Annotated in this window: 51 protein-coding genes and 3 pseudogenes (2 of these 54 running past the window's edge); 29 read left to right on the top strand and 25 right to left on the bottom strand. The window is 71.7% G+C overall.

Annotated features, from left to right (window positions below):
* Positions 1 to 316 (top strand): annotated as a pseudogene (locus QRX50_RS49895) (P-loop nucleotide/nucleoside kinase family protein); its annotated part reaches 35 nt to the left of the window's first position; the annotation flags it as partial.
* 175 nt (positions 317 to 491) lie between these two features.
* On the opposite strand, the gene QRX50_RS49890 reads toward QRX50_RS49895, so the two are convergent.
* The 10 genes from QRX50_RS49890 to QRX50_RS33850 form a co-directional block, all read right to left on the bottom strand.
* Positions 492 to 1415: an ABC-2 membrane transporter-related protein gene (locus QRX50_RS49890; protein WP_353074020.1), complete on the bottom strand. Its 924-nt coding sequence runs from the start codon at positions 1413 to 1415 to the stop codon at positions 492 to 494.
* The gene (locus tag QRX50_RS33890) at positions 1412 to 2278 is read right to left on the bottom strand and encodes an ABC transporter ATP-binding protein (RefSeq protein ID WP_285967181.1); all 867 of its coding nucleotides are present in this window, start codon (positions 2276 to 2278) and stop codon (positions 1412 to 1414) included. The genes QRX50_RS49890 and QRX50_RS33890 overlap by 4 nt, the downstream gene beginning before the upstream one ends.
* A complete protein-coding gene (locus QRX50_RS33885) occupies positions 2275 to 2679 on the bottom strand; it encodes a GntR family transcriptional regulator (RefSeq protein ID WP_285967180.1) in 405 nt (134 codons plus the stop codon). The genes QRX50_RS33890 and QRX50_RS33885 overlap by 4 nt, the downstream gene beginning before the upstream one ends.
* A gap of 86 nt (positions 2680 to 2765) precedes the next feature.
* Positions 2766 to 5123 (bottom strand): arylsulfatase, encoded by a 2358-nt coding sequence (locus QRX50_RS33880; RefSeq protein WP_285967179.1) that lies wholly within the window; start codon positions 5121 to 5123, stop codon positions 2766 to 2768.
* A gap of 114 nt (positions 5124 to 5237) precedes the next feature.
* The gene (locus QRX50_RS33875; RefSeq protein ID WP_285967178.1) at positions 5238 to 6104 is read right to left on the bottom strand and encodes a LysR family transcriptional regulator; all 867 of its coding nucleotides are present in this window, start codon (positions 6102 to 6104) and stop codon (positions 5238 to 5240) included.
* Between the two features lie 9 nt (positions 6105 to 6113).
* Positions 6114 to 7286: an NAD(P)/FAD-dependent oxidoreductase gene (locus tag QRX50_RS33870; RefSeq protein ID WP_285967177.1), complete on the bottom strand. Its 1173-nt coding sequence runs from the start codon at positions 7284 to 7286 to the stop codon at positions 6114 to 6116.
* On the bottom strand, positions 7283 to 7609 hold the full coding sequence (locus QRX50_RS33865) for a bifunctional 3-phenylpropionate/cinnamic acid dioxygenase ferredoxin subunit (protein ID WP_285967176.1): 327 nt from the start codon (positions 7607 to 7609) through the stop codon (positions 7283 to 7285). Before QRX50_RS33865 ends, QRX50_RS33870 begins: the two co-directional genes overlap by 4 nt.
* A gap of 213 nt (positions 7610 to 7822) precedes the next feature.
* On the bottom strand, positions 7823 to 9481 hold the full coding sequence (betA, locus tag QRX50_RS33860; RefSeq protein ID WP_285967175.1) for a choline dehydrogenase: 1659 nt from the start codon (positions 9479 to 9481) through the stop codon (positions 7823 to 7825).
* 14 nt (positions 9482 to 9495) lie between these two features.
* The gene (locus QRX50_RS33855) at positions 9496 to 11073 is read right to left on the bottom strand and encodes an amino acid permease (protein ID WP_285967174.1); all 1578 of its coding nucleotides are present in this window, start codon (positions 11071 to 11073) and stop codon (positions 9496 to 9498) included.
* A gap of 52 nt (positions 11074 to 11125) precedes the next feature.
* A complete protein-coding gene (locus QRX50_RS33850; RefSeq protein ID WP_285967173.1) occupies positions 11126 to 12592 on the bottom strand; it encodes an aldehyde dehydrogenase family protein in 1467 nt (488 codons plus the stop codon).
* A gap of 197 nt (positions 12593 to 12789) precedes the next feature.
* On the opposite strand from QRX50_RS33850, the gene QRX50_RS33845 reads away from it, so the two are divergent.
* The gene (locus tag QRX50_RS33845; RefSeq protein WP_285967172.1) at positions 12790 to 13371 is read left to right on the top strand and encodes a TetR/AcrR family transcriptional regulator; all 582 of its coding nucleotides are present in this window, start codon (positions 12790 to 12792) and stop codon (positions 13369 to 13371) included.
* A 259-nt stretch (positions 13372 to 13630) separates the two neighbouring features.
* Entirely contained in the window at positions 13631 to 14752 is a 1122-nt protein-coding gene (locus tag QRX50_RS33840; RefSeq protein ID WP_285967171.1) for an aromatic ring-hydroxylating oxygenase subunit alpha, read from the top strand.
* Here QRX50_RS33840 and QRX50_RS33835 read toward each other — a convergent pair.
* Positions 14749 to 15411, bottom strand: coding sequence for a GntR family transcriptional regulator (locus QRX50_RS33835; RefSeq protein ID WP_285967170.1), 663 nt, complete (start codon positions 15409 to 15411; stop codon positions 14749 to 14751). The two genes, QRX50_RS33840 and QRX50_RS33835, sit on opposite strands and share 4 nt — an antisense overlap.
* An 80-nt stretch (positions 15412 to 15491) precedes the next feature.
* Here QRX50_RS33835 and glyA point away from each other — a divergent pair, with 80 nt between their 5' ends.
* The 10 genes from glyA (at position 15492) to QRX50_RS33785 (ending at position 27626) form a co-directional block, all read left to right on the top strand.
* Positions 15492 to 16799: a serine hydroxymethyltransferase gene (gene glyA, locus QRX50_RS33830; protein WP_285967169.1), complete on the top strand. Its 1308-nt coding sequence runs from the start codon at positions 15492 to 15494 to the stop codon at positions 16797 to 16799.
* Entirely contained in the window at positions 16796 to 18028 is a 1233-nt protein-coding gene (locus QRX50_RS33825) for a sarcosine oxidase subunit beta family protein (protein WP_285967168.1), read from the top strand. Before glyA ends, QRX50_RS33825 begins: the two co-directional genes overlap by 4 nt.
* 8 nt (positions 18029 to 18036) lie before the next feature.
* The gene (locus tag QRX50_RS33820; RefSeq protein ID WP_220240537.1) at positions 18037 to 18315 is read left to right on the top strand and encodes a sarcosine oxidase subunit delta; all 279 of its coding nucleotides are present in this window, start codon (positions 18037 to 18039) and stop codon (positions 18313 to 18315) included.
* Positions 18312 to 20945: a 2Fe-2S iron-sulfur cluster-binding protein gene (locus QRX50_RS33815; protein WP_285967167.1), complete on the top strand. Its 2634-nt coding sequence runs from the start codon at positions 18312 to 18314 to the stop codon at positions 20943 to 20945. The genes QRX50_RS33820 and QRX50_RS33815 overlap by 4 nt, the downstream gene beginning before the upstream one ends.
* The gene (locus QRX50_RS33810) at positions 20935 to 21525 is read left to right on the top strand and encodes a sarcosine oxidase subunit gamma (RefSeq protein ID WP_285967166.1); all 591 of its coding nucleotides are present in this window, start codon (positions 20935 to 20937) and stop codon (positions 21523 to 21525) included. Before QRX50_RS33815 ends, QRX50_RS33810 begins: the two co-directional genes overlap by 11 nt.
* A complete protein-coding gene (gene purU / locus QRX50_RS33805) occupies positions 21510 to 22352 on the top strand; it encodes a formyltetrahydrofolate deformylase (RefSeq protein WP_285967165.1) in 843 nt (280 codons plus the stop codon). Before QRX50_RS33810 ends, purU begins: the two co-directional genes overlap by 16 nt.
* Before the next feature lie 14 nt (positions 22353 to 22366).
* Positions 22367 to 24811, top strand: a complete 2445-nt coding sequence (locus tag QRX50_RS33800; RefSeq protein WP_285967164.1) for a GcvT family protein — start codon at positions 22367 to 22369, stop codon at positions 24809 to 24811.
* 12 nt (positions 24812 to 24823) lie between these two features.
* On the top strand, positions 24824 to 25303 hold the full coding sequence (locus tag QRX50_RS33795) for a hypothetical protein (protein ID WP_285967163.1): 480 nt from the start codon (positions 24824 to 24826) through the stop codon (positions 25301 to 25303).
* Positions 25304 to 25361: 58 nt separating this feature from the next.
* Complete coding sequence (locus QRX50_RS33790) at positions 25362 to 26198, top strand: oxidoreductase (RefSeq protein ID WP_285967162.1); 837 nt, start codon at positions 25362 to 25364, stop codon at positions 26196 to 26198.
* A gap of 405 nt (positions 26199 to 26603) precedes the next feature.
* Positions 26604 to 27626 carry a zinc-dependent alcohol dehydrogenase gene (locus QRX50_RS33785; protein WP_285967161.1) on the top strand — a complete coding sequence of 341 codons (1023 nt, stop codon included), beginning with the start codon at positions 26604 to 26606 and terminating at the stop codon, positions 27624 to 27626.
* A 47-nt stretch (positions 27627 to 27673) separates the two neighbouring features.
* Here the strand turns inward: QRX50_RS33785 and QRX50_RS33780 are convergent, their stop codons facing one another.
* The 6 genes from QRX50_RS33780 to QRX50_RS33755 form a co-directional block, all read right to left on the bottom strand.
* Entirely contained in the window at positions 27674 to 29110 is a 1437-nt protein-coding gene (locus tag QRX50_RS33780; RefSeq protein ID WP_285967160.1) for a glycoside hydrolase family 3 protein, read from the bottom strand.
* A gap of 3 nt (positions 29111 to 29113) precedes the next feature.
* The gene (locus QRX50_RS33775; RefSeq protein WP_285967159.1) at positions 29114 to 29944 is read right to left on the bottom strand and encodes a carbohydrate ABC transporter permease; all 831 of its coding nucleotides are present in this window, start codon (positions 29942 to 29944) and stop codon (positions 29114 to 29116) included.
* On the bottom strand, positions 29941 to 30927 hold the full coding sequence (locus tag QRX50_RS33770) for a carbohydrate ABC transporter permease (RefSeq protein ID WP_285967158.1): 987 nt from the start codon (positions 30925 to 30927) through the stop codon (positions 29941 to 29943). The genes QRX50_RS33775 and QRX50_RS33770 overlap by 4 nt, the downstream gene beginning before the upstream one ends.
* Complete coding sequence (locus QRX50_RS33765) at positions 30924 to 32216, bottom strand: sugar ABC transporter substrate-binding protein (RefSeq protein ID WP_285967157.1); 1293 nt, start codon at positions 32214 to 32216, stop codon at positions 30924 to 30926. Before QRX50_RS33765 ends, QRX50_RS33770 begins: the two co-directional genes overlap by 4 nt.
* A gap of 630 nt (positions 32217 to 32846) precedes the next feature.
* A complete protein-coding gene (locus QRX50_RS33760; RefSeq protein WP_285967156.1) occupies positions 32847 to 33623 on the bottom strand; it encodes a hypothetical protein in 777 nt (258 codons plus the stop codon).
* 114 nt (positions 33624 to 33737) lie between these two features.
* Positions 33738 to 34670, bottom strand: a complete 933-nt coding sequence (locus QRX50_RS33755) for a MurR/RpiR family transcriptional regulator (RefSeq protein ID WP_285967155.1) — start codon at positions 34668 to 34670, stop codon at positions 33738 to 33740.
* 181 nt (positions 34671 to 34851) lie between these two features.
* On the opposite strand from QRX50_RS33755, the gene QRX50_RS33750 reads away from it, so the two are divergent.
* A complete protein-coding gene (locus QRX50_RS33750; RefSeq protein ID WP_285967154.1) occupies positions 34852 to 35976 on the top strand; it encodes an alpha/beta hydrolase in 1125 nt (374 codons plus the stop codon).
* Positions 35977 to 36028: 52 nt separating this feature from the next.
* The gene (locus QRX50_RS33745) at positions 36029 to 36394 is read left to right on the top strand and encodes a DUF2568 domain-containing protein (RefSeq protein WP_285967153.1); all 366 of its coding nucleotides are present in this window, start codon (positions 36029 to 36031) and stop codon (positions 36392 to 36394) included.
* A 32-nt stretch (positions 36395 to 36426) separates the two neighbouring features.
* On the opposite strand, the gene QRX50_RS33740 is transcribed toward QRX50_RS33745, so the two are convergent.
* Positions 36427 to 37179 (bottom strand): FHA domain-containing protein, encoded by a 753-nt coding sequence (locus tag QRX50_RS33740; RefSeq protein ID WP_285967152.1) that lies wholly within the window; start codon positions 37177 to 37179, stop codon positions 36427 to 36429.
* Positions 37180 to 37234: 55 nt separating this feature from the next.
* Here QRX50_RS33740 and QRX50_RS33735 point away from each other — a divergent pair, with 55 nt between their 5' ends.
* The gene (locus QRX50_RS33735) at positions 37235 to 37720 is read left to right on the top strand and encodes a hypothetical protein (RefSeq protein WP_285967151.1); all 486 of its coding nucleotides are present in this window, start codon (positions 37235 to 37237) and stop codon (positions 37718 to 37720) included.
* 11 nt (positions 37721 to 37731) lie between these two features.
* Here QRX50_RS33735 and QRX50_RS33730 read toward each other — a convergent pair whose 3' ends face one another.
* Positions 37732 to 39966, bottom strand: a complete 2235-nt coding sequence (locus QRX50_RS33730; protein WP_285967150.1) for a serine/threonine-protein kinase — start codon at positions 39964 to 39966, stop codon at positions 37732 to 37734.
* A 124-nt stretch (positions 39967 to 40090) separates the two neighbouring features.
* On the opposite strand from QRX50_RS33730, the gene QRX50_RS33725 reads away from it, so the two are divergent.
* Complete coding sequence (locus tag QRX50_RS33725) at positions 40091 to 41722, top strand: acyl-CoA synthetase (protein ID WP_285967149.1); 1632 nt, start codon at positions 40091 to 40093, stop codon at positions 41720 to 41722.
* Here the strand turns inward: QRX50_RS33725 and QRX50_RS33720 are convergent.
* Complete coding sequence (locus QRX50_RS33720) at positions 41698 to 42198, bottom strand: MarR family winged helix-turn-helix transcriptional regulator (RefSeq protein WP_285967148.1); 501 nt, start codon at positions 42196 to 42198, stop codon at positions 41698 to 41700. The two genes, QRX50_RS33725 and QRX50_RS33720, sit on opposite strands and share 25 nt — an antisense overlap.
* A gap of 176 nt (positions 42199 to 42374) precedes the next feature.
* Here QRX50_RS33720 and QRX50_RS33715 point away from each other — a divergent pair, with 176 nt between their 5' ends.
* From QRX50_RS33715 to QRX50_RS49885, 4 genes and pseudogenes are all read left to right on the top strand, one after another.
* A complete protein-coding gene (locus QRX50_RS33715; protein WP_285967147.1) occupies positions 42375 to 44573 on the top strand; it encodes an FUSC family protein in 2199 nt (732 codons plus the stop codon).
* Positions 44574 to 44686: 113 nt separating this feature from the next.
* Positions 44687 to 44881, top strand: coding sequence for a hypothetical protein (locus QRX50_RS33710; protein ID WP_285967146.1), 195 nt, complete (start codon positions 44687 to 44689; stop codon positions 44879 to 44881).
* 27 nt (positions 44882 to 44908) lie between these two features.
* Positions 44909 to 45637 (top strand): GntR family transcriptional regulator, encoded by a 729-nt coding sequence (locus QRX50_RS33705; RefSeq protein WP_285967145.1) that lies wholly within the window; start codon positions 44909 to 44911, stop codon positions 45635 to 45637.
* 259 nt (positions 45638 to 45896) lie between these two features.
* Positions 45897 to 46769, top strand: a pseudogene (locus QRX50_RS49885) (MFS transporter); the annotation flags it as partial.
* 259 nt (positions 46770 to 47028) lie between these two features.
* Here QRX50_RS49885 and QRX50_RS49880 read toward each other — a convergent pair.
* Together QRX50_RS49880 and QRX50_RS49875 are read right to left on the bottom strand one after the other, a co-directional pair.
* The gene (locus tag QRX50_RS49880; protein ID WP_353074178.1) at positions 47029 to 47232 is read right to left on the bottom strand and encodes an enolase C-terminal domain-like protein; all 204 of its coding nucleotides are present in this window, start codon (positions 47230 to 47232) and stop codon (positions 47029 to 47031) included.
* Between the two features lie 121 nt (positions 47233 to 47353).
* A pseudogene (locus QRX50_RS49875) lies at positions 47354 to 48154 on the bottom strand (mandelate racemase/muconate lactonizing enzyme family protein); the annotation flags it as partial.
* Positions 48155 to 48230: 76 nt separating this feature from the next.
* Here QRX50_RS49875 and QRX50_RS33695 point away from each other — a divergent pair.
* Positions 48231 to 48770, top strand: coding sequence for a dihydrofolate reductase family protein (locus QRX50_RS33695; RefSeq protein WP_285967143.1), 540 nt, complete (start codon positions 48231 to 48233; stop codon positions 48768 to 48770).
* Here QRX50_RS33695 and QRX50_RS33690 read toward each other — a convergent pair.
* Positions 48753 to 49421: a TetR family transcriptional regulator gene (locus QRX50_RS33690; RefSeq protein ID WP_285967142.1), complete on the bottom strand. Its 669-nt coding sequence runs from the start codon at positions 49419 to 49421 to the stop codon at positions 48753 to 48755. The two genes, QRX50_RS33695 and QRX50_RS33690, sit on opposite strands and share 18 nt — an antisense overlap.
* A 101-nt stretch (positions 49422 to 49522) precedes the next feature.
* Between QRX50_RS33690 and QRX50_RS33685 the strand changes: the two genes are divergently transcribed.
* From QRX50_RS33685 to QRX50_RS33675, 4 genes are all read left to right on the top strand, one after another.
* Positions 49523 to 50353 carry an SDR family NAD(P)-dependent oxidoreductase gene (locus QRX50_RS33685; RefSeq protein ID WP_285967141.1) on the top strand — a complete coding sequence of 277 codons (831 nt, stop codon included), beginning with the start codon at positions 49523 to 49525 and terminating at the stop codon, positions 50351 to 50353.
* Positions 50354 to 50449: 96 nt separating this feature from the next.
* A complete protein-coding gene (locus tag QRX50_RS49870) occupies positions 50450 to 51085 on the top strand; it encodes an arginase family protein (protein ID WP_353074019.1) in 636 nt (211 codons plus the stop codon).
* The gene (locus QRX50_RS49865) at positions 51052 to 51477 is read left to right on the top strand and encodes an arginase family protein (protein WP_353074018.1); all 426 of its coding nucleotides are present in this window, start codon (positions 51052 to 51054) and stop codon (positions 51475 to 51477) included. The genes QRX50_RS49870 and QRX50_RS49865 overlap by 34 nt, the downstream gene beginning before the upstream one ends.
* A gap of 102 nt (positions 51478 to 51579) precedes the next feature.
* Positions 51580 to 52755: a cytochrome P450 gene (locus tag QRX50_RS33675; RefSeq protein WP_285967140.1), complete on the top strand. Its 1176-nt coding sequence runs from the start codon at positions 51580 to 51582 to the stop codon at positions 52753 to 52755.
* Between the two features lies 1 nt (position 52756).
* Here QRX50_RS33675 and pip read toward each other — a convergent pair whose 3' ends face one another.
* Entirely contained in the window at positions 52757 to 53713 is a 957-nt protein-coding gene (gene pip / locus QRX50_RS33670) for a prolyl aminopeptidase (protein ID WP_285967139.1), read from the bottom strand.
* A gap of 447 nt (positions 53714 to 54160) precedes the next feature.
* Here pip and QRX50_RS33665 point away from each other — a divergent pair, with 447 nt between their 5' ends.
* Positions 54161 to 54625, top strand: a complete 465-nt coding sequence (locus QRX50_RS33665; RefSeq protein ID WP_285967138.1) for a GNAT family N-acetyltransferase — start codon at positions 54161 to 54163, stop codon at positions 54623 to 54625.
* On the opposite strand, the gene QRX50_RS33660 is transcribed toward QRX50_RS33665, so the two are convergent.
* Positions 54626 to 55948: a hypothetical protein gene (locus QRX50_RS33660; RefSeq protein WP_285967137.1), complete on the bottom strand. Its 1323-nt coding sequence runs from the start codon at positions 55946 to 55948 to the stop codon at positions 54626 to 54628. It abuts the gene before it with no gap.
* 156 nt (positions 55949 to 56104) lie between these two features.
* Here QRX50_RS33660 and QRX50_RS33655 point away from each other — a divergent pair, with 156 nt between their 5' ends.
* Together QRX50_RS33655 and QRX50_RS33650 are read left to right on the top strand one after the other, a co-directional pair.
* Positions 56105 to 56233: a hypothetical protein gene (locus QRX50_RS33655; RefSeq protein WP_285967136.1), complete on the top strand. Its 129-nt coding sequence runs from the start codon at positions 56105 to 56107 to the stop codon at positions 56231 to 56233.
* 117 nt (positions 56234 to 56350) lie between these two features.
* Positions 56351 to 56567 carry the 5' portion of a hypothetical protein gene (locus QRX50_RS33650; RefSeq protein ID WP_285967135.1) on the top strand. The gene runs 485 nt beyond the window's last position, so only the first 217 of its 702 coding nucleotides appear in the window; it begins with the start codon at positions 56351 to 56353; its stop codon lies beyond the right edge, outside the window.

The following is a 56567-nucleotide window of genomic DNA, read 5'->3' as shown; positions in this document are numbered from 1 at the left end:
CCTGCTCGTGGTGGCGGGACTGCCCGGAGCCGGCAAGACGACCCTGCTGCGCCACGCCGCCGGCTCCCTGCGCGTGCTCGATTCGGACCAGGTCCGCGGCCGCCTCGGAGCCGTGCTGCCCGCCGCCGTGCCGTACCGGCTCTACCGGCCGGTGGTGCACGTGTGCCACCGCGCGCGGATCGTGCTGTTCGCGGCTCTGCGACGCGGGCCGCTGGTCGTGCACGAGCCCGCCACCCGCGCGTCGACACGCCGGTGGCTAGGTCTGGTGGCCCGGGGCACCCGGCGTCCGGCGCGGTTGCTGTGGCTCGACGCGACCGCCGAGGAGGCGCTGGCCGGGCAGCACTGCCGGGCCCGGGTCGTGCGCAGCCGTTCGTTCGCCCGGCACGTCGCGAGGGCCGACGCAGTGCGTGCGGAGCTGCGCGCGGGGCGGGTGCCCCCGGGCTTCGGCAGTGCCCAGGTGCTCACCCGCACCGCCGCGTTGCACGCAGTGCTCAGGCCAGGCGCCGGCGGACCCACCAGAACGCCAGCGCCACGCACAGCGCGGCCAGCAGTACGAACAGACCCGCCTCGCACAGCTGCAACGTCCAGAACCGCCCGGCCGGTTGCACGGGGTAGAGCCGGGTGAACCCGGCCGCGGCCAGCCGGTCGACCGGCTCCATCCCCGGGATCGGGGGCCGCGGGATCCCGGCCAGGGCCAGGGTTTCGTTGTAGCCGTGGATCACCCCGGCTCCGTCGCGGAACACCTCCGTGCCGACGGTGAGGTCGCCGCCGTGGGTCTGCTCGGTGAGCACGGCGGAGAGCAACCGCGGGCGCACGAGGTTTTTCACGACCACGATCACCGGCAGGAAACCCACGAGCGCGACGGCCGCCCCGGCGAGCGTCCGCCGGAACACCGCACCACCCGCCACACCGAGCGCGAAGCCGAACAGGCAGGTCGCCGGAAACGAGACGAGGCCGAAGTCGAAGGTCGGGAACCAGCCGTCGAGCTGCGTGGCCGGCGCGTACCACCACGCGTACGCGGCGGCGAAGACGAGCCCGTAGGCCACGGAGAACGCACCGCCGAGCAGCAGCTTCGAGCCCAGCCAACGACCGCGGGTCACCGACTGCGTCCAAGTGAACCGGAACGTGTGGTGCTCCAGCTCCGTGGCCACGACGGGCGCGCCGAGGAACATGCCGAGCGCGGCGGGCAGGAGCGTCAGCAGCAGCTGCGCGTAGTTGTGCACGAAGGCGATCAGCGCCGGCCAGTCACCGCACCGCGGGTCCGGTGCACCGGCGAAGCAATCGGGCAGGTCCACTGTGGACAGCGATGACCGCATGCCGGCGCCCATCGCCACGTAGCCCGCGGCCAGTACAACGAACAGGACGGCGAGGCCTAGCAGCCGCGCCCGGTCCTGCCGCCAGGAAACCCAGATCACGCCGCGACCTCCTTCGGCCGCCCGGCCGCGAGGTGGTGCAGCACGAGGTCTTCCAGCGACACCGGCTCGGCGCGCCAGCCCGGCGGAAGCGCCGGCCGCGGACCGCGCAGGAGCATCGTGGCCGCGTCGCCCCGGCGTTCGCAGGACAGCGGGACGCTCCGGATCTCGTCCACAGTGGACGCCGGACCGGTGAGCCGCACGTGCTCCGCCATGAGGTCGTCGACGTCGCCGGACAGCACGACCCGGCCGTGATCGAGCACCACGAGGTGGTCGCACAGCCGCTCCAGCTCGGACACGACGTGCGAGGACAGCACGACCGTGCAGTCGTGGTCGGCCTTCGCCGCCATCAGGCTGCCCATGAGGTCGCGGCGGGCGAGCGGGTCGAGGCTCGCGACGGGCTCGTCGAGCACCAGCAGCTCCGGGCGCCGCGCGAGGGCCATGCTCAGCGCCACCTGCGCCCGCTGGCCGCCGGAGAGCTCACCGACGCGGCGTCCCAGCGGAATGTCCAGCTCGCGCACGCGATCGAGGGCCGCTCGGTGGTCCCAGCGCCGGTTGAGGCGGCGGGCGGCTTCCAGCATCTCACGGACACGGAACGACTCGTAGAGCGAATGCCGCTGGTCGAGGTAGGCGACGCCGTCGGACGGCGCACCAGGCTTCACCGCGCGGCCGAACAGTTCGAGGTCCCCGGTCGAGGGCCGCAGGAGCCCGGCCAGGAGGTTGAGCAGGGTCGACTTCCCCGCACCGTTGGGCCCGACGAGGCCGACCACACGACCCTCGCCGATTTCGAGTGTGCAGTCCCGAAGCCCCCAGGTGCGACCGTAGCGCCGGCCCAGGGCATGGGTCGCGATCGCCGCTGTGCTCACTCGTTCTCCTTCCCGGAACGTTTCCCGATGCGCAGGAGCACGGACGAGACGAGGGCCTCGACGTCGGCGACGGTCAGGCCCGACCCGCGGGCCTCGTTGATCCACCGCTCGAACCCGGCGCGCAGCTGCGCCTGCCGTTCGGGCGACACGCCTGCCGGGTCGTCGCGCGCGACGAACGTGCCCATCCCGGGCCGGCCGCGCACGATGCCGCGGTGGTCCAGCTCGCGATACGCCTTCTGCACGGTGTTCGGGTTGATCACGAGCTGGCGCGCGACCTCCTTGACCGTCGGCAGCCGGTCGCCCCGCTTGAGCTCACCGAGCCGCACGGCGTGCTCGACCTGCCGCACCAGCTGCAGGTACGGCGGCACACCCGAACCACTCTCGAACCGGAACTCGAACACCGTGTCCGTTACCCCTGACTCCGTTACCCCAATTGACTAGGGAGCTAAGTTAACGGCCGGTCAGAGCGCTGATCATTCGGGGGCGGTCACTGGGCGCCCATGATCCGTCGCTGCAGGCCACCGTCGGATTCCGCGACTTCGGCGGCCGGGCCGAGGTCGATCCGGACGGTGTGCACGAGCCCGGTGAACGCGTTGGTCCCCGCGGCGTAGGCGTCGGACACCGGCGTGCCGAGGTCGACGCCGACGTCGAGCGTCTCGTCGAAGGAGAAGTAGTACGCGATCGTCCGCTCTACGCGGGCCGCGGCGAGCTTCTCGCCGTCGGCGGTGAGCACGGCTTCGCCACCGAGGCCGGGCCCGCCGCCGTCGTAGGTGAACTCGAGGCGCAGCTCGTGGCGGCCCGGGGCGAGCGGGTCGGTCGCCGCCGCGGTGAAGTGCTCGAGGCCGAAGTAGTTGTAGACGTAGACCGGGCGGCCGTCGGCGAAGTACAGCGTCCAGCCACCGAAGCGGCCGCCCTGCGCGATGACGACGCCGGACGCGGGCGTGGCGGGCAGGTCGACGTCGGCGGTGATGACGTGGGAGCGGTTCTTGACGTTCGGCGTGGTCTCCTCGGTGAAGCGCCGCATCCCGCCGCGGTAGGTCACCGACGTCCGCGCGCCCAGTAGGTCGAGCCGGCCGGCCAGCACGGGATTCTCGCGCTCGGTGACGCGGTCGTCGAGCGGGAACACCTGGTGTTTCGCCGCCTCCACGAGGAAAAGGTCCTGCAGCTCCCGCAGTTTCGCGGTGTGCGCGGCGGCGAGGTCGTGAGCCTGGCTCGCGTCGCGGGTGAGGTCGTAGAGCTCCCAGACGTCGTCGGAGAACGCCCGCCGCTTCGTCGCCACCATCTCCCACGGCACGCCGTGGCGCGTGACCGCGGTCCAGCCCTCGTGGTAGATCCCGCGGTTGCCGCACATCTCGTAGTACTGCGTGTGGTGCCGTTCGGGCGCGGCGGCATCGGTGATCGTCTCGCGCAGGCTGACGCCCTCGATCGGTTGCTGCTGCACACCGTCCACGCTGTGGGGTGCGGGAATGCCCGCGCAGTCGAGGATCGTCGGCAGCACGTCGATCACGTGGCCGTACTGGTGGCGCAGCCCGCCGGCCTCGGCGCCGCCCGCGGGCCAGTGCACGATCAGCCCGTCGCGCGTGCCGCCGAGGTGCGAGGCGACCTGTTTCGTCCACTGGTACGGCGTGTTCAGCGCGAGTGCCCAGCCGGCCGGCGCGATCGGGTAGGTGCCGGGGTCCCCGATCTCGTCGAGGTGGTGGATCATCTCCTCCGGGTCGTCGACGAGCCCGTGGCCCAGCCGGTGTTCCACGAGCGTGCCTTCGATGCCGCCTTCGCCCGACGCGCCGTTGTCGCCGAGCAGGTAGAGGAACAGCGTGTTGTCGAGCGCACCGAGTTCTTCGAGTGCGGCGACGAACCGGCCCACCTGCGTGTCGGCGTGCTCGACGAACCCGGCGAACGTCTCCATGAACCGCGCCGCCAGCCGCTGCCGGGTGTCGTCGAGCTCGGCCCAGCGCGGCACGCCTTCGGCCCACGGCGCGAGTTCGGTGTCCCCGGGCACCACGCCGAGCTCTTTCTGCCGCGCCAGCGTGAGTTCCCGTTGCCGGTCCCAGCCGTGGTCGAAGCGGCCGCGGTACCGCTCGCGCCATTCGCGGCCGACGTGCAGCGGCGCGTGGGCGGAGCCGAGGGCGAGGTAGGTGAAGAACGGGCGGTCGGGCGTGAGCGTGCGCTGCGTGCGCACCCAGTCGACGGCGTGGTCGACGAGATCCTCGGTCAGGTGGTAGCCGTCCTCCGGCCGCCGGTCCGGCTCGACGGGCGTGGTTCCCTGGTACAGCAACGGGTACCAGTGGTTCATCTCCGCCCCCATGAACCCGTAGAAGGTGTCGAACCCTTCGCCGGTCGGCCACCGGTCGAAGGGCCCGACCGCGCTGATCTCGCGCGGCGGCGTCTGGTGCCACTTGCCGAACGCGGCGGTGCTGTACCCGTTGCCCTGCAGGATCTGCGCGAGCGTCGCGGCGCTGCGCGGGCGGAAGCCGTGGTAACCCGGCGCGGAAGTCGCCATCTCCGTGGTGCCGCCCATGCCGACGGAGTGGTGGTTGCGCCCGGTCAGCAGCGCTTGGCGCGTGGGTGAACACAGCGCTGTGACGTGGAAGCGGGTGTAGCGCAGTCCGCCGGCCGCGAGCCGGTCGGCCGTCGGCATGGCGCACGGGCCGCCGAACGCGCTCGATGTGCCGAAGCCGAGGTCGTCGGCCAGCACGATCACGACGTTCGGCGCGCCCGCGGGCGGGGGCACGGGTCCGATCGGCGTTCCCTGCTCGCGTCGCTCGCGCACGTCGAGTGCCGTCGGCGCGGGCACGGGGACGTCCGGGCGCGGCAGTATGTGGCGCCCGGCGGGGAACGCGGACATGAAGAGCTCCTTCCGAAGTGGACGCCAATGAGCTTCACAGCGCCGCACCCCGGCGGGCCAGGCTCCGGATGGGGGTGGCCCAGACCGGAATCCGATCAGGCCGAGAGCTGATCTTTATGGGGTCCCGCAGGCCAGGGCCAGGAACCGTTCCGCGGCGGGGGAGAGCGGCCCGGCGCGCCAGACCATCCGGCCGCGCCGCAGCAACGGCGGGTCCAGCGGTACGGTGACCGCGCCCAGGCGGCGGGCGTCGTCGGCCATCGCGCGGGGGAGCAGCGCCGCGCCGGCCCCGGCCAGCACGAGGGGCACGATCATGGCGCGGTGCTCGGTCTCCACGACGACGCGCGGCTCGGCCGTGCCGCGCAGGGCTTCCTCGACGATCCACCGGGTGGCCGTGCCGGGCGGGGTGGTGACCAGGTCCAGTGTGGCCAGTTCGGTCACCGGCAGCACGAGGCGCACCGGCGAGTCCGCGGGCAGCACGGCGAACACCTCCTGCTCGGCGAGGTCGAGCCCGGCGAGCCCCGGCGTTTCGGCACCGGACTCGACGAGACCCACCTCGCTCTGTCCATTTCGGACCCGGTTGACCACGTCCGAGCCCGTCTCCGGCGCCCGCACCCGCACGAGGACCTTGGGGTGCGCCGCGCGGAACCGGCCGAGCAGCTTCGCGAGCGGGTCGACGGCGAGCGTGGTCTGCGACGCGAGGTCCAGCGTCCCGCCGCCGAGCCCGAGGACCTCGCGCACGGACGCGTCGGCCGTGCGCAGGTCGCGCAGGATCTGTCGGGCCGGGGCCACGAGCGCCGTGCCGGCCGGGGTCAGCGTGGCGCCGTGGGGCAGGCGGTGGAACAGCAGCCCGCCGAGCTCCTTTTCCAGCGTGCGCACCGCGTGCGAGAGCGACGGCTGCGCGACGTGCAGCCGTCGGGCCGCGTTGGTGAAGCCGCCGTGATCGACGACGGCGAGGAAATACTGAAGCTGGCGGCGTTCCATCCCCGCATTTCAGGCCACGGGGGCGGGCCGCCGCAAGGCCTGGCGCCGCAACCGGGTGAACTGCTTGGCACTGTTGAGTGCGAAGATCCCGACCGTCACTCCGTCGCGCTGGTAGGTCGCCACGAACGCGGGAGCGTCGGGTCCGCCCTCGGTGAACACGACCTCGTCGCCGCGCTCGGGGTGCCCGGCGAGCTGCAGGGTCCCCTCGTACTGGTCCGACCAGACGTAGCCGCTCGGCGCGTAGTGCCGCGTGGTGGCGCCGGCGAGCAGGTTCGCGACGGCGACGCCCGCTTGCTCGCTCGCGTTGGTCCAGTGCTCGTGCCGGTGCCGCCGTCCGCCTTTTTCCGAGGTGTAGGCGGCGACGTCGCCGACCGCGACCACGTTGGGCAACGCGGTGACGAGGCCGCTCGAGACGTGCACGCCGTTGCTCACCTCCAGGCCTGAACCGGCCAGCCACTCGGTCGCGGGCACCATGCCGATCCCGACGACGACCACGTCGGCCGGCAGCTCCTCGCCGCCCACGAGCCGGACGCCGGTCACGCGCCCGCCCGCGGTCACGAGCTCGTCGACGGCGGCGCCGCAGCGCAGGACCGTGCCGTGGCGGTCGTGCAGCCGCGAGCACACCTCGGCCAGCCGGGGTCCCAGCACGCGTTCGAGCGGCGTGGCCAGCGTTTCGAGCACGGTGACGTCGAGACCGAGCGAGCGGCAGGTCGAAGCGACCTCCGCCCCGATGAATCCGGCGCCCACGATCACCACCCGCACACCCGGCACCAGCTCCGCGCGCAGGGCCAGTGCGTCGTCGAGCGTCCGCAGCACGTGGACCCCGGAGACGCCAGCCGTGCCGGGCAGCGTCCGCGCGCGCCCGCCGGTGGCGAGCACGACGCCGTCCACCGTCAGGTCGGCGCCGTCGGAGAGCACCAGCCGGCCGCCGGCGGCGTCGAGCCGTTCGGCCCGGGTGCCCAGCCGCAGCTCCAGCGACGCGGTGTCCTCGGCGTCGAGGAGGTCCAGCGACTCGCGCTCGGCGGTGCCGGCGAGGAAGGCCTTCGACAGCGGCGGCCGATCGTACGGCAGGTGAGGTTCGGCCCCGACGAGCACGACGCGGCCGTCGAACCCCTGCGCGCGCAGCTCCTGGGCGGCTCGCGCCCCGGCGAGCGAAGCGCCGACGATCGCGACGCTCTTCACGCGGCATCCTCGGTGTTTTCCAAGCGCTCCGCCTGCACGTAGATCACGCCGTTGTCGACGAGCACCTCGTAAGTGCGCACCGGCTGCTTCGCAGGCAGGCACGACGGCTGGCCGGTTCGCAGGTCGAACAGCGCCGCGTGCAGCGGGCATTCGACGAAGCAGCCTTCGAGCCAGCCCTCGGCCAGGGACGCGTCCTGGTGGCTGCACGTGTCGCCGATCGCGTAGACCTCGCCGTCGGCGTTGAACACCGCGATCGGCTCGGGCCCCGCGATCCGGACGGATTCGCCGGGGGGCAGTTCGTCCACTGTGCACGCGCGCAGCATCTGGGCCTCCGGGAGGAGCTGGGGGTGTGCTTTTGAGGGGCACCGCGTTGCGTATGGGGGAACTCGCAACGCGATACGCAACAAGTCTGAGTGCGAGCGCGGGGTGCCGTCAAGGGGTGTCCGGGGCCCGATCGGGGCGGATTTTGTGGCCCGTCCGCGGGCACGCCACGGACCCGTGCGCCGGGCAGGCGCACGGGTCCGGCAGGCCGGCGGTTACGCGGGAGTGTGGCGGTAGAAGGGCTGCTTGATCGGCGCGAGCGGGGTGTTGCCGAGGATCAGGTCCGCGGACTTCTCGGCGGTCATCATCACCGGCGCGTAGATGTTGCCGTTGGGGATGTAGGGCAGCACCGACGCGTCGACCACGCGCAGGCCCTCGGTGCCGTGCACGCGCATGCTGCCCGGGTCTACCACCGACAGCTCGTCCACGCCCATCTTCGCGGTGCACGAGGGGTGCAGCGCGGTCTCGGCGTCCTTGGCGACCCAGTCGAGGATCTCCTCGTCGGTCTCCACGGCCGGCCCGGGCGAGACCTCGCCGCCGTTGAACGGGTCGAGCGCGCTCTGGTTGAGGATCTTGCGCGCCACCCGCACGGCCTCGACCCACTCGCGGCGGTCGTTCTCCGTGGACAGGTAGTTGAACCGCAGCGCCGGGTGCTCGCGCGGATCGGTGGAGGTGATCTTCACCGTTCCGCGGGTGTCGGCGTACATCGGCCCGACGTGCACCTGGTAGCCGTGCCCGCCCGCCGGCACCGAGCCGTCGTAGCGGATGGCGATGGGCAGGAAGTGGAACATCAGATTGGGGTAGGCCACCTCGTCGTTGCTGCGGACGAACCCACCGCCCTCGAAGTGGTTGGTGGCCGCGGGTCCCGAGCGCAGGAACAGCCACTGCGCGCCGATCCACGGCCGCTTCCACTTCGCGAGCGAGGGCTGCATCGACACCGGCTGCTTGCACGCGTACTGGATGTAGACCTCGAGGTGGTCTTGCAGGTTCTCGCCGACACCCGGCAGGTCGCGTACCACGTCGATGCCCAGCTTCTCAAGCTCGGCCGCGTTGCCGACACCGGAGAGCTGCAGCAGCTGCGGCGTGTTGATCGCGCCGCCGCACAGGATGATCTCCTTGCTGTACACCTCTCCGGGAGCGCCGCGGCCCTGCGCGTATTCGACGCCGATCGCTCGGGTGCCGTCGAAGAGGATCTGCGACACGAACGCGTGGGTCTTCACCGTGAGGTTCTTCCGGTGCAGCACCGGGTGCAGGTACGCCCGGGCGGCCGAGAGGCGCCGTCCCTTGCGGACGTTGCGGTCGAACGCGGCGAAACCCTCCTGCCGGAAGCCGTTCACGTCGTCGGTACGCGGGTAGCCCGCCTGCACCGCGGCGTCGAAGAAGGCCTCGAACAGCGGATTGGTCGCCGGGCCGCGTTCCAGCTCGAGCGGGCCGTCGTGCCCCCGCCACGGCCCATCGTGCGCGTCGGCGAGGCAGTTCTCCATGCGGCGGAAGTACGGCAGGCAGTGGGCGTAGTCCCACTCGGACATTCCGGGGTCTCCCGCCCACCGCTCGTAGTCGAGCGGGTTGCCGCGCTGGAAGATCATCCCGTTGATGCTGCTGGACCCGCCGAGCACCTTGCCGCGCGCGTGGTAGATCCGCCGCCGGTTCATGTGCGGCTCGGGTTCGCTGCGGTAGCCCCAGTCGTAGTACTTGCTGCCGATGGGGAAGGTCAGCGCGGCAGGCATGTGGATGAACACGTCCCACTTCGCGTCTTCGCGGCCGGCTTCGAGGACCAGCACCTTGTTCGCGGGATCGGCGGAGAGGCGGTTGGCGAGCGCGCAGCCGGCGGACCCGCCGCCGACGATGACGAAGTCGTAGGTCTCGGTACTCATGTCTCCTCCTTCTCTCAGCCGGTCACGGAACCGGGCGCCGGGGTGTCCGGCTGGTGGTCGGGGCTCGTGTGCGCGGCCGCCCAGTGCCGGCGCCGCACCCACAGCAGGACCCCGCCGACGACCACGATCAACGCGGTGATCAGCATGGCACCCCACTGGAAGTACCAGTGGTCGTCGCCGTAGACCTCGGCCCGCGGCCAGATCAAGTTGATCGTCATGCCCGCGCCGTAGAGCACGGCGACGAAGTTCACGAGCGTGCCCCAGCGGCCGAGCTTGAAGTACGGGCCGTGCTCGGGGCGCGGCCACTGCCCGCGCAGGCGGCGCACCAGCATCGGGCCGGTGACCATCAGGTAGGGGATGTAGAACAGGATGATCGCCGTCGAGGTGAGCACGAAGAACGCGCGCTGGTTGCCGAGGTTGATCAGCAGCACCACCACGGTGAGCCCGCCGGTGATCAGCGCCGGCAGCACCGGCGTCTTCGAGCGCGGCGACACCTTCGCCAGCGCCTTGCTGAACGGCAGCCGCCCGTCGCGGGCCATCGCGAAGGTCATGCGGATCGCGGCGGTCTGCACGGCCAGGCAGCACACGGTGATCGCGATGGCCGAGCAGATCAGGAACGCGTCACCGAGGCCGGTGCCGAGCGTGCTCTTGAGCAGGTACGGCATGCCGGACGTGGAGAGCTCCTCGGCGTTGAGGTCACCGACGGCCATCATGCCGACGAGCATCATCAGCCCGCCCACGAGGAACGCGGCCGTGATCGCGCGGATGATCGCGCGTGGCGCGTGCTTGCGCGGCTGCGTGGTCTCCTCCGCGAGCGAGCCGGCGGTGTCGAAGCCGTAGAACACATACGCGCTCATCAGCGACGCGACCAGGAACGCGCCGAGGTACCCGAGTGACTGGCCGTCGCCGGTGCCGTGGGTGTCGAACACCAGGCCGGGTCCGCGCTTGATGTGCACGGCCAGCGCGATGATCAGCAGGACGCTCGCGCCGAGCTCCACGGCCACGCCGAAGTTGTTGATCTTCGCCATGAGCTTCACGCCGATGATGTTCACGATCGTCGCGAACACCACGAGCACGAGCGCGAGGATGATCGCGTTCTGCGCGCCGCCCGGGGTGGAGGTGAGGCCGGCGTCGGAGTCGCTGCCGACGATCTGGAACGCGGTGGAGACCTGCGGCAGGATGATCTGGTAGGCCACCGCGACGGCCGCGGCCGTCACGATCGCGCCGATGATCATGATCCAGCCCGCGAGCCACGACGTCGCCGGTTTCGCGATCTGCTTGGCCCACTGGTACACCGAACCGGCGAGCGGGAACTGCCCGGCCAGCTCGGCGAAGCACAGCGCCACGGCCAGCTGGCCGAGGAAAACGAGCGGCCAGGTCCAGATGAAGGCCGGGCCGCCCGAGCCGAAGCCGAAGAAGAACAGCTGGAACACGCCGGTCATGATCGAGATGTAGCTGAACCCGGCGGCGAAGCTGGAGAAGGAGCCGAGTGAGCGTTCGAGCTCCTGGCGGTAGCCGAACTTGGCGAGCTCGGAGCTGTCGGAGTGGTCCCCGGCGGACCCCCCGCCCGCCGGCTTGGATCGTGTGGTCATGGTTCGTCGTCCTCAGAAGTGGTGGGGGAGGGGATCAAGGGGAGGGGAGGAATCAGCCTTTGAACCAGCGCTGCGGCACGGGGTCGATGTTGTGGTAGACGTGCTTGGTCTCGCGGTACTCCGCCAGCCCCGAGGGGCCGAGCTCCCGGCCGATGCCCGACCGGCCGAACCCGCCCCACTCCGCCTGTGGCAGGTAGGGGTGGTAGTCGTTGATCCACACGGTGCCGTGGCGAAGAGCCCCGGCCACGCGCTGCGCTCGCCCCGCGTCCGACGTCCACACGGCACCGGCGAGCCCGTAGTCGGTGTCGTTGGCGAGCGTGATCGCCCCGGCCTCGTCGGTGAACCGCTCGACGGTCACCACCGGCCCGAAGACCTCCTCCCGCACCACCGCCATGTCGCGGGTGCAGCCGGAGAACACGGTGGGGCGCAAGAAGAACCCCCGCTGCAACGCGGGATCGTCGGGCCGGCCGCCGCCCGCGCACAGCTTCGCCCCCGCCCCGATCGCGCCGGCGATGTAGCCCTCGACCTTCGCCCGGTGCTGTTCGGACACGAGCGGGCCCGTTTCGCTGGCGGGGTCGAGCCCGTCGCCGATGCGGATCCGGTCGGCCCGCGCGGCGAGCTCGGCGACGAAGCGGTCGTGCACGCCGTCCTGCACGATCAGCCGCGCGCCGGCCGAGCAGACCTGTCCGGAGTGGACGAACGCGGCGGCCAAGGCGTAGTCCAGCGCGGTCTCGAAATCGGTGTCGTCGAACACCACGTTGGGGTTCTTGCCACCCAGTTCGAGTGCCACGCGCCGGACCCCGCGCGCGGCCGCGGTCATGATCTTCTCGCCCGTGGCGAGCCCGCCGGTGAAGGACACGAGGTCGACGCCGGCGTGCTCCACCAGGGCCGCGCCGACGGCACCCGGACCGAGCAGCAGGTTCACCACCCCGGGCGGCACGCCCGCTTCTTCGGCGAGCGCGACGAGCCGGATCGTGGACAGCGGGGTGACCTCACTCGGCTTGAGCACGGTGGTGTTGCCCGCGGCCAGCGCCGGGGCGAGCTTCCACGACATCTGCAGCAGCGGGTAGTTCCACGGCGCGATGAGCGCGCAGACGCCCACCGGTTCGTGCGTGATCCGGCTGATCGCGCGCGGGTCGCCGGTGTCCACCACGCGTCCGGCGTCGTGCGCGGCCAGCGCCGCGTAGTAGCGGAAGACCGCGGTGACGTCGTCGATGTCGATGCGGCCCTCGGCCAGGGTCTTGCCGGTGTCGAGCGTTTCGGTGCGGGCCAGGTCCTCGCGGTCGCGCTGCAGCAGCGCGGCGATGCGGGTGAGCAGGTCCGCGCGGTCGGCCGCGGTCGTTCTTCGCCAGGGCCCGCCGTCGAACGCGCGGCGGGCCGCGGTCACGGCCGCGCCGACCTCGGCGGGACCCGCCACCGCCACGGCGGCCAGCACTTCGCCGCTGGCGGGGTTGAGCACTTCCGAGCGCGCCTCGTCGGCCGCGTCGGTCCAGATTCCGTCGATGTGGAGGTCCTTCATCAGGCCTTCCCAAGCAGCTCGCGCAGCCTTTTGCCGCGCGGGGTGTGACGCGCGGCACTTCGAGTGCGTACATTTGTACGCTAAGCGTGTACACATGTCCACAACGAGTTCTCGGCGCCGACACCGGGCGTTCGCGCGAGGTCGTGCGACGATCGGTGGTGCCCGACGAGACCGGTGAGTGAAGGAGCTTGGCGGCGATGACGACGCGTGACACCGCCGGGCGCAGGAAGCTGCGCGGCCCCAACGACCCCGAGCGGCGCGCCCGGATCGCGAAGGCGGCCATCGAGGTCGTGGCCGAACGCGGCATCGACGGGCTGACCCACCGCGCGGTCGCGGCGGCGGCCGGGGTGCCGCTCGGCTCCACGACCTACCACTTCGCGACGCTCGACGACCTGCTCGAGGTCGCGCTGCACGAGGCCGCCGCGAACAACGTCCGCGAGCTGCGGGAGTGGGAGCAGGCGCTCGACCCGGAGGCCGATTTCGCCGCGGCGTTGGCCGATCTGGTGATGGGCTACATCCACGAGCTCTACCCGCATACGGTCGTCGAGTACGACCTCTACGTCGCCGCGCTGCACCGGCCGCGGCTGCGTCCGGCGAGCGCCGCGTGGGACGACGCCCTGATCAAGTTCTTCTCCACCCGCACCGACCCGCTGACCGGCCGGCTGCTCGCCGGGTTGTTCTGCGGCCTGCTCATGCAGGCGGCGCTGGCCGACCCGCCGCCGACCCGGCCGGAGATCGAGGCCCTCTTCCGGCGCGCCATCGAGGGCCCGCCGGCCTGACGGCTTTCGTTGGGGTAGCGCCGAAACCGCTTCCGCACACCGGGTTCGTGGCGGCGTCCGGTAATCGGGTGACGCGAAAATCCCGTTCTTGACAGCGCCGTCGAGCGCCCGCATTGTGTTCCGGAGAGGGCAACTCGGCGCGTCCTGCGCAACATCAACGCGGCGGTGCCTCTCCCCGTGACTTCTGCCGTTTTCCCGCGCGGCTTCCCCTGTCGAGCAAGCTCGCACCGACCGTCCCGCCCCGAGAGGAGCACCGCCGGTGACCACCACCGACCTCCCGCAGAGCCTCCTGCCGACGCTGTCCGGCCGCCACTACACCGACCCGGGGGTCTTCGCCCGCGAGCAGGAGCGGATCTTCGAAACGGACTGGTTCTGCGCCGTGCGCACCGCGGACCTGCCGACCGCGGGGACGTTCGAGACGGTGCAGATCGGCCGCGAGAGCGTGCTCGTCGCCCGCGGCCGCGACGGGAAGGTGAACGCGTTCCTCAACGTGTGCCGCCACCGCGGCGCGCGCCTGTGCACCGAGAAGAGCGGGCAGGTGAAGCGCGCGATCCAATGCGTGTACCACGCGTGGACCTACGGCCTCGACGGCAAGCTCATCGCCGCGCCGAACCTCACCGGCATGCCCGACGTCGACCGCACAGAGTACGGGCTCACGAAGCTCGCCGTGCGCGAGTGGCTCGGTTACGCGTGGGTGTGCCTGGCCGAGGAACCGCCGTCGTTCGAGGCCACGGTGATGGCCGACGTCTCGGACCGGCTCGGCGGCCCGGGGGAGATCGAGGCGTACGGGCTCGACGGGCTCGCGTTGGGCCGGCGCATCGAGTACGACGTGAAGGCCAACTGGAAGCAGATCATCGAGAACTTCATGGAGTGCTACCACTGCGCGACGATCCACCCGGAGCTCACCGAGGTGCTGCCTGAGTTCGCCGACGGCTACGCCGCGCAGTACTACGTGGGCCACGGCGCGGAGTTCGGCGAACAGATCGCCGGGTTCACCGTGGACGGCAGCGCCGGCGTCGCGCGGCTGCCGGGCGTGGGGGAGCACCAGGACCGCCGGTACTACGCGATCACCATCCGCCCGCAGGTGTTCGTGAACCTCGTGCCGGACCACGTGATCCTGCACCGGATGTTCCCGCTCGCACCCGACCGCACGCTCGTGGTGTGCGACTGGCTCTACCTGCCGGAGGTCGTGGAGTCCGGAGTGGACCTCGACCGCTCGGTGGAGCTGTTCCACCGCGTGAACCTGCAGGACTTCGAGGCGTGCGAACGGTGCCAGCTCGCGATGGGCTCGCGTTCCTACGCGCGCGGCGGGGTGCTCGTGCCGAGCGAGCACCACATCGGTGCGTTCCACGATTGGGTCCGCGCGCGGACCCAAGGTTAGATCAGCGCGCGGATCGCCTGCTCGAACCCGGTCACGTGGTCGAGCGTGAGGTCGGCGGCCTTCTTCGCGTCGCCCTCGATGATCGCCGTGAGCAGCGGCAGGTGCTCGTTCACGTGGCCGGCCATGCCGCGCAGGCGCGGCAGGAACACACACCAGATGCGGGTGGCGAGGTTGTCGTAGTGGATCAGAGTGTCCTCGAGGAACGGGTTGTGCACGCAGGAGTAGATCGCGCGGTGCAGTTCGAGGTCGGTGCGCAGCAGCTCGGTGTTGTCGGCTGGGTTCGCCGCGTCGAGCTGCTCACGCAGCACCGTGAGGCCGGCGCGGTCGGCGTCCGACGCGCGCTCGGCCGCGGCCGTCGTCGCCATCGGCTCCAGTGTGCGACGCACCTCGGAGATGTGCGCGAGGTCGGAGATGTTCACGTCGGTGGCGAAGGTGCCGCGGCGCGGGTAGGCGACCACGAGGTGCTCGGTCTCGAGGCGTTTGAGCGCCTCGCGCACGGGCGTGCGGCCCATGCCGAGTGTGCTGCCGAGCCAGTCTTCGTTGATCGGGTCGCCCGGTTTGATGTCGAGCATGACGAGGCGGTCGCGGATGAACAGGTAGGCCTGTTCCGCGAGTGACGGGCCGCTGACCGGGACGGGGCTGTTGACCTGGGTGCGCACCCCGCCTACTCTACATCGAAGATTGATATATCAGAAGTCGACCAGCCAGTTCTGAAGGTATGCAACGGAAGCAGGCAGGAATGACCTCGACGATCGGGGAAGCGGCCGCCGTGCTCGGCCGCTCTCTGCAGGACTTCGACCCGGACGTGGCCGCCGCGATCGGCGCGGAGCTGCGTCGCCAGCAGTCGACGCTGGAGATGATCGCCAGTGAGAACTTCGCGCCGCTGTCGGTGCTGCAGGCCCAGGGCTCGGTGCTCACCAACAAGTACGCCGAGGGTTACCCCGGCCGGCGCTACTACGGCGGGTGTGAGCACGTGGACGTGCTGGAGAACCTGGCGCGCGAGCGCGTGAAGGAGCTCTTCGGCGCCCGCTTCGCCAACGTGCAGCCGCATTCGGGCGCGCAGGCCAACGCCGCCGCCATGGCCGCGCTGCTCGAGCCTGGCGACCGCATCCTCGGCCTCTCGCTCGCCCACGGCGGGCACCTCACCCACGGCATGCGGCTCAACTTCTCGGGCCTGCTCTACGAAGTCGCGGCCTACGAGGTGTCCGAAAAGGACTTCCGCGTGGACCTGGACGAGGTCGCGCGGCTCGCGCGGGAGCACCGGCCGAAGCTGATCATCGCCGGCTGGTCGGCTTACCCGCGGCAGCTGGACTTCGCGCGGTTCCGGGCGATCGCCGACGAGGTCGGCGCGTACCTGATGGTCGACATGGCCCACTTCGCCGGCCTCGTGGCCGCCGGGTTGCACCCGTCGCCGGTGCCCCACGCGCACGTCACGACCACCACCACGCACAAGACCCTCGGCGGCCCGCGCGGCGGTGTGGTGCTCACGAACGACCCGGAGCTGTCGAAGAAGGTGAACTCCGCGGTCTTCCCCGGGCAGCAGGGCGGCCCGCTGGAGCACGTGATCGCGGCGAAGGCGGTGGCGTTCAAGATGGCCGCCGAGCCGGAGTTCGCCGAGCGCCAGGCCCGCACGCTGCGCGGCGCGAAGCTGCTCGCCGAGCGGCTGCTGGCCGAGGACACCAGGGCAGCGGGGATTTCCGTGCTGACCGGCGGCACCGACGTGCACCTGGTGCTCGCCGACCTCCGCGATTCCGAACTGGACGGCAAGCAAGCCGAAGACCGCCTGCACTCGGTCGGGATCACGGTCAACCGCAACGCGGTGCCGTTCGACCCGCGCCCGCCGATGGTCACCTCCGGCATCCGCATCGGCACCCCTGCGCTGGCCACGCGCGGCTTCGGTGACGACGAGTTCCGGGAGGTCGCGGACATCGTCGCCACGGTGCTGCTGCCCGGTTCCGACGAGGCCGTGGTGGAGAAACTGCGCGCCCGCGTGGCCGCGCTCACCGGTCGTTTCCCGCTCTACCCGGACTTGGAGGCCCCGCAGTGAACCCGACGGCCCCCGGCGCCGACCTGCCCGAACACCCCGATTTCCTCTGGGACAACCCGGACCCGAAGCGCTCCTACGACGTCGTCGTGGTGGGCGGCGGAGGTCACGGCCTCGCCACCGCCTACTACCTCGCGAAGGTCCACGGCATCACCAACGTCGCCGTGCTGGAGAAAGGCTGGCTCGCCGGCGGCAACATGGCCCGCAACACAACCATCATCCGCTCCAACTACCTGTGGGACGAGAGCTCCGGCATCTACGAGCACTCGCTGAAGCTGTGGGAAGGCCTCGAAGAGGACCTCGGCTACCCGATCCTGTTCAGCCAGCGCGGCGTGCTCAACCTCGCGCACGGCCTGCAGGACGTGCGCGACAGCGTGCGCCGAGTGGAGGCCAACAAGCTCAACGGCATCGACGCCGAGTGGGTCGACGCGGCCGGGGTCAAGGAGATCTGCCCGATCGTCAACACCTCGCCCGACGTGCGTTACCCGGTGCTCGGCGCCACGTACCAGCCGCGCGCGGGGATCGCGAAGCACGACTACGTCGCGTGGGGTTTCGCGCGCGCCGCGGCCGCGCTGGGCGTCGACCTCATCCAGGACTGCGAGGTCACTGGCATCGAGACCGCGGCCGGCCGGGTCACCGCGGTCGACACGACTCGCGGCCGGATCGCCGCCGGCAAGGTCGCGCTGTGCGCCGCAGGGCACTCGTCCGTGGTGGCGAAAATGGCGGGGTTCGACCTGCCGCTGGTGTCGCACCCGTTGCAGGCGCTGGTCTCGGAGCTGCTCGAACCGGTGCACCCGACCGTGGTCATGTCGAACGCCGTGCACGTGTATGTGTCCCAGGCGCACAAGGGTGAGCTCGTGATGGGAGCCGGCATCGACTCCTACGCCGGCTACGGGCAGCGCGGCGCGTTCCACATCATCGAGGACCAGATGGCCGCCGCGCTGGAGCTGTTCCCGGTGTTCGCGCGGGCGCACCTGCTGCGCACGTGGGCGGGGATCGTGGACGTCACGCCCGACGCGTCGCCGATCGTCGGCCTCACGCCCGTGGAGAATCTCTACCTCAATTGCGGCTGGGGCACCGGCGGGTTCAAGGCCACACCCGGCGTCGGTGACTGCTTCGCCCACACCGTGGCGAAAGGCAAGCCGCACCCGTACGCCGAGCCGTTCACCCTCGACCGGTTCACCACCGGCGCCCTCGTCGACGAGCACGGCGCCGCCGCCGTCGCCCACTAGGAGCTCCCGTGCAACTCATCCCGTGCCCGTGGTGCGGTCCCCGCGAGGAGACCGAGTTCCACTACGGCGGCCAGGCGCACGTCGCCTACCCGCAGGATCCGGCCGCGCTGTCGGACGAGGACTGGGCGAAGTTCGTCTTCTTCCGCGCCAACCCGAGCGGCCCGCTGCCCGAGCGGTGGACCCACAGCGCGGGCTGCCGCCGCTGGTTCAACGCCGTGCGCGACACCCGCACCCACGACCTCCTGGCGGTCTACCGCCTCGACGAGCCCAGGCCGGTGATCCCGTGACCCGATTGCCCGACCGCGGTGTCGTCGACCGCGCGGCCCCGCTGAAGTTCACCTTCGACGGCCGGGAGCTGACCGGCTTCCGCGGCGACACCCTCGCTTCGGCCCTGCTCGCCAACGGCGTGCACCAGGTGGCCACGAGCATCAAGTACGCGCGCCCGCGCGGGATTGTCGCGGCCGGCGTCGAGGACCCGACCGCGCTCGTGCAGATCGAAGCGCCGTTCCCGGAGCCGATGCTCAGCGCGACCACGGTCGAGCTGTACGACGGCCTGGTCGCCCGCGGCCTGTCCGGGCAGGGCCGGCTCGCCACCGAGCCCGACCCGGCGCGCTACGACGCCGAACACATTCACTGCGACGTCCTGGTCGTCGGCGCCGGACCGGCCGGACGGGCCGCCGCGGCCGAGGCCTCCGGACGAGTGCTCCTCGTCGACGACCAGCCCGAACCGAGCGGGGAAATCCCCGGCGGCGTCCGGTTCCTTTCGCGCACGACGGCGTTCGGCGTGTACGACGACGGGTTCGTACTGGCGCTGGAACGACGCGGCGAGAACGCCGCGCCCGAGCGGATCTCGCGCCGGCGCGTGTGGCGGATCCGCGCGAAGCGGATCGTGCTCGCGACCGGTGCGCACGAGCGGCCCGTGGTGTTTCCCGACAACGACCGGCCGGGCATCATGCTCGCCGGCGCGGCGCGGACGTACCTGAACCGCTACGGCGTGCTCGCGGGCCAGCGCGCGGTCGTGTTCACCACCAACGACAGCGCCTACGCGGTGGCCTTCGACCTCGCCGACGCCGGCGCGCGGATCGCGGTGATCGCCGACGCGCGCGACACGGTGTCCGCCCGGCTGAGGGAAGACGCCGCGGCCCGGGGCATCGAGATCCGGACCGGGCACGGGATCGTCGGCACCGCGGGCGGTGACCGCGTCACGTCGGCGGTCGTCGCGGAACTCGGGGCCACCCAAGGGGATCGCTTCGCCTGCGACCTGCTGCTCGTGTCCGGCGGCTGGAATCCGGCCGTGCACCTGTTCAGCCAGGCCCGCGGCACGCTGCGCTACGCACCCGAGCTCGGCGCCTACGTGCCCGACGGTGACCTGCCGACCGTCCGCGTGGTCGGCAGCGCGGCGGGAGAAGGCCTGCCTGAGGTGAAGGTGCTGTGGCAGGTCCCGGCAGCGGAGTCCGAAGTGGACACCCGGTTCGTCGACCTGCAGCGCGACGCCACCGTGTCCGACGTCCTGCGCGCGACTGGCGCCGGTCTGCGGTCGCTGGAGCACGTGAAGCGCTACACGACGATCGGCACCGCGCACGACCAGGGCAAGACGTCCGGGCTGCTCGCGGCGGGCATCACTGCCGAGGCGCTGGGGCGCGACCTGGCCGAGCAGCGGCCGACGACGTTCCGCCCGCCCTACACCTCCGTGCCGTTCGCCGCCCTCGCCGGGCGCAACCGCGGCGACCTGCACGACCCGGTGCGGGTGACGGCGCTGCACCCGTGGCACGTCGCGCACGGCGCGGAGTTCGAGAACGTCGGCCAGTGGAAACGGCCGTGGTACTACCCGCGGCCCGGTGAGGACCTCGAAACGGCCGTGCTGCGCGAATGCCGCGCCGCCCGTACCGGCGTCGCGCTGATGGACGGCTCCACACTCGGCAAGATCGACGTGCAGGGCCCGGACGCCGCGGCGTTCCTCGACCTGCTTTACACGAACCTGATGAGCTCGCTCAAGGTCGGCCGCATCCGCTACGGCGTGATGTGCGGGGTCGACGGCATGGTCATCGACGACGGCACCGTGATCCGCGTGGCCGAGGACCGGTTCCTCGTCACCACGACCACCGGCAACGCGGCGATGGTCCTCGAGTGGATGGAGGAGTGGCTGCAGACCGAGTGGCCGCACCTGCGCGTGTTCGCCACGTCGGTGACCGAGCACTGGGCCACGATCCCGCTCGTCGGCCCGCGTTCGCGCGCGGTACTGGCGAAGGTGGCGCCCGGCCTCGACGTGTCGAACGACGCGTTCGGCTTCATGACCTGGCAGGACGCCGAGGTCGCCGGCATCGACGCCCGCGTCTGCCGGATCAGCTTCTCCGGTGAGCTGGCGTACGAGATCAACGTGCCCTCGTGGCACGGGATCACGCTGTGGGAAGCGCTGCTGGCGGCCGGCGCCGAGGACGGGATCACGCCGTACGGCACGGAAACCATGCACGTGCTGCGCGCCGAGAAGGGCTACCCGATCATCGGCCAGGAGACCGACGCGACGGTGACGCCGCAGGACCTCGGCATGAGCTGGGCCGTGTCGAAGAAGAAGCCCGACTTCCTGGGCAAACGGTCCTTCACACGCGCGGAGAACCTGCGGCCCGACCGCAAGCAGCTCGTCGGCCTGCTGCCGCAGGACCCGGCCGTGCTGCTGCCGGAAGGCTCGCAGCTCATCGAGACCGACCACGTACCCGAGCCGCCGGTGCGCATGCTCGGCCACGTCACGTCCAGCTACCGCAGCGCCGCGCTGGGCCGCACCTTCGCCCTCGCCCTCGTGCGGTCCGGGCGGGAACGCGTCGGCCAGACGCTGTACGTGCCGGTCGGCGCCGCCGTGGTGCCGGTGACCGTGACGGAATCCGTGCTGTTCGACAAGGAGGGGACCCGTCGTGACGGTTGACCTGATGCGCCGCGCCCCGCTCGCGGACCACGCGGCCGTGCTGGCCGCTCTCGCGCCGGCCGTGATCGCGGAGGAACGGCCGTTCCTGACGCAGCTCACCGTGCGGGTGCGTGAAGGCCACGACGCCGTGGGGGAGGTGCTCGGGGTGCCGTTGCCGGCCGAGCCGTGCACCTTCACCTCGGGCGCCGGGCCCTTCGGCGCCGTCGACGTGTTGTGGCTGGGCCCGGACGAATACCTCGTCCTCGCCGGACCCGGCGCGGTGACCGAACCGGATCTGCGGCCGGCGATCGTGGTGGGCGCGGTGACCGACACGTCGGCGCAGCGCACCACCGTCCGGCTGGCCGGGCCGGCCGTGCGCGACGTGCTCGCGCACGGCTGCGCGATCGACCTCGACCCGGCCGTGTCGCCGCCCGGGACCTGCGTGCAGACGTTGCTGGCCCGCACGGGGATCGTGCTGCTGGTCCGCGAAGCCGGCGAGTTCACCGTGCTCGTACGGCAGTCCTTCGCGCCCTACTTCGCCGCGTGGCTGGCCGACGCCGCCACCGAGTACACCGAGGAGGCACCGTGGCCTTCACGCTGACGCTCAACTGCCCCGAACGCGCTGGCATCGTCCACGCCGTCACCACGTTCCTGCTGGAGCGCGGGTGCGACATCGTCGAGCACCAGCAGTTCGACGACGACGTGCGCGGCTCCTTGTTCCTGCGCACCTCCTTCACGTGTTCCGTGCCGGCCACTGTGGACGATCTCCGGCGGGCGTTCGTGCCGGTGGCCGGTGACTTCGCCATGGAGTTCGAGTTCGCCGACGGCACGGCTCCTAGGTTGCTGGTGATGGTGTCGAAGTTCGGGCACTGCCTCAACGACCTGCTGTTCCGGTGGCGCGCCGGCAGCCTGGGCGCGGAGGTCGCGCTGGTGGTGTCGAACCACGAGGACCTGCGTCCGATGGCCGAGGCCGCCGGGGTGCGGTTCGAGCACGTGCCGGTGACGCCGGCGACGAAGGCCGGGGCCGAGCAGCGGCTGCTGGACCTGCTGTGGGAACACGAGATCGACCTCGTCGTGCTCGCCCGGTACATGCAGGTGCTCTCGGACGAGCTGTGCGGCAAGCTCGCGGGCCGCGCGATCAACATCCACCACTCGTTCCTGCCGGGCTTCAAGGGCGCGAAGCCCTACCACCAGGCCTACGACCGGGGCGTGAAGTACGTCGGCGCGACCGCGCACTACGTCACGGCCGACCTCGACGAGGGCCCGATCATCGAGCAGGAGGTGCAGCGCGTGGACCACACGTACTCGCCGCGGGAGCTGGTGACCGTCGGGCGTGACGCGGAGGCGCTCGCCCTGTCGCGAGCGGTCCGCTGGCACAGCGAACGGCGTGTCCTGCTCAACGGCAACAGCACCGTCGTCTTCCGGTAAGGAGTGTTCTTCTCATGTCCCGAGTCGTGATCATCGGCGCCGGCATCGTGGGCGCCAACCTCGCCGACGAGCTCACCGCGCGCGGCTGGACCGACGTCACCGTGCTGGACCAGGGGCCGCTGCCGCTGACCGGCGGCTCCACCTCGCACGCGCCCGGTCTCGTGTTCCAGACCAACCCGTCGAAGACGATGACCGAGTTCGCGCGCTACACCGTCGAGAAGTTCGGCGACCTGGAGGTCGACGGGCTGCCGTGCTTCAACCAGGTCGGCGGCATGGAGGTGGCGAGCACGCCGGCGCGGTGGCAGGACCTGCACCGCAAGCACGGCTGGGCCACGTCGTGGGGCGTCGAGGCGCACCTCATCGACGTCGACGAGTGTGTGCGGCGCTGGCCGCTGCTCGACGGCTCGCGGATCCACGGCGCGCTGTACGTGCCGACCGACGGGCTGGCGAAGGCCTCGCGCGCGGTCGTCGCACTGGCCCGCCGCGCCGAGTCGCGGGGCGCGCGGTTCGTGGGGTCGACCAAGGTGACCGGTCTCAAGCAGGCCGGCGGCCGGGTGACCGGGGTCGAAACGGACCAGGGCGGGTTCGCGGCCGACATCGTGGTGTCGTGCGCCGGGTTCTGGGGCCGCGAGCTCGGTGCGCTGGCGGGGATGGACGTCCCGCTGCTCCCGCTCGCACACCAGTACGCGAAGACCGGCCAGATCGCGGAACTGGTGGGGCGCAACACCGAGACGAGTGAGGCGAGCCTGCCGATCCTGCGTCACCAGGACCAGGACCTGTACTTCCGCGAGCACGGGGACCGCCTCGGCATCGGCTCGTACGCCCACCGCCCGATGCCGGTCGAGCCCACCGGCGTGGACGGCGAGGTGACGGAGTCGTCGATGCCTTCGATGCTGCCGTTCACCGACGAGGATTTCGCGCCGTCGTGGGAGGAGAGCAAGCTGCTGCTGCCCGCGCTCGGCCGGACGAAGGTCGAGGAGGGGTTCAACGGCATCTTCTCCTTCACTCCCGACGGTGGGTCGCTGGTGGGGGAGTCGGAGCACGTGCGCGGGTTCTGGATCGCCGAGGCGGTGTGGGTGACGCATTCGGCCGGCATCGCGAAGGCTGTGGCGGAGCTGCTCGTACACGGTCGTGCCGAGACGGATCTGCACGAGGTGGACGTGCACCGGTTCGAGGAGGTGCAGCTCGCGCCGGAGTACGTGAGCGAGACGTCGCAGCAGAACTTCGTGGAGATCTACGACGTGCTGCACCCGTTGCAGCCCAAGCTTTCGCCGCGCGACCTGCGGGTGAGCCCGTTCCACGCCCGGCAGCGGGAGCTGGGCGCGGTGTTCCTGGAGGCGGGCGGCTGGGAGCGGCCGCACTGGTTCGAGGCCAACGCGCCGCTGGTGAAACGGCTGCCGCACGAGTACCTGCCGCCGGCGCGCGACGCGTGGGCGGGGCAGTTCCATTCGCCGATCGTGGCGGCGGAGGCGTGGCACACGCGCAACGGGGTGGCCCTGTACGACATGACGCCGCTCAAGCGCGTGGAGGTGAGCGGCCCGGGTGCGCTGGAGTTCCTGCAGGGGCTGACGACGAACCAGCTCGACAAGTCCGTCGGTTCGGTGACCTACACGCTGATGCTCGACGACGCGGGCGGCGTGCGCAGTGATGTCACGGTGGCGCGGCTGGAGCCTTCGGTGTTCCAGGTGGGGATCAACGGGAACCTCGATGTCGCGTACCTGAACTCGCGGGTGCCGGACGGGGTCCGGGTTCGGGACAGCACCGGGAGCACGTGCTGCATCGGCGTGTGGGGACCACTCGCGCGGGACCTGGTGCAGCCGTTGTCGGCGGAGGACTTCTCGCACGCGGGGCTCAAGTACTTCCGGGCGCGTTCGGCGCGGATCGCCGGGGTTCCGGTCACGGCGATGCGACTGTCCTATGTGGGTGAACTGGGCTGGGAGATCTACACCTCGGCGGACAACGGCCTGCGGCTGTGGGACGCGTTGTGGGCGGCAGGGCAAAAGCTGGGGGTGATCGCGGCCGGGCGGGCGGCGTTCAACAGCTTGCGGCTGGAGAAGGGCTACCGGCTGTGGGGCACGGACATGACCACCGAGCACGATCCGTACGAGGCCGGGGTCGGGTTCGCCGTTCGTCCGGCGAAAGGTCCGTTCGCGGGGCGGGACGCGATCGAGGGCCGTTCGGAGGAGACGGCCGCGCGGCGGTTGCGATGCCTGACCGTGGACGACGGGCGGACGGTGGTGCTGGGCAAGGAACCGGTGTTCGTCGACGGTGCGGCCGCGGGGTATGTGACCAGCGCGGCGTACGGGTACACGGTCGGGCGGCCGATCGCGTACGCGTGGCTGCCGGGGACCGTCGGCATCGGGGACGCGGTGGAGATCGAGTACTTCGGACGGCGGGTCACGGCGACGGTGGCCGCGGAGCCGCTGGTCGACCCGGGCATGGAACGAATTCGACGCTGAGCGGTGAGTTTCATGCGGGATCAGATCACGAGCGAGTCCCTGAAGTCCCTGGCGACGCCGTCCGTCGGGCCGGCGTTGCCGGCGGGCGGGACCGTCGCGGCGCTCGCGTTGGCCCAGGCCGCGGCCCTGCTTGCGCGCACCGGCGATGGTGCTTGCGGCGGCTGGATGCACGGGCTGCGGCTGGCCGAGCAGGACGCATTCGCGGTGCGGACGTCGGGTCTCGAATCCTGGCGGCCCTCCGCGGACGTGATCACCGCGGCGGCCTCGTTGCCGGCCGTGGCCGAACTGCGCTTGTCCGAGGTGAGCGGCGTGGCGCTGCTCGACGTGGCGGCCGCGGCCGAGGTGATGCGCTCGGCCGCGGTGATCGCGCGGGTGGCGATCGAGAGCCGGACGGGTTCGGTGCCGGTGCCGGAGGTGGACGGGCTCGTCACGCGGGCGGAGCGGATCACGGAGGCGGTGCGGAGTGGCCTAAGTAACCAACTGGTTGGTTGACGGCCGGCTGGGATCGGTGTCTGATGGAGATGTAGGCACGAACTCCCGGAAGGCACTCATGTCCAAGACCTGGCTCATCACCGGCAGCTCCCGCGGCTTCGGGCGGGAGCTGGCGAAAGCAGTCCTCGACCACGGCGACCGGCTCGTCGCGACCGCTCGCAAGCCCGAACAGCTCGACGACCTCGTAGGTCGCTACGGCGACCGCGTGCGCGCGATCGCCCTGGACGTCACCGACCCGGCGGCCGCCCGCGCGGCCGTGCAGGCGGCGGTGGACGCGTTCGGCTCGCTCGACGTCGTGGTGAACAACGCCGGCTACGCCAACTCCGCGCCCATCGAAGAAATGCCCGACGACGACTTCCGCGCCCAAGTGGACGCGAACTTCTACGGCGTCGTCAACGTCACCAAGGCCGCCCTGCCGATCCTGCGCGCCCAGCGCTCGGGCCACGTCGTGCAGTTCTCGTCGGTCGGCGGCCGCGTCGGCGGCTCACCCGGCATGGGCGCGTACCAGGCCGCCAAGTTCGCGGTCGAGGGCTTCTCCGAGGTGCTGGCCAACGAGGTCGCTCCCTTCGGCGTCAAGGTCCTCATCATCGAGCCCGGCGCGTTCCGCACCGACTGGGCCGGCTCGTCCATGCGCGTCGACCCCGTGACCCCCGACTACGACGAAACGGTCGGCGCGATGAACCGCCGCCGCACCGACTCCGCCACCTGGCCCGGCGACCCCGCCCGCGCCGCCAAGATCATCGTCGACGTCGTCGACCACGCCGACCCGCCGCGCCGCCTCCTGCTGGGCGCCGGTGCGGTGGAGCTGGCGGCGCGGTCTTCCGCGGAACGCGCCGCGGAGGCCGAGAAGTGGGCGGATGTGAGCCGCTCGGCGGACTTCCCGCCGGGGGAGTGACTGCGCTGACCCGGTGCTCCGGTGTCTGCTCTGCGCGGGCAGGCCCGCGTGGGGGCACGCCCGATCGGCGGACTCCCCGCCGGGTGAGCGACGCAGGGGCGTTCGATCCGCCGCGCCGTCTCGCATTGCGCGCGGCGTCGGCGGCGTTCGACCTGAGTCCGTCCGTTGCTGGAGCCGCAGCCGAGTACCCCGCAGGCGTGCGGCGCAGGCTGACCCACCCCGCCGCCTCCTGCTGGGCGCCGGTGCGGTGGAGGTGGCCGCGCGGTCTTCCGCGGAACGCGCGGTGGAGGCCGAGAAGTGGGCGGATATGAGCCGCTCGGCGGACTTCCCTCCGGGGGAGTGAGGTCGTCCCTTCGAAGTACCCGCGGGGGCGGCGCGGAGCACTAGCATCGGTCGCATGAGTCGATGCGCTGGGCCGGACCGGTGAGGGCCTTCGTCATCACCGGGCCCGGCGAGGCCGGGGTGGCCGAGGTGCCGGAGCCGGTCGCGGTGATGGGCGAGGTCGTGGTGGCCGTGGAACGCGCCGGGGTGTGTGGCACCGACTTCGAGTTCTTCACCGGCGAGATGCACTACCTCGCCGACGGCCAGGCGCGTTATCCGATGCGGATCGGGCACGAGTGGTGCGGCACCGTGGTGGAGACGGGTGAGGGTGTGCACCCCGCGTGGGTGGGGCGGCGGGTCGTCGGCGACACGATGCTCGGGTGCGGGCACTGCCGGCGGTGCCGCAACGGCCACCAGCACGTGTGCGCGGACCGCCACGAAGTCGGGATCCGCGGCGGGCGGGCCGGGGCGCTGGCGGAGAAGATCGCGGTGCCGGTGACGTCGCTGCACGAGCTGCCCCCGCATCTCGACGCGACGGCCGGCGCGCTGGTCGAGCCGGGCGGGAACGCGCTGCGGGCGGCGGAGGCCGCATTGGGTGAGAAGGACGGGATGCGGGTCGCGGTCTACGGGCCGGGCACGATCGGGCTGCTCACCGCGATGTTCCTGCGCGCGGCCGGCGCCGAGGTCCACCTGGTCGGCGCCACGGCCGGCTCCATCGCCTTCGCGCGCGGGCTGGGGTTCTCCGCGGCCGGCGAGCCGCCCGCGGCGCCGGTCGACGCGGTCGTGGACGCCACCAGCGACCCGATCGTTCCGGCGGCGGCGCTGGAGCTGGTGGAGCCGTCGGGCCGGATCGTCTACATCGGACTGGCCGGTGAGCCGAGCGGGATCGACACGCGGCAGCTGGCCCTGAAGGACGTGACCGCCGTCGGGATCCTCAGCGCGTCGCCCGGCCTCGACGCGACCATCGACCGCTACGCCGACGGGGACGTCGACCCGCGGCCGATCGTCGCGGCGACGGTCGGGCTCCACGAGGTCGCCGACGTCTTCGCCGGGCGACGCCCGCCGGGCGCGGGGCCGAAGATCCTGGTCGACCCGAACCGGACGTGAAGGCCGGCCCGTGGGCACGGGTCGGGGACCGCGCCCACGGACCGGGGTCAGGCGAGGTACTCCGCGGCCGCGCGCAGGCTCACGTACGAGCCGCTGAACGTGTCGATCCGCGGACCCGGGCCCGACGGTCCGGGCACGCCGGTCTCGACGCGGATGTAGTCCACATCGGACAGTTCCGCGAGGAAGGCGAGCACCGCCGGATGCCGGTGGGCTTCCCGGGTCACCACGACCACGCTCGCGAACTCACGAGCCCGGGCACGTACCGAGGCGGCGTCGGCGGGGGACACGGTCAGCGCCGAAGTTCCCGGTACCAGCTCCGTCAGGTGCGGGCCCAGGCCCCACGGCATCGGCCCGGCCGCGATCGTCGGGTCGGTGCTCACGTCGACGACCAGCGGCGCACCCGCCAGCCGCGGCGAGCCCTGGATCCGCAGGGCCGCGCGAGCCGCCGAGATGCCCAGCGCGTAGTCGACCGGCTGCAGCTCGGCGGGCGTCGGCGAGGTACCCAGCGCCGCCGTGCGGGCCGCTGCGTCCGCGAGCCGTTCCGCGGACAGCGTCCCGTCCGAAACCGCGGCCACGATCGCGGAGGTGATGGCGTCCAACGTGTCCGCCTCGAACGCCGCCCCGCCGATGCACAACGCGTCGGCACCGGCGGCCAGCGCGCGGACAGCGGCGTTGCCGAGCCCGTCGTGCCGGCCGTAGGAGCCGGAGACCGCGCCCATCTCCAGCGCGTCCGTGATCACCGCGCCGTCGAAGCCCAGCTCGCCACGCAGCACGTCGGTGAGCGCGACCCGGTTCAACGTCGCCGGTTCTTCGCCCCACGCCCGCACCACGAGGTGGCCGGACATGATCGACCGCACGCCCGCCGAGATCGCCGCGGCGAACGGCACGAGCTCGATCTCCCGCAGTTCCTGAGGCGTCCGAGGCAGCACAGGCAGCGCGACGTGCGAATCCTCCGTTGCTGCACCGTGGCCGGGGAAGTGCTTCGCGCACGCGGCCACGCCGTACTTCTGCAGCCCCGTCACGAACGCCGCCACGTGCGGCGACGCCTTCGCCGGGTCCGACCCGAACGCGCGGACCCCGATGATCGGGTCCTCCGCCGCGAGCGTCAGGTCCGCGCACGGCGCCAGGTTCACCGTCACGCCGCACGCGGCCAGCCGCTCGCCGAGCGCCGCCGCGACCGCCGTGGTGAGCTCCGGGTCGTCGGCCGCGCCCAGCGCGAGCGAGCCGGGCACGAAGGAGCCGGTGTTCACGTCGAGGCGAGTGACGTCGCCGCCCTCCTCGTCGATGCCGACCACCACGTCGTCGCGTTCGGCCCGCAGCGCCGAGGTCAGCGCCGCCACCTGCTCGTCGTCGACCACGTTGCGCCCGAACAGGATCACGCCGCCGAGGCCCTCGCCCAGACGGCGCCGCAACCAGTCCGGCGCCGTCGTGCCCGCGAAACCGGGCAGCAGCACCGCTTCCGCCCAATCCCGAGGATCAGACATCGCTCACCCCTTCACCGCGCCGGCCGTGAGGCCGGACACCAGCTTGCGCTGCACGATCAGGAAGAAGATCAGCGCCGGGATCGCGTACACCACCGAAGCCGCCATGATGCCGCCCCAGTCGACCGAGAACGCGGTCTTGAACGACGAGAGCCACACCGGCAGCGTCTGTTTCGGCTTGTCCTGCATGAACACCAGCGCGAACAGGAACTCGTTCCACGCGGTGATGAAGCTGAACACCGACGTGGTCACCAGGCCCGGGCCCAGCAGCGGCAGCGTCACGCGACGGAACGCGCCCGCGCGGCTGCAGCCGTCGATCATCGCGGCCTCTTCGAGGTCGTACGGGATGCCGTTGATGAACCCGTAGAGCATCCAGACGGTGAAGGGCAGTGACGTCGCGAAGTACACCAGCAGCAGCGAAGGCAGCGTGTTGAGCAGCCCGAGGTCGCGCATCAGCAGGTACATCGGGATGAACAGCGCCGAGAGCGGCGCCAGCTGCGCGACCAGGATCAGCAGCAGGAACCCCTTGCGCCCGCGGAAGCGGAACCGCGCGAGCGGGATCGCCGCCAGCACCCCGACGACCAGCGCCGCGAGCACGGCCCCGAGCGTGACGATGAGGCTGTTGCTCAGGTAGGTCACGAACCCCGGTTTGGTGAGCGCCGACGCGAAGTTCGCCAGCGTCGCGGAGGTGGGGAACAGGTCGTACTTCGGCGAGAGCACCTCGCCCGGTGTCTTGAGCGACGTGGTGAACATCCAGTACGTCGGGAAGAAGAACAGCAGCGCGACGAGCACGCCCACCACCGAGAGCGTGACCCGCTGGGTCAGGGACTTCCTCATGCGAGCTCACCGTCCTTCGAACGAACCAGCAGCTGCACGTACCGCCCGGTGACCAGCAGCAGGAGCACCAGCATGATGGTGGCGATCGCGGCGGCCGAGCCGAAATGGCTGCCCGCGATGCCCTTGAGGTACTGCAGGATCGCGAGCGTCGTGCTCGCGCCGTCGGGCCCGCCCTGGCGGATCGCCCAGACCTGGCCGAACATGTTGAAGTCCCACAGCACCGACAGGAACGTGACCATCGTCAGGATCGGCCGAATCGCGGGCCAGCTCACCGCGCGGAAGGTCTGCCACGGCCCGGCGCCGTCGATGCCCGCGGCCTCGTACTGCTCCCGCGGCACGCCGAGCAGGCCCGCGTACAGCGTGAAGGCCACGAACGGCACGGCCTGCCACAGCACCAGCAGCCCGATCACCGCGAGCGTGCTCGCGCCGGTGGAGAACCACGAATAGCCGATGAACGAGTGGAACCCCAGCCGGTCCAGCGTCTTGTTCAAAATCCCGTACTGCTGGTCGAAGATCCACTGGAACACCGTGGTCGTGGCGATCACCGGCACGGCCCACGCGAGCACGAGCGAGATCTGCAGGATGATCCGGACCACCGGGTTGAGGTGGCGCATGAGCACCGCGATGACCAGCGCGACCAGCAGTGTGGCCGCTACCAGCAGAGCGGTGAACACGACGGTCCGCACGGCGACCGACCAGAATTCCGGGTCGGTCAGCTCCTCGGTGTAGTTGTCGAACCCGATCCACACGGCCTTGCCGGTCACGAGCTCGTGCAGGTCGAGCTTGCGCAGGCTGATGCCGAGCATCTGGATCGTGGGCCAGCCGAGCAGTACCAGCACGGCGACGAGAGCGGGCAGGAGGAGCAGGTACGGCATCATCCGCTCGCCGATCCCGACCCGGCGCCGCGGTTTCTCCGGAGTGACGCGCGCCGATGCCGGCGGGGTCGCCCCCGCCGGCATCGGCACGACTTTCGTGGCGGTCATCCGCCGATGATCTTGTCGAGGGCGGCGTTGGCGTCAGCCGTGGCCTGGTCGATCGACTTCTTCCCGGTGAGGTACGCGGTGAGCATGTCCTTCAGCGGGTTCTGGCCCGCCTCGACTTCACCCCACTTCGGGCTCGTCGGCACCGCGCGGCCGTTCTTCGAAGCCTTGGCCATCACGCCGCCGAGCGGGTCCTTGTCCAGCGCGCTGGTGTCGGTGGAGGTGCCCGGCACGTAGCCGGCGGCGGCCAGCTGGCTCATGTACTTGGTGCTGGTGAGCAGCTTCAGGTAGTCCTTGGCGAGGTCCGCGTGCTTGCTGTTGAGCGGGATCACCAGGTTCGAGCCACCGAGGAACACCGGGGCCGTCTGGCCTGCGGTCTTGCTCGGGATCGGGAACGCGCCGGTCTTGTCGGTGATGCTCGGGTCGGTCTTCGCGGCCGTGGCGACCTCCCCCGGCGTGCCGATGAACATCGCGACCTTGCCGCCGCCGTAGATGCCGGCCTGCTGCGGGGTGGCCTCGTCGTTGTCCTTCGGGGCGGTGGTGCCGGAGGCGTCCACGAGCTGCTTGTAGAACTCGAGGCCCGCCTTGGCGCCGGCGGAGTCGAGGGTGGACTTGAAGCCCTTGCCCTGCGCCTGGGCGACGTCACCGCCGTTGTCCCAGATGAACGAGAGCAGCGTGTACCAGTACTGACCCGGCAGGTAGAGCGGCTGGAAGTCCTTGTCGCTGCCGAACTTCGCCTTCAGCTTGGCGATGTCGTCGAGCCACTCCGCGTTCGAGGTCGGCGGCGCGGTGATGCCGGCTTGGGCGAACATGTCCTTGCGGTAGAGGACCTCGCGGTTGGCGGCGTAGAACGGCACGCCGTAGGTCTTGCCGTTGAACTCGCCCGAGGCCTTGAGCCCGGCCAGCCACTGCGCGCCGTTGAGGCTGTTGACGTCGGCCGACAGGTCGGTGAGTACCTCGTCGGAGGCGAACGCCGGGGTCTGGGTGTTGCCGACCTCGATCACGTCGGGCGGGGTGTCACTCGCGAGCGCGGTGGTCAGCTTCTGCTGGATGCCGTTCCACGGCTGGATCTGGTAGTTCACCTTGACCCCGGCGTGGGCCGCCTCGAACTCCTTGTTGAGGGCACCCGTGAGGCTGTCCGGCGCGGAGCCGTCCATGAGCCAGACCGTGAGCGTGCCACCGTCCGAACCGCCCGAGCCGGACGCGGTGTCACCGCCGCCCGAACCGGCACACCCGGCTGTCGCGAGGGTGAGGGCGGCGGCACCCGCCGCCAGTTTGAGCCAGCGCTTCACTTGTCTGTCCTTTCGGTGTCCGGCCCCCAGGCCGGTCGAGTGACAAATGGTGTAGACCAATGTTGAGCAGAGTGGTCCGGACCACAGCTGGTGTCAAGCCGGTTGCCAAGACGTTGTAAATGCGACGGGGAGTTTGACGCTGCGTGTCCGGGCGGTTACCGGTGCGCGGCGCAAAGGTGCAGGTGGCGCACCGGAAAACCTTTACCGGGCAGGGTTTGTCTCTCCGTGGCGGTTGTTCGTGAAGACCTCGCCGGAGTGCGCGACGCGGACAGAAGCTGTCCGCGAGAGGCGACCGGGGCCGGTCCAGTGGTACGGGCTGGTCCGCCTGGCGGGCGGGCAGCGGGAAATCGGCGAGGCGGGGGGCGACGACGAGAGCGGACCTCGCCCCGCGAGCGTACGGAAGCCCGCGATCGATGTTCGGGCGGGCGAGGCCCGCTGTCCGGGACATCGTGAAAACGCCTGCCGCGCATAGGGGCGGCACACGGAAAGGCCCCGCCCGGCGGAGTGCCGGGCGGGGCCTTGGTGCGCTCCCCGAGCGGGTTGGGGTCGACCGTTAGGCGGTGGACCGAGCGGCGCTGGAAGGTTCAGTGCTGGATCGTGAAGGGGCTGGATCGGTCAGTGCCGGACCGGTCAGTGGTTGACCTTGAACCACGGCTGCGACCAGCCGAGGTAGGTCTGGCCCCACTTGCTCTTGATCTCCGAGATCGTGGTCTGGGTGTAGGTGCCCACGCCGTGGATGTCGTTCGACAGGAACTGGCCGCCGCCGATCGAGATCATGGTGTGGCCCGCGCCGCCGTTGGAGAAGAAGGCGAGGCCGCCGGCCGGCACGTTCTGGTCGCCGGCGTGCTTGTACTGCGCGGGGATCTGGGTCCAGTGCACGTACGCGGTCTCGGAACCGCTGGCGGAGAACCCGTAGTTCTGGGCGTTGATGCGGTCACACCAGCCGTCGTAGGACGCGATGTTGGTGGTGTGCACGCGGGTCTTGGCGTAGGCGACGGCCTGCGCGCAGGTCTTCGCGTCACCGAGCCCGGTGGTGGAGCAGGTGCTCTGCGGCGGCGTCGGGACGCCGGTGCAGTCCGGGGCGATGCGGCCGTCGGAACCGGTGTAGACGTAGGTGTCGGTGATGTAGCCGCCCTTGGCGGCGACGTGGTCCCAGATGTTGCTGGTGCCGTACTTGCCGGTCACGGTGTCGCCGGTGGTCTGGCAGTCGATGACCACGGCGGTGCCGTCGGCGATGGTGCCGACGGAGCTCGCGCCGGTGCCGGGCGCTGAACGCACGGTGAGCGGCGCGCCGGAGTCGGTGTGCACGGTGCCGCTCGCGTCGGCGGCCAGCGCCGGCGCGATGCCCGACAGCGTCAGCGCCGCGGCGAACGCGACCAGGCCCAGCGTGCGTTTCGCGATTCTCATCTTCGGTCCTCCTGATCCCCAGTGGGTGTGGTGACCAGGTTCGCCCGAGCCGATACACGCGCCGTACAAATGCGTTCGCAGCGGCCGTGAACCCCGGACATTCCGGGCGTACGGTCAGCCCTTGCGGGGGTTGCCCGACTTGCGCCGCGGCACGTAGTCGCGGCTGTCGCCCTGGATCAGCCGCGAGCGCAACGTGGTGAGCAGCTCCGAGGTCCGGTTGGCGTGGTCCTCGTCGCGCGAGGCCAGCCCGAGCAGCAGTGCGTCGGCCAGCACCTCGGCGCTGAGCATCTCGCCGGTGAAGTTGCTGGGGGAGTGGGTGGCCTGCAGAGCCACGGCCACGCGGTCGCCGAACACGGGTGCGAGCGAATCGGTGATCAGCAGCGTGCGCGCGCCGACCTCGCGCGTGCGGTCGAGCAGCACCTCGATGTCGCCGAGGAGCCGGCTGGGCAGGAACAGCACCACGACGTCGCCCTCACCGAGGCCGAGCAGGTCGTCGGCGAGGCGGAACCCGGTGGCACCGCTGGCGCGGGCGCGCCGGCCCATGCGGCCCAGGCGCAGCGCCACGTACCCGGCGAGGAAGCTCGACGGGCCGATGCCGAAGGCCAGCACCTCGCGCGCGCCGGCGAGCAGGTCCACGGCCCGCTCGAAGTCCTCCTCCGAGACGAGGCGCCAGGTCTCGGCCAGCCGCTCCGTCGCCTCGGTGAACACTCGCGCGAGCACGGTCGTGGGCGCGCCGGTCGGCTCGCCGATCTGGCGGTGGCGCAGCTCGATCGACGGGCTGGTCTCGGTGACCACCTGCCGGGCGAGGTGCTGGCGCATGTCGGCCAAGCCGCTGTAGCCGAGCGTCTTGGCGGTGCGGACCACGGTGGCGTCGCTCGTGCCCGTGGCCGAGCCGATCTGCTCGGCGGTGGCGAAGATCGCCTCGCGCGCGTGGTGGCGCAGGTACTCGGCGACGGCGCGCTCGGCCCGCGACATCCCGGCGAGGCGGCCGGTGATCCGCTCGGTGAGCGAATCGCCGCCGTCGGCGGGGGTGGCGTCGTCGGGCATCGGATCACTCTCCTGTCGGCTCGCCTGCATCGTAGTGGTCCGCGGTGCCGCCGTGTGCGGGACCACAGTGGACGGTGTGGCGCGCCCCGGTGATCCGCGGCGCGGGTTGCCCGCCGGGAATGGTGTGGCCAGGGTCCTCATTAGTCATTTTTAGTGACTAATTCGGCCCGAGGAGCCGACGATGTCCGTGATCGAGCTGACGACCTTCACGGTCCGTCCCGAGCGGACCCAGGCGATGCTGGCCACCCGCCCGGGCATGGTGGAGGCGTTCCGCCGGGACCGGCGCGGCTTCGTGTCCGCGCGCCTGGTGCGGGTGTCGGCGGACACCTGGCTGGACTTCGTCGAGTGGACCGACGACACGGCGTGGGACGCCTCGCGCGCGAAGGGGGCGAACCAGCCGGAGATCGCCGCGTTCTTCGCCACGCTCGACACTCTGGTGAGCTCCGAGCGGGGCGTCCGCTACGACGACCCGGCGGGTGCGAGGGTCCGGACCATTGCGTATGGGCCGTCGCCGTCGCAGGTGGGGGAGCTGTACCTGCCTGCGGGAGCCGGACCGTTCCCGGTGGTGGTGCTCGCCCACGGCGGGTTCTGGACCGCGCTGTACGACCGCCGCCAGCTGACCCGCCTGGCCGACGACCTAGTCGCGCGCGGGTACGCGGTGTGGAACGTCGAGTACCGCCGCCTGGGCGAACCCGGCGGCGGCCGGCCGGGCACGTTCACCGACTTCGCCGCGGCGGTGGACGCCGTCGCTACCCTCGACCCGGCCCTCGACGTCTCGCGCGTGGTCCTCGTCGGCCACTCCGCCGGCGGCCAGCTCTCGGCCTGGGCCGCCGGCCGTTCCGCCCTACCCGTTTCCGCGCCGGGTGCGGGCCCGAAGATCACGCCGGTCGCCGTCGTGTCCCTCGCCGGCGTACTGGACCTGCGCGGGGCGGCCGACGCCCGCCTCGGCCGCGAACTGGCCGACCCTGACTTGCCCGCCCCGGCCGGCGCCCCCGTCGCAGCGGATCCCGCATACGTGCCGGCGGTCGCCGCCCTCGCCGGCGACGGTCTGGTCCCCGCTCTCCTCGGCGGCACGCCGGCCACTGTCCCGGACCGCTACGCCCTCGCCACCCCGGTCGACACGGGCGCCCCCCTGCTGGTCGTCCACGGCGACGCGGACGACATCATCCCGGCGGCCCAGGCCCGCAGCCCGTACGCGGACCAGACCTTCAACGTCGCGGGCGCGGGTCACTTCGAGGTGATCGACCCGGCGAACCCGTCGTGGGCGCGAGTGGTGACCTGGCTCGAGACGAAGCCGGCGCGCTGATCGGCGGGGGAGCTCGGCCGGGTGACGCGGGCCGGTCGCTATTCTGCCGGGCATGACCACCACACGTCCGGCTTTGCGGGGGTTGCCCGGGTTCGTGCTCGTCGTGCGGTTCTGCACGGAGCTGGCCCTGCTGGCGGGCCTGGCGGTCGCCGGGGCGCGGCTGGGCGGGAGTGTGCTGCTGAACGTCGTCGGCGGAGTGCTGTGGCCGGTGCTGGCGGGGGCGATCTGGGCGCTCGTGGTGGCCCCGAAGGCGCCGCGGCGGGCGCCGGAGCCGACACGTTTCATCCTGGAGTTCGCGTTGTTCACGGCGGCGGCCGTCGCGCTGGCGGCGTCGGGGCTGCTGGTCGTGGGGATCGTGCTCGCGGTGGTCGGTGTGGCGACGGCGGTCGCGGTGCGGGTCTTCGCCAAGGGGTCCTAGCTGCCCACAGCCGTTGACCGCCGCGACACCGGCTAGTCGAGCCGGTCCAGCACGTCCAGGTCGGCGCGGGTCAGTGAGTTCGTGGTGATCGCCAGCTCCGTCAGCAGGTTGTGGTTGAGCGAGTTCCCGATCGGCTCCGGCACCTCTGTGCGCTTGAGCCCGCGCACGCCCTGGCCCGAGAGCCGATCGCGCACGGTGGCGATCACGCGGTCGACCTTCCGCACGTCCCACTCGCCGCCGGGTTCGAGCTCGCCCATGATCTCGGCGACGTGGCCGCGGCTCATGGGCTGCGCCGGGACCTCCCGCCGTAGGTACTGCTGGCCGAGCACCGTGAGCACGAGCCGCTGGGTGGTGGTGAGGTCCCACTGCCGGCCGGGCAGGGTCGGGCCGGTGACGGGCATCGGGCGGTTGTGGTCGGGCGCGTTCACGCGGACCTCGAGCGGGTGCTTGCGCCCGCCCGAGCCGACCACGAGCAGCGTGGTGAAGCCCGCCGGCAGCGGTTCAGGCTCGTCGTCGGAGTGCAGCAGCCGCGTGGGGGAGAACTCGATCGGCGTGTGGCCCGAGTTGCTCAGCAGCCACCAGCCCCGCCGGTACGTCAGCGCGCCGTGCTCCCGGCTCACGCGCGGGTCGTCCTCGCCGACCTTCACGCCGTCCGGGCCGGGCTGCCGGCCGAACGGCAGCCGCGCGTACTCGGCGGGCAGTACCACGGCCGTGCCCGCCAGGCCGCGGACCACGACGGCGCCGGGTGTCTCGGACGCGGGGTCGTCAGCGGGGAAGGAGGTCACCTCGGGTCCTCTCGAATCGGGGACCGGTCCCGTCGCAGGCCGGTACGGTGCGCGCATGGATCTTCGCACCACAGCCCGGGCGGGCGCCGCCCCCGTGGCCGTCGCGGCTCTGCTCGCCGCCCTCTCCGCGTGCGGGAGTGACCCGGCCCCCGTGGCGTCGACACCGTCGACGTCCGCACCCGCATCCTCCTCCTCGGTCGCCCCGCCTTCGACCTCGGTGCCCGACCGTGAGCCTCACACCCTCGTGCTCAACGCGACGGGCGAGGGCAAGCTGACCCAGATCAAGTACACGCTCGACGGCGAGACGAAGCAGACCGGCGCGGTGGCTCTCCCGTGGCGCCAGTCGCTCACCGTGCCGGCCGACGGCAAACCGCACCAGTGGACGCTCGAGATCTCCTACGCGGGTGGCACGAAGGGCACCGTCGACATGTTCTCGATCATCGACGGCAAGGAAGGCATCCACACGGGCGCCGGCAGCGCGGGTTCGCCCGGTTCGCACATCAGCGGCAGCGCGTCCGTCGGCGGGACCGTGCAGGGCTGAGGGACCGGCGCTCACACCGGTCCGGCGTCGTGGGTCCACCAGTCGATCAGCGCGAACGGATCGTTGCCGCGGTGGGCGATCGTCTCGATGCCCGTCGCGTCGTCCGTCCACTTGAGTACACGCTCGCCGCCGGGATCCTCGGTCGCGCAGGAGAGCCGGCCCGTGCGGCCGCCGCGTGAATACGGCCGGTCGCCCGAGAAGTCCTTCGGCAGGCTCGTGCACGCGGCGTCGCTGTCGCCGGTGCTGTTGAACACCTGCCGCATCGTCGCGGCGTCGGGCAGCTGGTAGTAGACCACCAGCCCGGCGCCGCTCGTCCGTCCACACGCGACGGCGGCGACCGCGTTCACCGCACCGAGGTCCTGCCACTTCTGGTCCGCGGACGGGCGCACGCAGTTCAGCCGCGACTGCGGTGGCACGTGCTGCAGCAGCGCGCGCTCGGCGTCGGTGGGGAACGCCGGCGTGGCGTGGGTGTTCACCTCGCTCACGATCCGGCTCAAGGGCGCGAGGTGCCATTGCGACCACCACCCGCCGGCGGCCTCAGTCGAGGAACCGGTGACGTGGCCGATCATCGAGAACGCCTCGAGGCTCCAGTCCATCGCGACCGTGCCCTCGGGACCGGGGTGGCACAGCACCTGCCCGAGGTCCACGCTGAGCCAGTCGAACCGCGTCGTGCCGAGGAAAACGCCGCCCGGGCACCCGCTCCCGCTGGGTGCCTTCGCCGCGCCGACGAGACCGGTGAACGCCGAGCGCAGCGCCGGCAAGCCGGCGAACCGGAAGTACGACACCTGGCGCGCGCCCGTGCCCTGCGGCGTGCACGTGATCCCCGCGACGGCACCGGGATACGCGTCGAGGTCCGCGGGTGCCGCGCGCCGGCACGCGGAGCCGGCGGCGACGTCGAGCAGAGCCTTTTCGTCCAGGGTGGGAAACGCGGCGGGCGCCCAGTCCGTCCAGCCGGCCCACGCCTTGCGCAGCGCGGCGCCGTCGGGCGCTTCGGCGCGGGTGAGGGTGCGGGCCTGGTCGTCGGTCCAGACCACGGTGGCGGTGCCGTCGCGGTCCTGGCACAGCACTCGCCCGCGCGCGGGCCCGGTCGCGGGGTAACGGTGTTCGCCGCCGGCCGCGGTCGCGCAGTCGCCCTGGTCCGCGTCGACTCCCGCGCGCGTGACGGCCTCGGCGTACGCGGCCGTGACCTGCTGCGAAGTCGCGTAGAGCGCCGTGGTCGCCGCCTGCCCGGACGCGCCGCGGCACGTCACCGTGGCGGTCGCGCCGGCCACGGGCTGGCTCGCCGCGGCGCACCCGTCGCGCAGGGCGGTGGGCACGCGAGCCAGTGTCGAGTCCGCGGTGCCCGGCGAACCGCCGGTGGTGAACCACAGCACGAGCAACGCCACTACCACGAGCGCGGCGGCCGGGATGCCCGCCACCTGCCAGCGGCGCTTGCGGCGCCCGGCCCGTTCGGCGGCCCGGGTCGTGGCCACGAGGTCGTCGACGAGCTCCGCGCAGCTCCGGTGCCGCTGGGCCGGATCCCGGTCGAGGGCCCGGCGCAACGCGGCGACGCCAGGGTGCGCGAAGTCGGCGTGGTGGTGCGGCGGACTGCCGGAAAGGCATTCGTAGAGCACGCACGCCAGCGCGTACACGTCGGCGGCCGCGCCGACCGGCCGGCCCTCGCGTTGTTCCGGGGCCGCGTAGTTCATCGTGCCCAGGAACGCGCCGGTGGCCGTGAGCCGCGTGAGGTCGAGGTTGCGTGCGATGCCGAAGTCGCACAGGTACACGCCACCGGTCGCGTCTTCGAGCAGGATGTTGCCCGGCTTCACGTCGCGGTGCACCAGGTTGCTGGCGTGCGCGGCGTCCAGCGCCGCACCGACGCCGCGGCCGATCGCCACGGTCTGCTCGAACGACAGCGCCCCACGTCGGTGGATGAGCCGCGCGAGGTTCGTGCCGAGCACGAACTGCATCGCGAGGTACCCGAAGTGCCCGTCGGCGGAGAACCCGGCGTTGTAGGACGCGACGATGTGCGGGTGGTCCAGGGCCAGCGCGATGCTCGTCTCGCGCTCGAAGCGCTTGCGGAACCCCGGCTCGGCCACGAACTCCGGCCCGACGACCTTGAGCGCCACGGGCCGCTGCGCGACGAGGTCGTAGGCCTCGAAGACCTCGCTCATGTTCGTCTTGGCGAGCTGGCGCAGCAGCCGGTAGCGGGGCAGCCGGCCGGTGATGTCCGGCCGGTCGAGCGTCGGTGCTTCCGTCTCGTCCACTTCTTCGTCCCCCGAGGTGCGCCGACGGAGCTTAACCGGTGGCGCGCGGGTACCGCTCGGCCTGGCCGCTTGCGGCCGCGCGCCAGGGTTGCGCCCCGCGCGGCGGTGGATGAAACTCCGGACCATGCCGAGCCCGTTCAGCGCCGAAACCGGCGAAGCGATCCAGCACGCGCGTCAGCACTCCGTCGGAGACCTCCTCCGGCGCACGGCCGCGCGGTACCCGGACAAGCTCGCCGTGGTCGACGGCGAGCGGCGGCTGAGCTTCGCGGAGTTCGACGCGGCCGTGAACCGCTGCGCCCACCGCCTCGCCGAGCGCGGCCTCGGCAAGGGCGACCGGCTCGCGCTGCTGAGCCACAACTGCCTGCAGTACGTGGTGCTGGCATTCGCGACGGCCCGGCTCGGCGTGGTGCTCGTGCCCGTCAACTTCATGCTCGGCGCCGACGAGATCGCCTACATCCTCGGCCACGCCGGGGTGTCCGGGCTGGTCACGGAAGACGCGCTGCTCGCCACCGGGGCCGCGGCGCTGGAGCGCGCCGGGCTCGGGGACGTGGTGCGCGGCCGCCTCGGCGGCAGCGCCGAAGGCTGGGAGGACTGGGAGGACGTCAACGCCTGGATCGACGGCCCGGGCGACGAGACCGACCCCGGTGTGGCCGTCGCCGACGACGACCCGCTGCGGCTGATGTACACCTCCGGCACCGAGTCGCGGCCGAAGGGTGTGCTGCTCTCGAGCCGTTCGCTGATCGCGCAGTACGTGTCCTGCGTGATCGACGGCGGCATGAGCGCCGACGACGTCGAGGTCCACTCGCTGCCCCTGTACCACTGCGCGCAGCTGGACTGTTTCTTCTCCGTGGACGTCTACCTCGGCGCCACCAGCGTGATCCTGCCCGGCCCGGACCCGGCAGCGCTACTGGCGGCCGTCGAGCGCGAGCGTGCCACGAAGCTGTTCGCGCCGCCGACGGTGTGGATCTCGCTGCTGCGCCACCCGGCGTTCGACACCACCGACCTCTCCAGCCTGCGCAAGGGGTACTACGGTGCGTCGGCGATGCCGGTCGAGGTGCTGCGCGAGCTGGCCCGGCGGCTGCCGGACGTCGAGTTCTGGAACTTCTACGGACAGACCGAGATGGCGCCGCTGGCCACGATCCTGCGCCCGCATGAGCAGCTGCCGGAGGCCGGCTCGGCGGGCCGCGCTTCCCTCAACGTCGAGACGCGCATCGTCGACGAGGACGGGCGCGAGCTGCCGCCGGGGGAGATCGGCGAGATCGTGCACCGCAGCCCGCACGCGACGCTCGGCTACTACGAGGACGAGGAGAAGACGGCCGCCGCGTTCGCGGGCGGCTGGTTCCACTCCGGCGACCTCGGCGTGCTCGACGACGAGGGTTACCTGTCCGTGGTGGACCGCAAGAAGGACATGATCAAGACCGGCGGTGAGAACGTGGCCAGCCGCGAGGTGGAGGAAGCCCTCTACCGCCTGGACGGTGTGGCCGAGGTCGCCGTGTTCGGCGTCGCGCACCCGCGGTGGATCGAAGCGGTGACGGCGGCCGTCGTCCCGCGCGAGGGCGTGGAGCTGACCGCCGAGGCAGTGCTCGCCCACGCGCGTGAGCACCTGGCCGGCTACAAGTGCCCGAAATACGTGGTCTTCACCGACGCGTTGCCGAAGAACCCGAGCGGGAAGATCGTGAAGCGCGCGTTGCGCGACACCCACACGGACCTGGCCGCGGGGGAGCAGGGCGCTCAGTCGTCGGGTGCTGTGAGGTAGCGCTGGGCGACGGCCTTGTTGTAGCGGCTCAGCAGCGAGCCGAAGGAGCGCAGGTCCTCTTCGCTCCAGTCGCCGAGCAGCTCCGCGGACGCGTTGCGGCGGCGCGACTGCGTCACGCGCATGCGGTGACGGCCCTCCTCCGTCGGCGTGAGGATGCTGCGCCGGCGGTCGGCGGCCGAGGGGCTGCGCTCGACGAATCCTTTGCCGAGCAGCACCGAGCCCTGCCGGCCGACGGTGGACGGGTCTAGACCGAGTGCCCCGGCGAGCGTTCCGACGTCCGCCGCACCCAGTTCGTCCAAAGTGCGCAGCAGCAGGTACTCCGCTTGGTCCAGTTCGGCGTAGGCGTCGGTGCGCCGCCGCAGCAGCTCGAAGTTGCGCACGAGCACCGCGGTGGCCAGTTCGAGCACGTCGAGTGTGTCGCCGGTCTCGGCGAGCCGATCCGCCAGCTTCGAGGCTGCGAAAGTCGTTTCGATCACTCGGACTCCAAACCCCTGTATGACACCGGTATTTATCGGTATCATACCGGTGATCACTCCGAACGCACGGGAAGGCGGGTTTTGTGCTGCCCACGGCCAGGGAGTTCCGCGACAGGGTCGTCGCTTCCGATCCGGGTCTCAACCGGTTGAGATCGGCCGGTTCCGCGACCATCGGCATGGCCAGCGCTCTGGCGGTGGAGTACCTCGTCGCCAAGCTCACCGGCGCCGACGCCATGGGCACGCTCACCTCGATGCTGCTCGGCGCGGTCGTCGGGATGATGGGCGCGATGGCGCTCGGCGACGGCAGCCGGTGGGTCAAGACCCGCACGGCCGCGTTCTTCCCGGTCGCGCTCGGCACCGGCATGACACTCGGCGTGCTCGTCGGCGACAACGCCAACCTGATGCTGGCCGTGTTCGTGCTGGTGATGTTCATGTCGGTGTACGTCCGCAAGTTCGGCGGGCCGTTCTTCTTCTACGGCTTCATGGGCTGGATGGGCTACTTCTTCGCCGCGTTCCTCCACGCGACGTTCGCGACGCTGCCGAGCCTGCTGCTCGCCGTGGTCGTCGCGAGCGCGTGGCTGCTGCTGCTTTTCGTCACCGTGCTGAAGACCAACACCACGAGGACCCTTCGCCGGGTGCTGCGGGCGTTCGACGCGCGCGGCCGGGCCGTGGCGCGCGCGTGCGCCGACCTGCTGGCCAACCGCGACCCCAAGCATGAGGCGCGGTTGCGGCGCCGGCTGCAGCGGCGCCAGGCACGCCTGGGTGACACGGCGCTGATGGTCGAAGGCTGGTCGGCCCAGCCGGGCGCGGTGCCGCGCGGACGTTCGGCGGCGTTACTGCGCCGGCAGATGGTCGACGCGCACCACCTGCTCGACGAGCTCGCCACGGCCGCGGACTCGTTGCTGCGCAGCGGTTCGGGCCTCACCGTGCTCGCCGCCGAAGTGGCCGATCGCCTGGCCCGCCGCGACGACCGCGGCGCGAGCGAGGTCGCCTACCGGCTGGCGGGGCACGCCGAGGGCACCGGCGGTGCGGCGGGCGGCTGGTGGCCCGCGCGGCACTTCGCGGCGGCGGCCCTGGAAGTCGTGGCGGTGTTCGACGCCGCGCCGAAACCCGAGGAGATCGCGGCCGAACCGGTGGACGACTTCGAACCGGCCGTCGGGCTCGCGTTCGGCAACCTGCCCGGCTCGCCCGCCGCGGCGGGCGACGTGCTACCGCGGCAGTCGAAGTGGAACCCGTTGGCACGGCTGGACTTCATCACGCGCCAGGCGGTGCAGAGCGCGATCGCGGGCGGGCTCGCCATCCTCATCGGCAAGGAGCTGTCCTCGGCGCGCTACTACTGGGCCGTGCTGGCGGCGTTCTTCATGTTCACCGGCACGGCCACGCGCTCAGAGACGTTCATCAAGGGCTTCAACCGCGTGCTCGGGACGCTGGTGGGGCTGCTCGCGTCGGTCGGGTTCGCCGAGCTGACCGCGGGCAACACCGCCGCCGTGCTGGTCACGATCTGTGGCGCGATGTTCTTCGGCTTCTACCTGATCCAGATCTCGTACGCGTACATGATCTTCTTCGTCACGATCATGGTCGGGCAGCTCTACAGCGTGCTCAACGAGTTCTCCGCGGGACTGCTCCTGCTCAGACTCGAGGAGACCGCGGCCGGCGCCGTGGCGGGGCTGGTCGTCGCGGTGCTGGTGATCCCGCTGTCCACCCGGGACACCGTGCGCAACGCGCGGAACAACCTGCTGACGGCCCTCGGCGACATCCTCGAGGCCGCGGCCGAGCGCCTGGAGCACGGCAAGGCCGTGGACCTGCAGCCCGACTTCGACGCCCTCGCCCGCGCCCTGGACCACCGCCGTTACCAGCTCGCGCTCGTCGCGCGGCCGCTGACCCGGCCCATCCTGGGTGGCACGGATTCGCCGAAGCTGCGGCACCGGCTTTCGCTCTACGCGGCGCTGGCCACACACGGCCGCGCGCTCGCCGTCGCGGTCCGCTGGCCGGAAGGCGCGTGCAGCGCGCACCCGGAAGGCCCGGTCGCGGCGTGCACCGCGCTGGCGACGGCGGTGGCGGAACTGGCCGCGACGCCGGTGGGCGAGCCCACCACGGCGGTGCGCGGTCCACTGGCGAGCGCCGACGTGGCGTTGTTCGCGTACACGCCGGCCGCGCCGGGGGGTCGGGCGAAGGATCCGGTGTTGCGGGCGTTGAGCCACCTGTACCTGGTGCTGCGCGACCTGACGGCCACCGGGCCGGCCGACCTGCGTCCCGCACCGGGGCTCGTGTCGCCGGGGCCGCGGCTCTACCGGCAGATCCGGGCGGGCCTGCCGCCGCTGCCGGCCCCTGTGCCGACGTCCGTGCCGACCTCGGTGCCGACCCGGGAAAACTGACGTCCGCGCACGAACCGTGCCCTCCGCGACCTTCCTCCGGGACCGGTCGGCGCTTTTCGGGCGGCGGAGGGGCTATCACTCTTCTCCTGGGGATTTCCGGGAGGAGGGCTCTCATGGCCGCGAAACCGAGCCAGACCGTTCAGCTGTGCCGGTGCGTGTGTTCGGTACTGGGACACCACCACGCGGTGTGCGACGAGCTCGCCGTGCCGGGTGCGACGGTCGCGCTGGTGTCCGGCACCGACGTGCGGGCGGTGCCCGCGTGCCTCGGCTGCCACCAGGCCGTGAACCAGCGGCTGGCGCGCCACTGAGGTCGGGCGGGGTACTACGCTTTCCGGGTGGCGCGACGGAAGAACCCCGCGGTGGACCTGCCCGAACACCCGCGGCTGACCCTGCCGCCGCGCACCATCCTGCGCGACAGCGTGTACGAGGCGCTCAAGTCGATGCTCATGGACCTCGATGTCGCGCCCGGCAGCCGCCTGTCGATCGACGGCATCGCCCGCCGCCTCGACGTCTCGCCGACCCCCGTGCGCGAGGCCCTCACCAAGCTCGAGTCCGACGGCCTCGTCGCGACCCGGCCCAACGCCGGCTACGTCGTGGCCCCCGTCCTCGACGAGACCGAGCTGTCCCACCTGTTCGACGTCCGCGTCCTCCTGGAACCCGAGGCCGCCCGCCTCGCCGCCGGTGCCGCCTCGAAGGCCGCGGTCGCCGCCCTGCGCTCCGCCTGCGCCGCCATGACCGCCCAGCCCGCGGGCGACGACTACCACGCCTATCGCGACTTCGCCGTCCTCGACGCCCGCCTCCACCGCGTCATCGCGGAGGCCTCGGGCAACCCCCTGATCGCCGACACCCTCGCCCGCCTCCACCCCCACACCCACGGCTACCGCCTGTACTTCCGCGTCGGCATCGCCGCCGAAACGACCCGCGAACACGCGGCGATCGTCGAAGCCATCGCCTCGCACGACGGCCCGGCCGCGGCGTCCGCGATGCGAACGCACCTCGACCGCTCGCGCGCGCGGCTGCACAGCGCTTACGACACCGGGGCTGAGCAGTCCGAAGAGGACTGACCGGGGGAAGTCAGTGGGCACGCGCTTGCTGGGTGCGACGCCCACCATCGCGGGTCGCGCGGCGGCGAGTGCGAGAATGCCGGCGCGCTTCGTGTCCGGTGTGGCAGGAGCAGCCGGCTGACCGCACCGGATTTTCGGTAGCCGGCGACCCGCCGAGTGCTGCTAGGTTCGCGGCAGTCGTCCGGGCCCGCATTGGTTCGGGCCTTACCTTCCCCCGGCGTGCGTGGCTTGCCCCGTCGGGTGGCGAGAAGGACTGGTCATGTCTCGCGCCGGTGGTTATCGGTCGCTGTGGGGTACGCGTGGTGCGGCTGTGTTCTTCGTGGCCGCCGCGGTGGGGCGCGTGGGAATTGCCATGACGGGGCTCGGCCTGGTGTGGCTGGTGCAGGCGCGCACCGGGTCTTACGGCGCCGCCGGTCTCGCGAGCGGTGGGTTCGCGCTCGCCGAGGCGCTGGTGGGGCCGCAGGTCGCTCGGCTCGTCGACAAGTTCGGGCAGGCCCGGGTGTTGCCGCTGTGCCTTGTCGGGCACGGCGGCGCGATTGCCGTGGTGCTGGGGGCCTCCGGCACCACAGCGGAGGTCGTCGCCGCGAGTTGTGCCGGCGCGGTCGTGCCGCAGCTCGGTGCGCTCTCCGGGGCGCGGTGGGCGTACCTGTTGCGAGAGCGGATCGACGAGTTGCCCACCGCGTTCTCGCTGGAGTCGCTGGCCAACGCCACGGCGTTCCTCCTCGGGCCGGTCCTGGTCACCTCGCTCGGCGCGGCCGGACACCCGGAAATGGCCACTGCGGTAGCCGCCGGGTTGATTCTCGGCGGGGGAGCGGTGCTGGCCGCCCAGCGCCGGACTGCACCCGAGCCCACGCCGGCAGTCCACACCGGACAGAGCCTGTTCCGCCGGGCTTTCGTACGGATCGCGCTGATGAACCTGGCCGTCGGCATGTACTTCGGCACCACGCAGGTCTCGGTGAGCTCCTTCGCCTTGGGCCACGGCGCCCCGGCCGCACCGATCGTCGCCGCGGCCAGTGTCAGTGGGCTGCTGTCCGGCTGGGTTTACGGACTGCGCGGCCATCGCACCCCCGCCCGGCAGCAGCTCCCGAGAGCAGCCGCCTTCCTCACCGGTGCGTCCCTGCTGCTTCCCCTCGCCCCCAACGCATTCTGGCTCGCGGCCGCCCTCGCACTCACCGAGGCGGCGATCCCGCCCACGCTCGTCCTGCTGAACGTCGAGACCGAGAAGGCCGTCCACGGCACCGCGCTCACCCAGGCGTTCACCTGGAACAACTCGGCCAGCGCAGCCGGTTCCGCCCTCGCCGCGGCGCTGGCCGGACGAGCCGCCGACGCCTGGGGCACCTCTGCCGCGCTGGCGCTGGCACTGGTCTCCGCGGCCGGTCTCCTCGTGTTGACTAGGCCACCCGGCGCTCGTCCATCGCGTCGCGGTTCCACGGGATGCCCAGGCCCGGCGTCTCCGGGGCGACGGCGTGCCCGTCGGCGATCGTCATCTCGGCCGTCGTGATGGCGCGCAGCTGCGGGATGTGCTCGACGTAGCGGCCGTTGGGAATCGCGGCGGTCAAGCTGACGTGCAGCTCCATCAGGAAGTGCGGGCACACCTGCACGTTGAACGCCTCCGCCAGGTGCGCGACCTTCAGCCACGGCGTGATCCCGCCCGACGCGCGCGACGTCGACCTGCACGATCGACGCGGCGCTGCGGTGCAGGTAGTCGCGGAACTGCGCCACGGAGTACAGGGACTCCCCGACGGCGATCGGGATCGGCGAGGCGGTGGACAGCCGGGCGTGGCCGGCGACGTCGTCGGCGGGCAGGGGCTCCTCGAACCAGAACAGGTCCACTGCCTCGAACGCCCTCGCCCGCCGGATCGCCTCGGCGGCGGTGAGGGACTGGTTGGCGTCCACCATCAGGTCGAACCGCGGTCCGACGGCCTCGCGCACGGCGCCGAGCCGTTCCAGGTCCTCGTGGGCGGTGGGCTTGCCGACCTTCACCTTCACCCCGCCCCAGCCCGCGGCCGCGGATTTCCGGGCGCCCGCGACGAGTTCGTCGGTGCTCAGGTGAAGCCAGCCGCCTTCGGTGTCGTAGAGCGGCACACGCGAGGCGAACCCGCCGGCGACCCGCCACAACGGCTCACCCGCTCGCCGGCACTTGAGGTCCCACAACGCCGTGTCCACGGCCGCGAGCGCCAGCGACGTGATCGCGCCGACGGTGGTCGCCCGGGTCGAGGCGAACAGGTCGGTCCAGACCGCCTCGATCCGGCGCGCGTCCTGGCTGATCAAGCGGGGCAGCAGGTGGTCGCGCAGCAGCGCGAGCACGGCCGTGCCGCCGGTACCGATCGTGTAGGAGTAGCCGAGCGCGGTGCCGCCGTCGTCGGTGGCCAGCTCGACGAACACCGTCTCCTGCTTGAGGAACGCCTGTACGGCGTCGGTGCGCTGCTGCTCCACCTCGAGGTCGACGAGAAACGCCTCGGCCTTCACGGCCACCGTCACGCGGTCCTCCTCGCTGACTCGGCAGGAACAGTGCATGATCCTTTAGGAAAGTGCACCGATGAGTTTCCGGGCCCGCACCGGTCGGTACGGGAAACGACCACGGAGGTGCGTCATGGGCAAGCTGCTCTACTCGGCGGCGATGTCGCTCGACGGGTTCATCGCGGGACCCGGCGGCGACATGCAGTGGGTCACGGAGTTCTTCGGTCCGAACCCGGAGATCGACCGGCTCGTGGCCGACATCGGCTCGCTGCTCGTCGGACGTCGCACGTACGGCGGCGACGACCCCTACCGCGGTACGGAAGCCGAGGGCAAAGCCTTCGGTGGGGCCTGGGAAGGACCGCAGTTCGTGCTCACGCACCGGCCCGCCGAGCCGGCGCCCGACGTGACGTTCGTCGACGACCTGCGCCACGGTGTCGAGCTGGCGAAGGCGGCCGCGGGGGAGAAATACGTGAACGTCCTCGGCGCGACCGTTGCTCGCGCGTGCCTCGATGCCGGGCTGCTGGACGAGATCCTCGTTTCGATCCTGCCTGTGCTGCTCGGCGACGGGGTCCGGCTGTTCGAGCGGCCCGGCGGCGATCCGGTTCGGCTCGAGCGGAAGTCGCAGACCGAAGCGCCGCTCGCGACGAACCTGTGGTTACGCGTTGTCCGCTGAGGAGATCAGGCCGGTGAGGACGGCCTCCGTGAGCCGGCGCAGCCGCGGCGTGAACTCGACGACGCCGTGGCCCAGCCGCGGGTCTTCGCGGTAGAGCTGCGCGAGCGTCTCGGGCGGGTGCGAGATCTGCCAGAACGAGGCGGCCAGCGCCGTCACGGCACCGACGACGTGACGCCCGCCCGCCGCACCCAGCCCGGGCAGCGTTCGCGTGAAGAGGGCGGCGATGTCCTTGACGGCTTCCAACGTGGAGAGCTTGAACGCTCGCACCGAGTCCAGTGACACGTGCCGTTCGAGGGTCAGCGGCGCGTGGGCGAGCAGGTCGCAGAACAACGGCCGTTCGTCGAGCGTGCGCGCGATGACGTCGGCGACCTCCGCCGGTGTCGCGTCGGTGGTCCCGTCCAGTGCCGCGTGCAGCCCGGCGGCCCAGTCATGCCAGCACTCGGCCGTGAGGTGCAGGTAGATCTCCTCGCGCGTCTCGAAGTACCGCAGCAGCGCGGACTTGTGCACACCGACTTCACCGGCGATGTCCCCGAGTGTCACCGACCGCACCCCGTCGCGGGTCGCGAGCGCGCGCGCCGCGGCGAGGATCGCGTCGCGGCGCTGCTCCTTGTGCTCGGGGCGCCGCGCCCGCTGGAAGTCGGAGGTGACCACGTCTGCAGATTACCGCAACGCCGTTGTGTTGTTAAGAGAACGGAGTTGCGCTAACTTGGTGGAGCGGGGATCGGTCCCGCGGAGGCGAGAGGGAACGAACGATGGGCAAGGTGTGGCTGGTCACGGGCGGCTCGCGCGGTCTGGGCCGGGCAGTGGTGGAGGAGGTCCTCGCTGCCGGTAACGACGTGGTGGCGTCGGCTCGCAACGTCGACTCTCTGAAGGACCTGGACGAGCGCTACGGCGACCGCCTGGTGCGCTTCCCGCTTGACGTGACGGAACCGGCACAGGCCGAAGCCACCGTCGCCGCGGCCGTGGAGCGGTTCGGGCGGCTCGACGTGGTGGTGAACAACGCGGGCTACGCGAACATGACCTCGGTCGAGGAGGTCGATCTGGCCGACTTCCGCGCGCAGGTGGAGACAGTGTTCTTCGGCACCGTGCACGTGACCAAGGCGGCGCTGCCGGTGTTCCTGGCCCAGCGCTCGGGCCACTTCGTCCAGGTCACGTCGGTCGGCGGCCGCGGCACCGCGCCCGGCATCTCGGCCTACCAGAGCGCGAAGTTCGCGACAGAGGGCTTCTCCGGGGTGCTGAACGACGAGGTGTCGGGCCTCGGGATCAAGGTCACCATGGCCGAGCCGGGCCTGATGCGCACGGACTGGTCCGGACCGTCGATGGAGATCCGGTCCTACAAGCCGGAGTACGAACCCACGATGGGCCCGCTGATCGAGCACCTGCGCAGCAAGCGGGGCATCGAGCCGATCGACCCCGCCGCGGTCGCGCGCGTGTTCCTCCAGGTCGTGGAGATGGCTGAGCCGCCGCTGCACCTGGTGCTCGGCAGCGACGCCGTCGGCCTGATGCGGACCGGGATGGCGAAGCTGATGGCGGAGGACGAGCGCTGGGCCGAGCTCGGCCGGTCCGTCGACTTCGCGAGCTGAGCCAAGCCAGGCCCCGTCGGCCCGGGGTTTGACCGGCAGGCGAAACCGGCAGATCCAGGGCGTCACGCCGGTAGGTTGGCCCGCAAGGAGCACGTCATGGCTCGTTACGGCACCCAGTTCGGCCCGGACCTCCCCTTCCTCGTCGTGGCGCGCTGCGACTGGGGCGATCCCGCCACCTACCCCGGCGCTGACGTCGTGATCCTCGGCGCGCCGTTCGACGGCGGCACCTCGCACCGCGCGGGCACCCGGTTCGGCCCGCAGTACATCCGGCAGAGCTGTTACCTGCCCGCCGACGGTTCACGTCCGTCGCTCGCCCTGCGCGTGGACGCGTTGCGAGACCTGAAGGTTTTCGACGCCGGCGACGTCGAGATGTACTCGGGCGACGCCGAACGCTCGGTGCGCTCGCTGCAGGAGGCCGTGCACGCGGTCGCCGCCGCGGGCGCGATCCCGCTCGTACTCGGCGGGGACCACACGATCGCGTGGCCGGACGCGGCCGGGGTGGCGCAGCACCTCGGCCAGGGGCGCGTGTCGATGCTGCACTTCGACGCGCACGCCGACACCGGCGACATCGCGTTCGGTTCGCTCGTGGGCCACGGCCAGCCGATGCGCCGGCTGATCGAGTCGGCTGCCGTGCGCGGTGACCGGTTCCTGCAGCTCGGCCTGCGCGGCTACTGGCCGGCCCGGAGACGCTCGACTGGATGGCCGCGCAGGGCATGCGCTCCTACGAGATGACCGAGATCGTCGCGCGAGGGCTCGAAGAATGCCTCACCGAGGCGTTCGGGATCGCCACCGACGAGTGCGACGGCGTGTTCCTCTCGGTGGACATCGACGCGTGCGACCCCGGCCACGCGCCGGGCACGGGTACGCCCGAGCCCGGCGGGCTCACCGCCCGGCAGCTGCTGGATTCCGTGCGGCGCATCGCATACGAGCTGCCGGTGGTGGGCGTCGACGAGGTCGAGGTGTCGCCCCCGTACGACCACGCGGAGATCACGTCGTTCCTCGCGAACCGCGTGGTGCTGGAAGCGTTGTCGGGCATCGCGCGCCGGCGTCGCGACCAAGCCGACGGCACGGTGTGGGACCCTACGCGGCCGCTGCTTTCCGATCGGCCCGACCGTCGTCCGTGACGGGCCCGGTGACCCGAACGCGCGATGTTTCCGCCCGTGCGGCCGATGTCGCGTGCCCCCGCGCACCCCTACGGTGGTGGGTCCTCGGAGTGGGGAGGACACGTGGCCAAGTCGGTCGAGGAGATCCTGGCGAACGTCGACCTGTACGCCGAAGACCAGCGCGAGAACCTGCTGGCGGCTGCCGCGGCCGCCAGCAGTGCTTGTCCCGTCCCGCACACCGACGCCGACGGCGGCTACCACCTGCTCACCCGCTACGAAGACGTGCGCGCGGTCTGCGCCGCGCCGGAGCTGTTCAGCTCGGCGCAGCCCGCGATCCGCGGCGTGCCGGTGCGTGTGATCCCGATCGACACGGACCCGCCGGACCACCGCGAGTACCGGCGGATCCTCAACCCGTTCTTCACGCGGCCCGCCCTCGCGCGATACGAGCCGCAGCTGCGTGAGCTGGCGCGCACGGCGGTCGAGTCCTTTGTGGACCGCGGTGCGTGCGACATCGTGAGTGACTTCGCGATCCCGTTCAGCGCCGGTTCGCTCGCGCGGATCGTCTTCGCGACGGACAACCGCGACCTCGTGGACCGCGGGGTGGCGGCGGCCAAGGATGCCGCGGTCACCAGCAGTCCCGAAGCGTTCCAGACGCTCGCGGGCCTGGCGATGGAGGCGCTGGCCGAAGCGGAGGCGAAGCCGGACGACGGCGAGGACAGCGTGCTGCGCGCCCTCGTCACCGCGACGATCGACGGCCGGCCGCTCACCCTCGAGGAACGGCTCGGCATGGTGACCACGCTGTTCCTCGGCGGCCTCGACACCACGCGCGGCGTGATCGCGAACATCGCCTACCACCTCGCGACCCGCGATGACGTCGAGCCGATCCTGCGCAAACCCGGCGGCTGGCATCGGGAGCTGGAGGAGTTCCTGCGGCTCGATTCCACCGTCGCGTTCATGGCGCGCACGGCCACGCAGGACACCGAGATCGCGGGCACACCGGTGCAGGCGGGGGAGCGCGTCGCCGTGTTCTTCGCCGCGGCCAACCGGGACCCGGCGCAGTTCGAGCGGCCCGACGAGCTGGTGTTCGACCGGGGCGGAGTGCCGCACGTGTCGTTCGGCTTCGGCATTCACCGCTGCCTGGGCCTGCACTTCGCGCGGATTCAGCTGGCGGTGGCGATCGAGGAGCTGCTGGCCCGGACCACGCGGTTCCGGCTCGCGCCGGGTGCGCAGATCCGGCGGCAGGTGGGGCTGAGCCTGGGCAGCCCGTACCGGCTGGACGTGACGTTCGACCGCGCCTGACTCACGCCGGTTCGAAGCGGGCGGCGGCCTGCATGACCGCCTCGCCCATGGCCGGGCTACCGGTGTGGCCGGAGTCGTCGATCACCACGAGCTCGGCCGACGGCCAGGCCTGCACGAGCTGCCACGCCGCCCGCAGCGGCACACTGAGGTCGAGCCGGCCCTGGATGAACACGGCGGGGATGCCGTGGAGGCGGTGGACGTTGTCCAGGAGCTCCCCGGCTGCCAGCCAGGCGTGGTGGCCGAAGTAGTGCGCGCACATGCGGGCGAGCGTGATGAGCTCTTCCTCGGGGCGGTCGCCGTACGTGCCGGGCCTGCCCTTGTCCTCGTGCGCGATCACGGCGTCTTCCCAGTCGCACCAGTCGCGCGCGGCCTTGAGCCGCACCGCACGGTCGGGCGAGGCGAGCAGGCGGGAGTACGCGGCGAGCAGGTCACCGTCCCGCTCGGCCTCGGGCACGCCGGCGCGGAAGGTCTCCCACTCGCGGGGCAGGAGCCGGCTGAGGCCGCGGTAGAGCCAGTCGACCTCGTCGGGGGTGGAGGTGAAGGCGGCGATCATGACGAGCTCCGACACGCGCTCGGGGTGGCGCTGGGCGTAGGCCAGCATGAGCGTCGGGCCCCAGGAACCGCCGTACAGCATCCACTTCTCGACGCCCAAGTGCTCGCGCAGGCGTTCCATGTCGGCGATCAGGTGGTGGGTGGTGTTGTGCTCCAGGCTCACCGCCGGGTCCGCGATGTTGGGCACGCTCTCGCCGCAGCCGCGCTGGTCGAACAGGATGATCCGGAACTTCTCCGGGTCGAAGCCCTTGCGGCTGTTGCGGGCGCCGCCCGCGCCGGGCCCACCGTGCACGCACAGCACCGGTTTTCCGTCGGGGTTGCCGCTGGTTTCCCAGTAGATCCGGTTGCCGTCGCCGACGTCGAGCAGGCCGTGCGCGTACGGTTCGAGCGGCGGGAACGGGGCCATGGCGGAATCCTGCAGGGGTGTCGGCGGCCCGGGAAGACTACCGATCGGCTCCGGCGGCGACACCTCGTTTTCCCGCGTGGCCGCTAGCCGCCGTCCGGGGTCGCGCGGGCACTGTTCCGCGCAGACTGCCCGGTATGACCGAAGCCGAGCGCACGCGGGCGCGGCCGGCCGCGCTGCCGGAGGGGTCGACCCGGAGCTGGACGCGGCGCTCGAAGGGCAGCTGGGCAAAGACGACCTCGGCCGGACGTCCTTCGCCGGCTACCGGCTCGTGTCGGCTCAGGCGGCCGCGGCCCGTCACGCCGCGCGGTGACATGTCGTCCATTGTGGACCTCCCCGGTGTCGTGCCACCAGTGTCCGCGCGCAGTGCCGCGAATCGGGCGGGCTGGCCGGTTGAGCAGCGCACATTCGATATTTACAGGATTAATCGTCGTGGTTACCGTTTCCTGAATGGACCACAACATCACCGCGGTGTCGGCGGAACTGGTTCCCGCGCTCGTCTCCTCGGTGGCAGCGTTGTTCCGCGAGGACGGTGGCCGTCACGACCACCGCATGGACCTCGCCTGGCCACCCCGTGACGGTCCCGCCTACTACACTGCCCTGCTGGCCGACGGGGACGCGCTTTGCCTTGTCGCACAGGGAGAACGCGGCGTCGCCGGGCACCTCGTCGGGCGACTGCGGCGGCACGACTCGCTGCGCCCGGGCGTCATCACCGCGGTTCTCGAAAGCATGCGAGTCGCCGCCGGGGAACGCCGCGCCGGCGTCGGCACCGCGCTCGTCGAGCGATTCGACGAATGGGCGAAAAGCAAGGGTGCGGACGGATTCGAGGTCACCGCCTATGCCGCCAACGCCCACGCCCGGGCGTTCTACGGGCGGCACGGATTCCGCGAGTTCGCGGTCACCCTCCGGCGCTGATCACCCCGTCGAGATGTCCAGCACGGCCTTCCCGTCGAGGACACCGGCGAGGCGGACGGTGACCATGTGGCCAGGGGTGCCGAAGGAGCCGCTGCCGCCGGTGCCGAAGCTCAGCTCGCCCGAGTCCTGCAGGATGCGAACGCCGCTCAAGGTGACGGACGCGGTGAACGTCAGGCCGCTCGCGGTAATGTCGGCCTGGCCGGTCACGAGGACCTGGCACTTGCCGCCGGCGCACGCGCCCAGATCGGTGCCGTTGGCGGCGGGCGGCAGCGTCGGGGGTGGTGACCCGAGCGGCCGACACTGCGGGGCGACGTCGTGGGAGTGGGCCAGCACCGGGTTCGCGGCCTCGATCGCCGGCAGGTCGGGCGAGGGCAGGGCGATCGTCGCCAGTACCCCGATGATCTGCTCCGCCTGGGGTTTCAGCTGCTCGACGGGCTGGAAGGCCAGGTCGGCTGTCTGCGAATCGCTCGACGGCAGTTTCGGCGCCACCGCGCGGAGCGAGGCGAGCAGGCCGTCGTGGTACTTGTCGGCCGCGGGGATGCCCGACGGCGTGACGGTGCCCAGCGTCTCGACCAGCCGGGCGACGCCCGGCCCGGCCGAGGAGATGAAACTGCCCAGGTCGAAGCCGCTCAACCGGGCGTAGCGCGGGTCGGTGATGATCAGATCTTCGATCTTCTGCGCCTTCAGGGCCATGGCGGCGGTGACGGCGCCGCACATCGTGTCCGCCCACTCCACGAGCGGGCGGGTCGGCGCGGCCGCGTCCACAGGGCCGAACTGTCGCACGGGCGCGCAGGCGGGTGCGACGTTGGACGACGCGTTGAGCTTCGCGTCGCCGCGCACCACCTTGCTCAGGTCGGCGGCCGCCGGCTTCAGGGCCGCGACGGTGGTGGCGAGCTCGCGGGCCTGAGCGAGCGTCGGCTGCGCGGTGGTGTCCGAGGGCGCCTTCTCGGTCACCTCGTCGAGCGACTTGCCCAGCTGCGTCACGAAGGCGTCCGCGGCCTTGATCCCCGACGGGGGCACGGACTTCAGCCCCTGCCCGGCCTGGCCGATCCGCCCCGTGATGCCGCTGACGTAGGAGCTGATCTCCGGGGCGAGGAAGCCGGCCTGCGACGGGTCGGCCGCGGTGTGGTTCACCTCGTCGATCCCGGTCTGCAGGCCCTGCAGTGCCTGCACGCTCGTGCACACCGCCTGCGACCACGCCACGAGCGCCCGCGCGGCGGCGGGCACCGGGGGCAGCGGCGCCGGCAGCGCGTGCCCACCCGTGGTGCAGCCCGCCGCGACCAGCGCGAACGCCCCCAGCACGACAGCCGACCGAACCCGCATCTCCGACTTCCTTTCCCCGGTGGGCGCAGACTAGGCCTGCCCCGCCGGGAGGGGTCCCGGTGACCAGGGGACTCCACTGTGGACGGTGCCGGGTCAGGCGGGGGCCAGCACGTAACCGACCCCGGGCACGGCGTGGATCAGCGGCGGAGCGCCAGCTTGCCGCGCAGCTGGCTGGTGCCGGTGGACCCGGTGCGCAAGTACTGCTTCCAGATCCAGGGCACCGACGGTGTCGAGGTGTACTTCAGCCGCCCCGTGCCGGTGCGCGGGGCCGTGTGTCACCCGTGAAAATCTGTCACCCTGGGTGATCTTGTGGGGGCGGATTTACCCGATCGGGCGGAGGTTCATAGGATCTTGCCGCCGGTCGGGCCGCGGGCCCGCGGCTCCGGCGGTGTGGAGGTCTGGATGGCAGGCACGAGTCCCGGCGAAGGTCGCGACGAGCTCGACTCGGTCGCGAAGCTGGTGAGCCTGTCGGAGACGGCGCCGATGCCGCGCATCGACGGCGAGCGGCCACCGCTCGTCACGCGGACGAAACCCGAGTCCGATCCGAGCGGGCTGTACCCGGAGCCCGCCACCGCGCCGCGCACCTTGGGCGAGGGACCGGCCACGAAACCGCAGTCGA

This window comes from Amycolatopsis sp. 2-15, from assembly GCF_030285625.1.
GTDB lineage: Bacteria > Actinomycetota > Actinomycetes > Mycobacteriales > Pseudonocardiaceae > Amycolatopsis > Amycolatopsis carbonis.
Note: the sequence above shows the minus strand (reverse complement) of the source record. Positions and strands in the feature narration are given on the sequence as shown.

Coding starts and splice junctions, on each gene's coding strand:
- QRX50_RS33880 (WP_285967179.1), bottom strand. CDS start 5,123: ATGTCCGCGTTCCCCGCCGGGCGCCACATACTGCCGCGCCCGGACGTC.
- QRX50_RS33875 (WP_285967178.1), bottom strand. CDS start 6,104: ATGGAACGCCGCCAGCTTCAGTATTTCCTCGCCGTCGTCGATCACGGC.
- QRX50_RS33865 (WP_285967176.1), bottom strand. CDS start 7,609: ATGCTGCGCGCGTGCACAGTGGACGAACTGCCCCCCGGCGAATCCGTC.
- betA (WP_285967175.1), bottom strand. CDS start 9,481: ATGAGTACCGAGACCTACGACTTCGTCATCGTCGGCGGCGGGTCCGCC.
- QRX50_RS33855 (WP_285967174.1), bottom strand. CDS start 11,073: ATGACCACACGATCCAAGCCGGCGGGCGGGGGGTCCGCCGGGGACCAC.
- QRX50_RS33850 (WP_285967173.1), bottom strand. CDS start 12,592: ATGAAGGACCTCCACATCGACGGAATCTGGACCGACGCGGCCGACGAG.
- QRX50_RS33845 (WP_285967172.1), top strand. CDS start 12,790: ATGACGACGCGTGACACCGCCGGGCGCAGGAAGCTGCGCGGCCCCAAC.
- glyA (WP_285967169.1), top strand. CDS start 15,492: ATGACCTCGACGATCGGGGAAGCGGCCGCCGTGCTCGGCCGCTCTCTG.
- QRX50_RS33800 (WP_285967164.1), top strand. CDS start 22,367: ATGTCCCGAGTCGTGATCATCGGCGCCGGCATCGTGGGCGCCAACCTC.
- QRX50_RS33795 (WP_285967163.1), top strand. CDS start 24,824: ATGCGGGATCAGATCACGAGCGAGTCCCTGAAGTCCCTGGCGACGCCG.
- QRX50_RS33790 (WP_285967162.1), top strand. CDS start 25,362: ATGTCCAAGACCTGGCTCATCACCGGCAGCTCCCGCGGCTTCGGGCGG.
- QRX50_RS33785 (WP_285967161.1), top strand. CDS start 26,604: ATGCGCTGGGCCGGACCGGTGAGGGCCTTCGTCATCACCGGGCCCGGC.
- QRX50_RS33780 (WP_285967160.1), bottom strand. CDS start 29,110: ATGTCTGATCCTCGGGATTGGGCGGAAGCGGTGCTGCTGCCCGGTTTC.
- QRX50_RS33775 (WP_285967159.1), bottom strand. CDS start 29,944: ATGAGGAAGTCCCTGACCCAGCGGGTCACGCTCTCGGTGGTGGGCGTG.
- QRX50_RS33770 (WP_285967158.1), bottom strand. CDS start 30,927: ATGACCGCCACGAAAGTCGTGCCGATGCCGGCGGGGGCGACCCCGCCG.
- QRX50_RS33760 (WP_285967156.1), bottom strand. CDS start 33,623: ATGAGAATCGCGAAACGCACGCTGGGCCTGGTCGCGTTCGCCGCGGCG.
- QRX50_RS33755 (WP_285967155.1), bottom strand. CDS start 34,670: ATGCCCGACGACGCCACCCCCGCCGACGGCGGCGATTCGCTCACCGAG.
- QRX50_RS33750 (WP_285967154.1), top strand. CDS start 34,852: ATGTCCGTGATCGAGCTGACGACCTTCACGGTCCGTCCCGAGCGGACC.
- QRX50_RS33745 (WP_285967153.1), top strand. CDS start 36,029: ATGACCACCACACGTCCGGCTTTGCGGGGGTTGCCCGGGTTCGTGCTC.
- QRX50_RS33735 (WP_285967151.1), top strand. CDS start 37,235: ATGGATCTTCGCACCACAGCCCGGGCGGGCGCCGCCCCCGTGGCCGTC.
- QRX50_RS33725 (WP_285967149.1), top strand. CDS start 40,091: ATGCCGAGCCCGTTCAGCGCCGAAACCGGCGAAGCGATCCAGCACGCG.
- QRX50_RS33715 (WP_285967147.1), top strand. CDS start 42,375: ATGGCCAGCGCTCTGGCGGTGGAGTACCTCGTCGCCAAGCTCACCGGC.
- QRX50_RS33710 (WP_285967146.1), top strand. CDS start 44,687: ATGGCCGCGAAACCGAGCCAGACCGTTCAGCTGTGCCGGTGCGTGTGT.
- QRX50_RS33695 (WP_285967143.1), top strand. CDS start 48,231: ATGGGCAAGCTGCTCTACTCGGCGGCGATGTCGCTCGACGGGTTCATC.
- QRX50_RS33685 (WP_285967141.1), top strand. CDS start 49,523: ATGGGCAAGGTGTGGCTGGTCACGGGCGGCTCGCGCGGTCTGGGCCGG.
- QRX50_RS49870 (WP_353074019.1), top strand. CDS start 50,450: ATGGCTCGTTACGGCACCCAGTTCGGCCCGGACCTCCCCTTCCTCGTC.
- QRX50_RS49865 (WP_353074018.1), top strand. CDS start 51,052: ATGGCCGCGCAGGGCATGCGCTCCTACGAGATGACCGAGATCGTCGCG.
- pip (WP_285967139.1), bottom strand. CDS start 53,713: ATGGCCCCGTTCCCGCCGCTCGAACCGTACGCGCACGGCCTGCTCGAC.
- QRX50_RS33665 (WP_285967138.1), top strand. CDS start 54,161: ATGGACCACAACATCACCGCGGTGTCGGCGGAACTGGTTCCCGCGCTC.
- QRX50_RS33660 (WP_285967137.1), bottom strand. CDS start 55,948: ATGCGGGTTCGGTCGGCTGTCGTGCTGGGGGCGTTCGCGCTGGTCGCG.